This is a genomic window from Streptomyces sp. NPDC007872, from assembly GCF_042868165.1.
GTDB lineage: Bacteria > Actinomycetota > Actinomycetes > Streptomycetales > Streptomycetaceae > Streptomyces.
Genome location: NZ_JBIAEA010000005.1, coordinates 283,348 through 339,131 on the forward strand (window position 1 = coordinate 283,348; position 55,784 = coordinate 339,131).

General features: G+C 73.4%; 51 protein-coding genes and 1 tRNA gene (2 of these 52 only partly in view). 27 read left to right on the plus strand and 25 right to left on the minus strand.

All coding sequences use genetic code 11. From position 1 onward, the window contains the following. The 4 genes from ACFYNX_RS19890 to ACFYNX_RS19905 form a co-directional block, all read right to left on the minus strand. On the minus strand, positions 1 to 1,009 hold the 5' portion of the coding sequence (locus ACFYNX_RS19890) for an FtsW/RodA/SpoVE family cell cycle protein (RefSeq protein WP_125661630.1). 434 nt of this gene lie to the left of the window's left edge; 1,009 of the gene's 1,443 nt are visible here — the first part of the coding sequence; it begins with the start codon at positions 1,007 to 1,009; the stop codon falls past the left edge of the window. Positions 1,010 to 1,036: 27 nt separating this feature from the next. After that, positions 1,037 to 2,536: a Stp1/IreP family PP2C-type Ser/Thr phosphatase gene (locus ACFYNX_RS19895; protein ID WP_365539763.1), complete on the minus strand. Its 1,500-nt coding sequence runs from the start codon at positions 2,534 to 2,536 to the stop codon at positions 1,037 to 1,039. A gap of 178 nt (positions 2,537 to 2,714) precedes the next feature. After that, positions 2,715 to 3,239: an FHA domain-containing protein gene (locus ACFYNX_RS19900; RefSeq protein WP_365539762.1), complete on the minus strand. Its 525-nt coding sequence runs from the start codon at positions 3,237 to 3,239 to the stop codon at positions 2,715 to 2,717. 10 nt (positions 3,240 to 3,249) lie between these two features. Continuing rightward, positions 3,250 to 4,089: a DUF3662 and FHA domain-containing protein gene (locus tag ACFYNX_RS19905; protein ID WP_125661639.1), complete on the minus strand. Its 840-nt coding sequence runs from the start codon at positions 4,087 to 4,089 to the stop codon at positions 3,250 to 3,252. Between the two features lie 495 nt (positions 4,090 to 4,584). Between ACFYNX_RS19905 and ACFYNX_RS19910 the strand changes: the two genes are divergently transcribed. The 3 genes from ACFYNX_RS19910 (at position 4,585) to ACFYNX_RS19920 (ending at position 7,344) form a co-directional block, all read left to right on the plus strand. Continuing rightward, a tRNA-Leu gene (locus ACFYNX_RS19910) sits at positions 4,585 to 4,671 on the plus strand. Between the two features lie 204 nt (positions 4,672 to 4,875). Beyond that, positions 4,876 to 6,648 (plus strand): histidine kinase, encoded by a 1,773-nt coding sequence (locus tag ACFYNX_RS19915; RefSeq protein WP_365539819.1) that lies wholly within the window; start codon positions 4,876 to 4,878, stop codon positions 6,646 to 6,648. A 36-nt stretch (positions 6,649 to 6,684) separates the two neighbouring features. After that, positions 6,685 to 7,344, plus strand: a complete 660-nt coding sequence (locus ACFYNX_RS19920; RefSeq protein WP_365539761.1) for a response regulator transcription factor — start codon at positions 6,685 to 6,687, stop codon at positions 7,342 to 7,344. Between the two features lie 147 nt (positions 7,345 to 7,491). Here ACFYNX_RS19920 and ACFYNX_RS19925 read toward each other — a convergent pair whose 3' ends face one another. Next, on the minus strand, positions 7,492 to 7,953 hold the full coding sequence (locus tag ACFYNX_RS19925) for a MarR family winged helix-turn-helix transcriptional regulator (RefSeq protein WP_388663405.1): 462 nt from the start codon (positions 7,951 to 7,953) through the stop codon (positions 7,492 to 7,494). Positions 7,954 to 8,044: 91 nt separating this feature from the next. On the opposite strand from ACFYNX_RS19925, the gene ACFYNX_RS19930 reads away from it, so the two are divergent. The 4 genes from ACFYNX_RS19930 to ACFYNX_RS19945 all read left to right on the plus strand — a co-directional run bounded on the left by ACFYNX_RS19930 (position 8,045) and on the right by ACFYNX_RS19945 (position 12,064). Then, positions 8,045 to 9,169, plus strand: a complete 1,125-nt coding sequence (locus ACFYNX_RS19930) for a hypothetical protein (RefSeq protein WP_388662900.1) — start codon at positions 8,045 to 8,047, stop codon at positions 9,167 to 9,169. A gap of 150 nt (positions 9,170 to 9,319) precedes the next feature. Next, the gene (locus ACFYNX_RS19935) at positions 9,320 to 10,780 is read left to right on the plus strand and encodes a DUF2252 domain-containing protein (RefSeq protein ID WP_388662902.1); all 1,461 of its coding nucleotides are present in this window, start codon (positions 9,320 to 9,322) and stop codon (positions 10,778 to 10,780) included. A gap of 68 nt (positions 10,781 to 10,848) precedes the next feature. Next, complete coding sequence (locus ACFYNX_RS19940) at positions 10,849 to 11,664, plus strand: hypothetical protein (RefSeq protein ID WP_365539818.1); 816 nt, start codon at positions 10,849 to 10,851, stop codon at positions 11,662 to 11,664. Positions 11,665 to 11,719: 55 nt separating this feature from the next. Continuing rightward, positions 11,720 to 12,064: a rhodanese-like domain-containing protein gene (locus tag ACFYNX_RS19945; RefSeq protein WP_125661968.1), complete on the plus strand. Its 345-nt coding sequence runs from the start codon at positions 11,720 to 11,722 to the stop codon at positions 12,062 to 12,064. 88 nt (positions 12,065 to 12,152) lie between these two features. Here the strand turns inward: ACFYNX_RS19945 and ACFYNX_RS19950 are convergent, their stop codons facing one another. The 5 genes from ACFYNX_RS19950 to paaA are packed head-to-tail and all read right to left on the minus strand — an operon-like array spanning position 12,153 to position 15,788. Next, positions 12,153 to 13,241 (minus strand): 2Fe-2S iron-sulfur cluster-binding protein, encoded by a 1,089-nt coding sequence (locus tag ACFYNX_RS19950; RefSeq protein ID WP_388662904.1) that lies wholly within the window; start codon positions 13,239 to 13,241, stop codon positions 12,153 to 12,155. Then, a complete protein-coding gene (gene paaD / locus ACFYNX_RS19955) occupies positions 13,242 to 13,739 on the minus strand; it encodes a 1,2-phenylacetyl-CoA epoxidase subunit PaaD (protein ID WP_351971073.1) in 498 nt (165 codons plus the stop codon). Then, entirely contained in the window at positions 13,733 to 14,476 is a 744-nt protein-coding gene (gene paaC / locus ACFYNX_RS19960) for a 1,2-phenylacetyl-CoA epoxidase subunit PaaC (protein WP_388662906.1), read from the minus strand. The genes paaD and paaC overlap by 7 nt, the downstream gene beginning before the upstream one ends. Next, the gene (gene paaB, locus ACFYNX_RS19965) at positions 14,473 to 14,760 is read right to left on the minus strand and encodes a 1,2-phenylacetyl-CoA epoxidase subunit PaaB (protein ID WP_062753816.1); all 288 of its coding nucleotides are present in this window, start codon (positions 14,758 to 14,760) and stop codon (positions 14,473 to 14,475) included. Before paaB ends, paaC begins: the two co-directional genes overlap by 4 nt. Then, a complete protein-coding gene (paaA, locus tag ACFYNX_RS19970) occupies positions 14,757 to 15,788 on the minus strand; it encodes a 1,2-phenylacetyl-CoA epoxidase subunit PaaA (RefSeq protein WP_388662909.1) in 1,032 nt (343 codons plus the stop codon). Before paaA ends, paaB begins: the two co-directional genes overlap by 4 nt. Positions 15,789 to 15,900: 112 nt before the next feature. Here paaA and ACFYNX_RS19975 point away from each other — a divergent pair, with 112 nt between their 5' ends. The 3 genes from ACFYNX_RS19975 to ACFYNX_RS19985 are packed head-to-tail and all read left to right on the plus strand — an operon-like array spanning position 15,901 to position 18,643. Further along, on the plus strand, positions 15,901 to 16,683 hold the full coding sequence (locus ACFYNX_RS19975; RefSeq protein WP_388662911.1) for a DUF5819 family protein: 783 nt from the start codon (positions 15,901 to 15,903) through the stop codon (positions 16,681 to 16,683). Beyond that, positions 16,680 to 17,951 carry an HTTM domain-containing protein gene (locus ACFYNX_RS19980; protein WP_388662913.1) on the plus strand — a complete coding sequence of 424 codons (1,272 nt, stop codon included), beginning with the start codon at positions 16,680 to 16,682 and terminating at the stop codon, positions 17,949 to 17,951. The genes ACFYNX_RS19975 and ACFYNX_RS19980 overlap by 4 nt, the downstream gene beginning before the upstream one ends. Further along, entirely contained in the window at positions 17,948 to 18,643 is a 696-nt protein-coding gene (locus tag ACFYNX_RS19985) for a TrmH family RNA methyltransferase (protein WP_365539751.1), read from the plus strand. Before ACFYNX_RS19980 ends, ACFYNX_RS19985 begins: the two co-directional genes overlap by 4 nt. A gap of 64 nt (positions 18,644 to 18,707) precedes the next feature. Here the strand turns inward: ACFYNX_RS19985 and paaN are convergent, their stop codons facing one another. Then, positions 18,708 to 20,405, minus strand: coding sequence for a phenylacetic acid degradation protein PaaN (gene paaN / locus ACFYNX_RS19990; protein ID WP_388662915.1), 1,698 nt, complete (start codon positions 20,403 to 20,405; stop codon positions 18,708 to 18,710). 124 nt (positions 20,406 to 20,529) lie between these two features. Here paaN and ACFYNX_RS19995 point away from each other — a divergent pair, with 124 nt between their 5' ends. Together ACFYNX_RS19995 and ACFYNX_RS20000 are read left to right on the plus strand one after the other, a co-directional pair. Continuing rightward, complete coding sequence (locus tag ACFYNX_RS19995; RefSeq protein ID WP_388662917.1) at positions 20,530 to 22,149, plus strand: 3-hydroxyacyl-CoA dehydrogenase; 1,620 nt, start codon at positions 20,530 to 20,532, stop codon at positions 22,147 to 22,149. Continuing rightward, the gene (locus ACFYNX_RS20000; protein ID WP_125661999.1) at positions 22,146 to 22,739 is read left to right on the plus strand and encodes a TetR/AcrR family transcriptional regulator; all 594 of its coding nucleotides are present in this window, start codon (positions 22,146 to 22,148) and stop codon (positions 22,737 to 22,739) included. The genes ACFYNX_RS19995 and ACFYNX_RS20000 overlap by 4 nt, the downstream gene beginning before the upstream one ends. A gap of 67 nt (positions 22,740 to 22,806) precedes the next feature. On the opposite strand, the gene ACFYNX_RS20005 is transcribed toward ACFYNX_RS20000, so the two are convergent. Further along, positions 22,807 to 23,331, minus strand: coding sequence for an Lrp/AsnC family transcriptional regulator (locus tag ACFYNX_RS20005; protein WP_388662920.1), 525 nt, complete (start codon positions 23,329 to 23,331; stop codon positions 22,807 to 22,809). Between the two features lie 177 nt (positions 23,332 to 23,508). On the opposite strand from ACFYNX_RS20005, the gene pdhA (ACFYNX_RS20010) reads away from it, so the two are divergent. The 7 genes from pdhA (ACFYNX_RS20010) to ACFYNX_RS20040 all read left to right on the plus strand — a co-directional run bounded on the left by pdhA (ACFYNX_RS20010) (position 23,509) and on the right by ACFYNX_RS20040 (position 31,668). After that, positions 23,509 to 24,666, plus strand: a complete 1,158-nt coding sequence (gene pdhA / locus ACFYNX_RS20010) for a pyruvate dehydrogenase (acetyl-transferring) E1 component subunit alpha (RefSeq protein WP_365539816.1) — start codon at positions 23,509 to 23,511, stop codon at positions 24,664 to 24,666. Beyond that, positions 24,666 to 25,712, plus strand: coding sequence for an alpha-ketoacid dehydrogenase subunit beta (locus tag ACFYNX_RS20015; RefSeq protein ID WP_365539748.1), 1,047 nt, complete (start codon positions 24,666 to 24,668; stop codon positions 25,710 to 25,712). Before pdhA (ACFYNX_RS20010) ends, ACFYNX_RS20015 begins: the two co-directional genes overlap by 1 nt. Beyond that, on the plus strand, positions 25,712 to 27,094 hold the full coding sequence (locus tag ACFYNX_RS20020; RefSeq protein ID WP_388662922.1) for a dihydrolipoamide acetyltransferase family protein: 1,383 nt from the start codon (positions 25,712 to 25,714) through the stop codon (positions 27,092 to 27,094). Before ACFYNX_RS20015 ends, ACFYNX_RS20020 begins: the two co-directional genes overlap by 1 nt. 81 nt (positions 27,095 to 27,175) lie before the next feature. Continuing rightward, complete coding sequence (locus ACFYNX_RS20025; protein ID WP_388662924.1) at positions 27,176 to 28,027, plus strand: NTP transferase domain-containing protein; 852 nt, start codon at positions 27,176 to 27,178, stop codon at positions 28,025 to 28,027. Positions 28,028 to 28,032: 5 nt separating this feature from the next. After that, a complete protein-coding gene (locus ACFYNX_RS20030; protein WP_388663408.1) occupies positions 28,033 to 29,487 on the plus strand; it encodes a molybdopterin molybdotransferase MoeA in 1,455 nt (484 codons plus the stop codon). Then, complete coding sequence (locus ACFYNX_RS20035; RefSeq protein ID WP_388662926.1) at positions 29,484 to 30,569, plus strand: potassium channel family protein; 1,086 nt, start codon at positions 29,484 to 29,486, stop codon at positions 30,567 to 30,569. The genes ACFYNX_RS20030 and ACFYNX_RS20035 overlap by 4 nt, the downstream gene beginning before the upstream one ends. 112 nt (positions 30,570 to 30,681) lie before the next feature. Next, positions 30,682 to 31,668: an NAD(P)H-quinone oxidoreductase gene (locus tag ACFYNX_RS20040; protein WP_388662928.1), complete on the plus strand. Its 987-nt coding sequence runs from the start codon at positions 30,682 to 30,684 to the stop codon at positions 31,666 to 31,668. 153 nt (positions 31,669 to 31,821) lie between these two features. On the opposite strand, the gene ACFYNX_RS20045 is transcribed toward ACFYNX_RS20040, so the two are convergent. From ACFYNX_RS20045 to ACFYNX_RS20070, 6 genes are all read right to left on the minus strand, one after another. Continuing rightward, positions 31,822 to 32,367, minus strand: a complete 546-nt coding sequence (locus ACFYNX_RS20045) for a bacterial proteasome activator family protein (protein WP_125662023.1) — start codon at positions 32,365 to 32,367, stop codon at positions 31,822 to 31,824. A gap of 97 nt (positions 32,368 to 32,464) precedes the next feature. Continuing rightward, complete coding sequence (locus ACFYNX_RS20050; protein ID WP_388662930.1) at positions 32,465 to 35,329, minus strand: FtsX-like permease family protein; 2,865 nt, start codon at positions 35,327 to 35,329, stop codon at positions 32,465 to 32,467. Beyond that, a complete protein-coding gene (locus ACFYNX_RS20055; protein ID WP_365539742.1) occupies positions 35,326 to 36,060 on the minus strand; it encodes an ABC transporter ATP-binding protein in 735 nt (244 codons plus the stop codon). Before ACFYNX_RS20055 ends, ACFYNX_RS20050 begins: the two co-directional genes overlap by 4 nt. A gap of 176 nt (positions 36,061 to 36,236) precedes the next feature. Beyond that, positions 36,237 to 36,905, minus strand: coding sequence for a PadR family transcriptional regulator (locus tag ACFYNX_RS20060; RefSeq protein ID WP_388662932.1), 669 nt, complete (start codon positions 36,903 to 36,905; stop codon positions 36,237 to 36,239). A 96-nt stretch (positions 36,906 to 37,001) separates the two neighbouring features. After that, on the minus strand, positions 37,002 to 37,643 hold the full coding sequence (locus ACFYNX_RS20065; RefSeq protein WP_388662934.1) for a hypothetical protein: 642 nt from the start codon (positions 37,641 to 37,643) through the stop codon (positions 37,002 to 37,004). Positions 37,644 to 37,908: 265 nt separating this feature from the next. Next, entirely contained in the window at positions 37,909 to 39,546 is a 1,638-nt protein-coding gene (locus ACFYNX_RS20070; RefSeq protein WP_388662936.1) for a protein kinase, read from the minus strand. 263 nt (positions 39,547 to 39,809) lie between these two features. Between ACFYNX_RS20070 and ACFYNX_RS20075 the strand changes: the two genes are divergently transcribed. Continuing rightward, positions 39,810 to 41,435 (plus strand): protein kinase, encoded by a 1,626-nt coding sequence (locus ACFYNX_RS20075; protein WP_388662938.1) that lies wholly within the window; start codon positions 39,810 to 39,812, stop codon positions 41,433 to 41,435. Positions 41,436 to 41,522: 87 nt separating this feature from the next. Here ACFYNX_RS20075 and ACFYNX_RS20080 read toward each other — a convergent pair whose 3' ends face one another. From ACFYNX_RS20080 to ACFYNX_RS20090, 3 genes are all read right to left on the minus strand, one after another. After that, on the minus strand, positions 41,523 to 42,572 hold the full coding sequence (locus ACFYNX_RS20080; protein ID WP_388662940.1) for a phosphotransferase: 1,050 nt from the start codon (positions 42,570 to 42,572) through the stop codon (positions 41,523 to 41,525). Positions 42,573 to 42,587: 15 nt separating this feature from the next. Continuing rightward, positions 42,588 to 43,040, minus strand: a complete 453-nt coding sequence (locus tag ACFYNX_RS20085; protein WP_388662942.1) for a pyridoxamine 5'-phosphate oxidase family protein — start codon at positions 43,038 to 43,040, stop codon at positions 42,588 to 42,590. Positions 43,041 to 43,125: 85 nt separating this feature from the next. Further along, positions 43,126 to 43,785: a response regulator transcription factor gene (locus tag ACFYNX_RS20090; protein ID WP_365539735.1), complete on the minus strand. Its 660-nt coding sequence runs from the start codon at positions 43,783 to 43,785 to the stop codon at positions 43,126 to 43,128. Between the two features lie 342 nt (positions 43,786 to 44,127). Here ACFYNX_RS20090 and pdhA (ACFYNX_RS20095) point away from each other — a divergent pair, with 342 nt between their 5' ends. From pdhA (ACFYNX_RS20095) to ACFYNX_RS20115, 5 genes are all read left to right on the plus strand, one after another. Continuing rightward, positions 44,128 to 45,321 (plus strand): pyruvate dehydrogenase (acetyl-transferring) E1 component subunit alpha, encoded by a 1,194-nt coding sequence (pdhA, locus tag ACFYNX_RS20095; RefSeq protein WP_125666166.1) that lies wholly within the window; start codon positions 44,128 to 44,130, stop codon positions 45,319 to 45,321. 2 nt (positions 45,322 to 45,323) lie between these two features. Beyond that, positions 45,324 to 46,304: an alpha-ketoacid dehydrogenase subunit beta gene (locus tag ACFYNX_RS20100; RefSeq protein ID WP_388662944.1), complete on the plus strand. Its 981-nt coding sequence runs from the start codon at positions 45,324 to 45,326 to the stop codon at positions 46,302 to 46,304. Positions 46,305 to 46,335: 31 nt separating this feature from the next. Continuing rightward, positions 46,336 to 47,811 (plus strand): dihydrolipoamide acetyltransferase family protein, encoded by a 1,476-nt coding sequence (locus ACFYNX_RS20105; protein WP_388663409.1) that lies wholly within the window; start codon positions 46,336 to 46,338, stop codon positions 47,809 to 47,811. Between the two features lie 164 nt (positions 47,812 to 47,975). Then, positions 47,976 to 48,617, plus strand: a complete 642-nt coding sequence (locus tag ACFYNX_RS20110; RefSeq protein ID WP_365539733.1) for a GntR family transcriptional regulator — start codon at positions 47,976 to 47,978, stop codon at positions 48,615 to 48,617. Next, positions 48,614 to 49,930 (plus strand): nitrate/nitrite transporter, encoded by a 1,317-nt coding sequence (locus ACFYNX_RS20115; RefSeq protein ID WP_388662947.1) that lies wholly within the window; start codon positions 48,614 to 48,616, stop codon positions 49,928 to 49,930. Before ACFYNX_RS20110 ends, ACFYNX_RS20115 begins: the two co-directional genes overlap by 4 nt. 47 nt (positions 49,931 to 49,977) lie before the next feature. On the opposite strand, the gene ACFYNX_RS20120 is transcribed toward ACFYNX_RS20115, so the two are convergent. Continuing rightward, the gene (locus ACFYNX_RS20120; protein WP_125666178.1) at positions 49,978 to 50,805 is read right to left on the minus strand and encodes a maleylpyruvate isomerase family mycothiol-dependent enzyme; all 828 of its coding nucleotides are present in this window, start codon (positions 50,803 to 50,805) and stop codon (positions 49,978 to 49,980) included. A 155-nt stretch (positions 50,806 to 50,960) separates the two neighbouring features. Here ACFYNX_RS20120 and ACFYNX_RS20125 point away from each other — a divergent pair, with 155 nt between their 5' ends. Continuing rightward, positions 50,961 to 51,758, plus strand: coding sequence for a carbon-nitrogen family hydrolase (locus ACFYNX_RS20125; RefSeq protein ID WP_388662949.1), 798 nt, complete (start codon positions 50,961 to 50,963; stop codon positions 51,756 to 51,758). A 16-nt stretch (positions 51,759 to 51,774) separates the two neighbouring features. Here the strand turns inward: ACFYNX_RS20125 and ACFYNX_RS20130 are convergent, their stop codons facing one another. The 3 genes from ACFYNX_RS20130 to ACFYNX_RS20140 are packed head-to-tail and all read right to left on the minus strand — an operon-like array spanning position 51,775 to position 54,135. Next, positions 51,775 to 52,266, minus strand: a complete 492-nt coding sequence (locus ACFYNX_RS20130) for an LURP-one-related family protein (RefSeq protein WP_365539730.1) — start codon at positions 52,264 to 52,266, stop codon at positions 51,775 to 51,777. 31 nt (positions 52,267 to 52,297) lie between these two features. Then, a complete protein-coding gene (locus ACFYNX_RS20135) occupies positions 52,298 to 53,047 on the minus strand; it encodes a hypothetical protein (protein WP_365539729.1) in 750 nt (249 codons plus the stop codon). A gap of 2 nt (positions 53,048 to 53,049) precedes the next feature. After that, complete coding sequence (locus ACFYNX_RS20140; RefSeq protein ID WP_388662951.1) at positions 53,050 to 54,135, minus strand: hypothetical protein; 1,086 nt, start codon at positions 54,133 to 54,135, stop codon at positions 53,050 to 53,052. Positions 54,136 to 54,617: 482 nt separating this feature from the next. On the opposite strand from ACFYNX_RS20140, the gene ACFYNX_RS20145 reads away from it, so the two are divergent. Then, on the plus strand, positions 54,618 to 55,784 hold the 5' portion of the coding sequence (locus ACFYNX_RS20145) for an NHL domain-containing thioredoxin family protein (protein ID WP_388662953.1). 657 nt of this gene lie beyond the right edge of the window; only the first 1,167 of its 1,824 coding nucleotides appear in the window; the start codon lies at positions 54,618 to 54,620; its stop codon lies off the right edge, out of view.

Below are 55,784 nucleotides of genomic sequence, written 5' to 3' on the forward strand. Positions count from 1 at the left end.
CGCCGGAACCGAAGGACATCAGGACCTGGGTCATCTGGTCACAGGCGTACGCCATGTTGCTGCCGGCCGGCGCCGTCTTCAGGCACTCGAAGGGATCGAGCCAGGCCGCCACACGCGACTGGACGTGACTGGCGAAGGAGCTGACGGCGACCGCGCCGCCCGCTGCCATCAGCAGACCCATGACGATCCAGCTCGTCCGCTCCGTCGCCACGTACAGCATGATCACGAACATGCCGAAGAACAGCAGCGAGGTGCCGAGGTCGTTCTCGAAGACCAGGATGAGGAGGCTGACCGCCCAGATCGTCAGGATCGGGCCGAGGTCACGGCCACGGGGCAGGTAGAGCCCCATGAAACGGCGGCTGGCCAGGGCCAGGGCGTCCCGCTTCACCATCAGGTAGCCGGAGAAGAACACCGCCAGGACCAGCTTGGCGAACTCGCCGGGCTGGATCGAGAAGCCGCCGACCCGGATCCAGATCTTTGCGCCGAAGCTGTCCGTGCCGAGGCCCGGCACGAGCGGCAGCAGCAGCAGGACGAGGGCGACCACCATGGAGATGTACGTGTAGCGCTGGAGGACCCGGTGGTCCTTGAGCAGCACCAGCACGCCCACGAACATGGCGATGCCGATCGCCGAGTACATCATCTGGCTCGGGGCGTCCGGGCTGAAGCTCTTGTAGAGCCGCATCGAGGTGGCGATCAGCCGCGGCGACTGGTCAAGGCGCCAGATCAGCACCAGGCCCATGCCGTTCAGCAGGGTCGCCAGGGGCAGCAGCAGCGGGTCCGCGTACGGGGCCCACTTGCGGACCACCAGGTGCGCGACGCCCGCGAGGAGGGCGAGGCCGAGTCCGTACCCGAGCATGCCGGCCGGGACCTTGCCGTCGATGGCCAGGCCGACGTTGAGGTACGCGAACACCGGGATGACGACGGCGAACGCGAGCAGCGCCAGCTCGGTGTTGCGACGGCTCGGCGCCTCGATCGCGCCGATGGTGGTCGTGTTGGTGACAACGCTCATGGTGGTGAAAGGCCCCCCTACGGGTGCTTACTGCTTGCCGCAGTTCGAGGCCAGCTTCTGCTCCTCCCCGGTGAGGGTGGGACCCGGGGACGGAGCGGCTGTGGTGGGCTTGGAGTCGGGGGTGGCGGTGCCGTCCGGCTTCTGGGCCGGCGGCTTGCTCGCCTGGTCGGCGGCCTTCTCGGCGGCGGCGCGGCGCTGCTCGGTCTTCTTGCAGGCGGAGGCCTGCACGGCCAGCTCGGTGATCTTCGTCTCGGCCTTGCCGAGGCTGCCGCCCGCGATCGTCTCCTCGACCTGCTTCCGCTGGTAGGCGGGGAGGTACTTGAGTTCGATCTCGGGGTGGTCCTTCTCCACCTTCGACAGCGAGACCCACGCCAGGTCCTGGCTGATGCCCTGGTAGAGCGCCACGTGCTGGTCCTTGGACCCCACGAAGTACTGGGTCTGCGTCCAGCGCCAGCCGCCGTAGAGGCCGCCGCCGAGGAGCGCGAGGACCAGGACGAGGAAGAAGCCGCGCTTGAGCCACCTGCGGCCCTTGCGGGGCTTGACGAAGTCGTCTTCGGTGTACGACTCGAAGGAGCCCTCCGGGGGCATTCCGTCGTAGTCCTGGCCACCGCTGCCGCCGCCGCTGCCGGGCGGGCCGAAGCCGCCGGCCGGAGGCTGCCGGTGGGCGGCGTGGCGGCCGAGCCCGGAGGCGCGGCCGGCCGGGGTCTGCATGGCCCCGCCGTCGTTGAGCTGGGCCTGGTTCTCGGCGACCGCGCCCACGATGACCGGGGTGTCGCTGAGGTGACCGGCGAGGGTGTCGCCGCCGTCGACGTCGAGGACGTCGGCGACGATCACCGTGATGTTGTCGGGGCCGCCGCCGCGCAGGGCGAGCTGGATCAGCTCCTGCACGGTCTCCTGCGGGCCCTGGTAGCTGGCGAGGGTGTCCTCGAGGGTCTGGTGCGAGACCACGCCGGACAGGCCGTCGGAACAGATCAGGTAGCGGTCGCCGGCCCGGACCTCGCGGATGGAGAGGTCGGGCTCGACGTGGTCGCCGCTGCCGAGCGCGCGCATGAGGAGCGAGCGCTGCGGGTGGGTGGTGGCCTCTTCCTCGGTGATCCGGCCCTCGTCGACGAGCCGCTGGACCCAGGTGTGGTCCTGGGTGATCTGGGTGAGGACGCCGTCGCGGAGCAGGTAGGCGCGCGAGTCGCCGACGTGTACCAGACCGAGCCGCTGGCCGGTCCACAGGAGGGCGGTGAGCGTGGTGCCCATGCCCTCCAGTTGCGGGTCCTCCTCGACCATCATCCGCAGTTGGTCGTTGGCGCGCTGCACCGCCGTACCGAGCGAGGTGAGGATGTCGGAGCCGGGAACGTCGTCGTCGAGCGTGACGAGGGTGGAGATCACCTCGGAGGAGGCGACCTCGCCGGCGGCCTGGCCGCCCATGCCGTCGGCGATGGCGAGCAGCCGGGGCCCGGCGTAGCCGGAGTCCTCGTTGCCCTCGCGGATCATGCCCTTGTGCGAGCCCGCGGCGAATCGCAGCGACAGAGTCATGCGCACCTGCCCTGTCGACGCTGCATCGGGGTACAGCCGGTCTCGACCCACACTGCCCACCCTCCGGTCGCTCCGGTCACTTCGGTCGCTCCGGACGCTTCGGCCGGGAGCGCGGCACGTCCCGAGGCGGGGACCGTCCCGGCTCGCTCGCTCCGCTCGCGCCTCTTCATGATGTGCACTACTTCCGCAGCTCGATGACGGTCTTGCCGATGCGGATCGGCGCGCCCAGCGGAATCGGCGTGGCGGTGGTGAGGCGGGCCCGGTCGAGGTACGTGCCGTTGGTGGACCCGAGGTCCTCGACGATCCACTGGCCGTCCCGGTCGGGGTAGATCCGGGCGTGCCTGCTGGAGGCGTAGTCGTCGTCGAGGACGATCGTCGAATCGTGCGCCCGGCCCAGCGTGATCGTCTGGCCCTGGAGGGCGACGGTCGTGCCGGTGAGGGTGCCCTCGGAGACGACGAGCTTGGTCGGGGCGCCACGGCGCTGGCGGCCGCCGCCCGTGTTCTGCTGCTGGCCGCGCTGCTGCGGGGGCGCGGACGCCTGGCGCGCGGCCTGCTGGGGCCGCGCCTCCTGGCGCCGCGAACCGCGCTGGGTGACCCGCGTACCGAAGAGGTCACTGCGGATGACCTGGACGGCCACGATGACGAACAGCCACAGAACGGCCAGGAAACCCAACCGCATGACCGTCAGGGTCAGCTCTGACATTGCCCCCGCTTCACCCTTCGGCTTGCCGGTAAACGATGGTGGTGCTGCCCACGACGATCCGCGAGCCGTCGCGGAGCGTAGCGCGGGTGGTGTGCTGCCCGTCCACCACGATGCCGTTGGTGGATCCCAGATCCTGGATCGTCGAGGGCGTTCCGGTCCGGATCTCGCAGTGCCGGCGGGAGACGCCGGGATCGTCGATCCTCACGTCCGCGTCGGTGCTGCGGCCGAGGACCAGGGTCGGGCGCGAGATCTGGTGGCGGGTGCCGTTGATCTCGATCCAGCGGCGCACCTGGGTGCCCGCTCCGCCGTGGGTGGCGGGGCCGGGCATGGCGCCGGGACGGCCCGCGGCGGCCTGCGGCCGCTGGCCGGGCGCGCCGGGAGGCGGTGCAGCGGGCATGGGCGGGGCGCCGGCCGGGGGGTACCCGTAGCCGTCGCGGCCCTGCTGTCCGCCCGCGGGCGGCTGCGGCTGTGACGTACTCGACGCCAGCGTGCGGCTGCGGACGCGGTACAGGCCGGTGTCGAGGTCCTCGGCCTTCTCCAGGTGGACCTTGATCGGTCCCATGAAGGTGTACCGCTGCTGCTTGGCGTAGTCCCTGACCAGGCCGGCGAGCTCGTCGCCGAGCTGGCCGGAGTAGGGACTGAGGCGCTCGTAGTCCGGTGTGCTCAGCTCGACGATGAAGTCGTTGGGCACGACGGTCCGCTCGCGGTTCCAGATCTGCGCGTTGTTGTCGCACTCGCGCTGGAGCGCGCCGGCGATCTCGACGGGCTGGACCTCGGACTTGAAGACCTTGGCGAAGGTGCCGTTGACCAGACCTTCGAGACGCTGCTCGAAACGCTTCAGGACTCCCATGGGGCACCTCCTCCGTCGTTGTCGTCCTGGTACTGCTTACTGATCGTATCCACGCGTCGGGAAATCGGCTGGTTCCCCTTCTCTGCCCTGTGGACGAGTGTCACCTCTCACAGGTTGCCCCCACGGATCGTAGAGGCGGCCTGTGGACAGTGTCCCGCACCCGGCTGTGGAAGTGAGGGCTCGGTCCGGGGTCCGGGCGGTCCGTCCCCGTTCCTCCCTCTCCCCGGGTCCTCCTCCCCCCATCCCTTCCCGTCTTCTCCTTCCTCTTCTCCCCCTCTCCCTGCCCTCTCCCTGCCCTCTTCCTGTCCTCTCCCCGCTCTCTTCCGCTCCGCCCTACCCCCGTCCGCCCTTCTGTCACTCCCTCCCTCCGGACACCTTGGTCTCCGCGAGCGGAGCCGAAACAACGGATGTGAATCCACGGTCTGCGACGTGCTAATCTTCTGATGTCGCCAGGCGCTCCCACCGAAAAGTGAGAGGGCCCGGAGCACACCCAATGCGCGGGTGGCGGAATAGGCAGACGCGCTGGATTCAGGTTCCAGTGCCCGAAAGGGCGTGGGGGTTCAACTCCCCCCTCGCGCACCAGGAGCAACGCTCCAGCAGTATCGATGAGAAGGCCGACACCATGAAGATGGTGTCGGCCTTCTTGCTTTCCCGGCGCCCAGTGTCCCGGCGCCCGGCGTCCCGGTGTGAGGTACTCCACAGGTCGCGACCTTCGTCGTGGGCGGGTGGGACGAAAGAGGGAAGGCCGGCGGTGGGGTCCGTGCCTAGGGTGCGGGCGTGGACGCTATGTCGAAGTCGGGGGACCGGGGTTCGTACGGGATCGGGGCCGCACTCGCCGCCGGGTGGGCCTGGTTCGCGGTGCCCGGGCAGTGGTCGGGGCGCCGGACCACCGGTGAGGTGGCGCTCGCCGTGGTCGTGGCGCTGCTCGCCGCCGGGACCGAGGAACTGCTGGGCGGTGCGGGGTGGCGGCTGGCGGGGGTCGCCGCCGGTGCCGCCGTGCTGTCGCTGCTGCGGCGGCGGCTCCCCGCGGGCGTGCTCGTCCTGACGGCGGCGCTCTCCCCCTTCGTCGCCGGGTTCGGGCCGCTGCTGCTCGTGGTCGGCTGGTCGGCCGGCCGGTACATCGCGAGCGCCGGGCGGGCGCTGGCCGCGTTCATCGCCGCCTTCGTCCTCGACGTCGGGGGGACGCTCGTGGACACCTGGGACCGGCAGCGGCTCTTCACCGTCGTCTTCATGGCGACCCTCTACTACCTGGGGACCATCCTGGCCCCCGCCCTCGCCCACCGTTACTGGACCCAGCGGCGGACCCTGCTGCACGCGCTCCAGGAGCGCAACGCCCAACTGCTGCGCGAGCGGACCATGGTGGTCTGGCAGGCACGGCTGCGGGAGCGCCAGCGCATCGCCCAGGACATGCACGACAGCCTCGGGCACCAACTGGCCCTGATCGCCGTGCACACGGGAGCCCTGGAGGTGGACCGGGAGCTGAGCGAGCGGCAGCGCGAGGTGGTCGGCGTCCTGCGGAACGCCTCGGTGACCGCGATGCACGAGCTGAGGGAGGTCGTCGGGATACTCCGCGACGGCGTCGGTCCGGCCGGCGGGCAGGCGGCGGCGCCCGCGCCCGCGGGGGACGAGACGGGGCGGGCGGCCCGGGGGATCGCCGGCATCGAAGGGCTGGTGGCGGCGGCCCGGGCGGCCGGCACCGAGGTGGGGCTGCGGCGTTCGGGGGAGGAGCGTCCGCTCGCGCCGGCGGCCGACCACGCCGCGTACAGGATCGTGCAGGAGGCCCTGACCAACGCCTACAAGTACGCGCCGGGGGCGCCGATCGGCGTCGAACTCCGCTACGAGCCTGACGCCTTCGTGGTCGAGGTCGTCAACGAGGAGCCGGTGGGCGGGCCCGGTGAGGACGTGGTGAGCGGCGGGCAGGGGCTGACCGGCCTCGTCGAGCGGGCCCGGCTGGTGGGCGGCATGTGTCACGCGGGGCCGGCCGACGGCGGCGGGTTCCGGGTGGCCGGGATGCTGCCGTACGGGGCGGCGCCGGTCGCGGAGGCGGTGCCTTTGGTCGACGCGGCCGACGACTTCCGGCAGCAGACCACGAAGCCGCTGGTGGGTGATGGTCGTCCGGTCGTGGTCGGACCGGCCGACTGGACTTTCACCGAGCGGGAGTTGGCGATGGCGATGCGTGGGGGCAGGGGCACGGGCAGAGGGGTCGCGCTGGGGTGCGGGATCGCGTTCGCGGCGCTCGTCCTGCTCCTGGTGGCGGGGGGCTTCGGCCTCTACTTCCTGGTGGGTTCGCTGGAGAAGGGGATGATCGACCCCGCGGAGTACGAGGCGGTGAAGATCGGGGCGAGCGAGAAGGAGGTCCGCGACCGACTGCCCTCGGGCGACTCGATAGCCACGGTGGGCCTCCAGGGTTCGGGGCCCGCGCAGCCGGAAGGGGCCGAGTGCCTGGTGCTGTTGTCCTCGGAGACGGGCGAGGACTGGAACGAGGAGCCCGTTTTCCGGTTCTGCTTCAAGGACGGCAAGCTGATCGAGAAGAAGTCGTACACGGCCGAGCAGCGGTAGCGCGGCCGCTCGTACCGGAGCCGTGGGGGAGAAGCTGTGGCAGGGCAGCCCATCAGGGTCGTGATCGCGGACGACGAGCCGCTGATCAGGGCCGGGATCCGGATGATCCTCAACTCGGACCCGGAGATCCAGGTCGTCGGGGAGGCGGCCGACGGGCGGGCGGCGGTCGAGGCGGCGCGGGCGCACGCGGCCGACGTGGTATTGCTCGACATCCAGATGCCGGTCCTCGACGGACTCTCGGCGCTGCCGGAGCTGCGGCGGGCGGTGCCCGCGGCCCGGGTCGTCGTCCTGACGACCTTCGGCGAGCGGGAGAACGTCCTGCGGGCCCTTGAGTACGGAGGTGCGGGGTTCCTGCTCAAGGACACGGCGCCCGCGGAGCTGATCGGGGCCGTGCGGGCGGCCGCGGCGGGGGACGCGTACCTGTCGCCGGCGGCGACCCGGCACGTGGTGGAGCGGCTCGCCAGGGGCCGGGAGGCGGCCCGGGCCGAGGAGGCCCGGGGTCGGGTGGCGGCGCTGAGCGAGAAGGAGCGGGACGTCCTGGCGCTGCTCGGGGAGGGGCTCTCCAACGCGGACGCGGGGAAGCGGCTGCACATGAGCGAGGGCACGGTGAAGACGTACGTGAGCCGAATCCTGGCCAAGCTGGACTGCGAGAACCGCGTCCAGGCGGCGCTGCTCGCGCGGGACGCGGGGTTGTAGGGGGTTCTCCCGGTAGGGGACGCGCGGGGCCGAAGGAGCGGGGGCGGGGTCGGGGTGGGGACGGAGCGGGACCTGGGCCGGGGTGGAGCGTGACCTGGGCCGGGGTGGGGTCCGGGCCGCCGCGGTGCGGGGCGGGCCGGGTCAGGGCTAGGGGTGGTCCGGGAGGTCGTCCGTGCCGGCGTCGTTGTAGCGCAGGAGGTACGCGGCGAAGCGGGCGAGGTCCTCGGCCGACCAGTCCTTGAGGCGCTCCTGGTAGGCGGCCCTGCGGTTAGTCCGGGCCGAGGCGAGGACCTTCGTGCCCTCCTCCGTGGCGTGCAGGACCTGTACGCGGTGGTCGTCGGGGGCCGGCCGGCGTTCCACGAAGCCGAGCTTCTCCAGGACGGCGAGCTGGCGGCTGACCGTCGACTTGTCCAGCAGGTAGTGGGCCGCGAGGTCGGTCGCGCGGCAGCCGTGCCGCTCCTCGATGTGGGCGAGGAGCGTGTACGAGACGAGCGGGAGCTCGGGGTGGACCCGGGCCGCCGCGGCGCGGGCCCGGCGGGCGAAGGCCGTCAGCTCGCGCTGGATGACGTCCAGGGACGCCTCGCGGGGTGGTTCGGTGCCGCCGGTCATGGGGGCTCCCTCGTCGTCGTGCGGGCGCTGTTCGCTCATCACGGCCTTTCAGTTGTATACTACAACGGTTCTTTAGTTGTAAAAGCCAACCATGGAGGTCTCGGTGTCCGCAGGACCGAACACCAGGGGAGCGTTGAAGCACGTCCTCGGGCATCTGCTCACCCCCCTGCTGATGTGCGTCGGCATGGGACTCGCCTACCTCGGCGCCTTCCACGCCCCCGAACCGCACGACCTGCGCGTCGACGTCGTCGGCTCGGGGCCCACGACCCGGGTCCTCGCCCAGACGCTCCAGGACGAGGGGGCGGGCGCCCTCGACGTCCGGACCGTCGCCGACCGGGAGACGGCCGTCACCGCGCTGCGCGAGCAGCACAGCTTCGGCGCCTACGTGCCGGGCGCGAAGCCCGAACTCCTCGTCGCCTCGGGCTCCTCCGACACCAGCGCCATGGCGGTCGAGAAGGTGTTCACCAAGGTCGCCGCCGCGCAGGACGCCCCGCTGAAGGTCACCGACGTCGCCCCCACCGCCTCCGGCGACCCCACCGGCCAGGGCGTCTTCTTCCTCCTGGTCGCCCTCAGCATCGGCGCGTACGCCTCGGTCGCCGTCATCGGCGGCGCCGGAGCCGTCCTGCCCATGCGGATCAGGGTCCTCCTCGCCGCCGGCACGTCCTTCGTCGTCAGCCTGATCGGCACCCTCTTCGCCGGGCCGGTCTTCCACCTGGTCGACCAGGGCCTCGGCGGAGTGTGGGCGATGTCCTGGCTCTACGCGGCGGGCATCCTGCTCGTCGGCGTCGGCCTGCACACCTTCCTGCGCCGCTGGACCACGCTCGGCGTGATGGTCCTCTTCGTCATGCTCAACTTCACCAGCTCCGGGGGCATCTACCGGCCCGAGCTCCAGCCCGGCTTCTTCGGCGCCCTGCACGCCTTCTGGAACGGCGCGGGCTTCGTCGAGGGCGTGCGCGCGCACGTGTACTTCGACGGCCACGCCCTCGGCGGGAACGTCCTCGTCCTCGCCCTCTGGCTCCTCGCCGGAGTCGCCCTCGTCGCCGTCGCGGGCCTCACGGAGGCGCGGCGCGCGAAGCCGGCCGCCGGGCCCCTCGCGCAGTCCGCCCCCCGGCCCGCTGCCCAGCCCGCCACCCGGTCCGCTGCTCAGTCCGCCGAGAAGGCCGAGGCCGAGGAGGCCGAGGCCGAGGAGGAGATGGAGGAGGCCGTCGCGGTCTGAGGACCGCCCGGCCCCGACGGGGTGACGGGCCCGGAGGGCTTCCGGAGGGTTGTCCACAGGTGCTCGTCCACAGGGGGAGACGGCCGATCGGCGACGGCGGTACCGTCAGGGCCGAACGAGGACGAACATCGCATCGGGGGAGGACGTCCCATGGACGTGATCACGGCTGTCGTGCCGGAACAGCGCGGTACGGGCGAAGTGCGGGGCGCGGAGCGCGTCCCGCACGTGCCGGGGTTCGCGCGCCGGGCGGCCGCGGGGGCCGGAGCCTCACCCAAGGAGCGGGGCAGGGAGCTGCGCGAGCGGGTCCCCCGCTCCTCGCACGCCCGGCAGGACCCCGTCGCCGACCGCCCGGACGCCGTCCGCGCCGTCGAGGAGTCGAACTTCGGCCGGGTCCCCGAGCTCACGCCGATACGGGTCGGCAGGATGGCGGCGAGCCCGTTCGCCTTCCTGCGCGGATCCGCCGGACTGATGGCCCAGGACCTCGTCGGGACCCCCGTCACCGGGATCGCCGCGCAGATCTGCGGCGACGCGCACGCCGCCAACTTCGGCCTCTACGGGGACGCCCGCGGCCGGCTCGTCATGGACCTCAACGACTTCGACGAGACCGTCGTCGGCCCCTGGGAATGGGACCTCAAGCGGCTCGCCACCTCCCTGGTCCTCGCCGGGCGGGAGGTCGGCGCGAGCGAGGAGGTCTGCCGGGCCGCCGCCTTCGACACTGTCGGCGCCTACCGGCGCACCATGCGCCTGCTCGCCCGTCTCCCCGCCGCCGACGCCTGGAACGCGATCGCCGACGAGGAACTCGTCTCCCACGCCGACGCCCACGACCTCCTCGGCATCCTGGAGAAGGTCTCCGCCAAGGCCCGCAACAACACCAGCGCCCGGTTCGCCACCCGGTCGACCGAGGCCGTGGCGGACGCCGAGGGCGGCGGCCGCAGGTTCGTCGACGCTCCCCCGGTGCTGCGCCGGGTCCCGGACGCCGAGGCGGCCCGGGTCGCCGCCTCCCTCGGCGCCTACCTGGAGACCGTGTCCGAGGACCGGCTGCCGCTCCTCGCGCGGTACGCCGTCCACGACGTGGCCTTCCGGGTGGTCGGCACCGGCAGCGTCGGCACCCGCTCCTACGTCGTGCTGCTCCTCGACCACCGGGGCGAGCCGCTGGTGCTCCAGGTCAAGGAGGCCCGGCCCTCGGTCCTGCTCCCCCACCTGCCGGCCGCCGGCTTCGCGGTGGAGGACGCGGGCCACGAGGGGAGGCGCGTGGTGCTCGGACAGAAGCGGATGCAGGTCGTCAGCGACATCCTGCTCGGCTGGACCACGGTCGACGGACGCCCGTTCCAGGTGCGCCAGTTCCGCAACCGCAAGGGCAGCGTCGACCCCGCAGCGCTCGCCGCCGACCAGGTCGACGACTACGGGCGGATGACCGGCGCCCTCCTCGCCCGCGCCCACGCCCACAGCGCCGACCCGCGCCTGATATCCGGCTACTGCGGCAAGAACGAGGAGCTGGACGAGGCCGTCGCCTCCTTCGCCGTCACGTACGCGGACCGCACCACGGCCGACCACGCCGACCTGCTCTCCGCCGTCCGCTCCGGACGGGTGGCGGCCGAGCTCGGCGTCTGACCCCGCGCGGGGCCGGCGCCCCGGCCCCTTACGCTGGGAGGGTGACGAGCCGGAACGAGGACAGCGACGTGGACCAGGGCCTGGAGCAGGGCGCGGACACCGGGGGTGACGAGCGGCCCGAGGCGCGCCTCGAGCGCGCCGTGCGGGCGGCCGAACAGGCGCTGATCGAGTTCGAGATCGCCGTCGAGACCTTCCGGGTCGAGGTGGAGAACTTCTCCCGGCTGCACCACCAGAAGCTCGGCCCGATGTACGCGCGGCTCGACGAGCTGGAGGCGCTGATCGCCGAGGCCCGGGCGGCGCGCACCGGTGACCCGGAGGACCTGCGGCGGGCCCAGGAGGCCCGGGCGGCGGTCATGCCGATGCCGGGCGTGGAGGAGCTGTTCCACGACTGGATCGACACCGACGGCCTCTCCCCCGAGGCGGCGGCCATGCTCACCGAGCGGCCGGTCCAGCCGCCGAAGCGGGTCCGGCCCGGTGAGGAGGCCCGCAGGCTCTACCGCGAGCTGGCCCGCAAGGCCCACCCCGACCTGGCCCGCGAGGAGGGCGAGCGGAAGCGGCGCGAGGAGTTCATCACCCGGGTGAACGCCGCCTACGCCCGGGGCGACGAGGGGCTGCTGCGCGAGCTGTCCGCCGAGTGGGAGGCCGGACCGGCGCCGGCGGAGGAGCGGCTCAGCGAGAGCGAGGAGCTGTACGCGCGCCTGGAGTGGCTGGCGGAGCGCAAGGACATGCTCTCGGCGGTGGCGCGCGAGCTGGAGGAGAGCGCGATCGGCGCGATGTTGCGGATGGCGCCGGACGACCCGGACCGGCTCCTCGAGGAGATCGCGGAGCAGCTCCTCGCGCAGGTCTCCGAGCGGGAGAACGAGCTGTCCGGCCTGGTGCAGTAGGTTTTCCGTGCGCCCGACTCCCTTCGGGTGGTTCTGACGAGAGAAGGCCGGTCCCATGAATGTCTCCCCGCTGCCCTCGGTGGACGCGGCTTCCGTGCCGTCCGATGCCCTGGTGCTGGACGTCAGGGAGGAGGACGAGTGGGCCGCGGGCCACGTCGAGGGCGCGGTGCACGTGCCGATGAGCGACTTCGTGGCCCGCTTCGGCGAGGTCACGGAGTCCCTGGCCGAGCACGGTCGGGCCTATGTGATGTGCCGGGTGGGCGGCCGGTCGGCGCAGGTCACGCAGTACCTGGTCCAGCAGGGCTTCGACGCGGTGAACGTCGACGGCGGGATGCTCGCCTGGGACGGCGCCGGGCGCCCGATGGTGGCGGAGAACGGCGCCCAGGCGTTCGTGCTCTGATCCCCCCGGGACCCGGGGACGGCCTGTGCCGTCTTCCCCGGGCCCTCACGGTCTCCCGACCTTTCTCCAGGCCCTCCGGACCCGCCCGTCAGCGGTCGAAGTCCAGCTCCACGTCGGCGGTGGTGGGGCGGGACTGGCAGGCCAGGACGTAACCGGCCTCCGTCTCGTCCGGCTCCAGGGCGAAGTTGCGGTCCATCCGCACCTCTCCGCCGACGACGAAGGCCCGGCAGGTGCCGCACACCCCGCCCTTGCAGGCGTACGGGGCGTCCGCGCGGGCGCGGAGCACGGTGTCCAGGAGCGTCTCGCCCCGCTCCACCGGCCAGGTGCCGGACCGGCCGTGCAGGGTCGCGGTCAGGGTGGCGTGCGCGGGGGCGTCGGCCGCCGGTGCCGCCGCGGGCGCGGAGCCGTCGTCGACGTGGAAGATCTCCTGGTGGATCCGGCCCCGATCGACGCCCAGGTCGCGCAGCGCCCGCTCGGCGCCCTGCACCAGACCGAAGGGCCCGCACAGGAACCAGCCGTCGACCTCGCCGACCGGCAGCAGCGCGGGGAGCAGCCCGGCGAGCCGCTCGCGGTCGAGCCGTCCGGACGGAAGGCCCGCCTGCTGCTCCTCCCGGGAGAGCACGGTGACCAACTGGAAGCGGTCGGGGTAGCGGTCCTTCAGGTCGGCCACCTCGTCCAGGAACATGGTGGACGCGGCGGTGCGGTCGCTCCGGACCAGGCAGAACCGGGCCTCCGGCTCGCGGGCGAGCAGGGTGGCCGCCATCGAGAGCACCGGGGTGACGCCGCTGCCGCCGACGACCGCGGCGAAGCGGCCGGGGCGCGGGGCGAGCGTGAAGCGGCCCGTCGGCTCCATGACCTCGACGAGGTCGCCGACGGCCAGCTCCTTGAGGGCGTACGTCGAGAACGCGCCGCCGTCCACGAGCCGGATGCCGACGCGCAGGACGGGGGGCTCGCCGGCCGGGGCGGCGGGGGCGCAGATCGAGTACGTGCGCCGGACCTCCTCGCCCCGCTCGCCGGTGCGTCGCAGCGCCAGGTGCTGGCCGGGCAGGTGCCGGTAGGTCTCGCGCAGCTCGGGCGGGACCGCGAAGGTGACGGCCACGGAGTCGTCCGTGAGCCGCTCGACCCCGCTCACCGCGAGCGGATGGAACCCGGCCCGTCCCGCGCCTGAGGACACCATCTACAGCTCCTTGAAGTGGTCGAACGGTTCGCGGCAGGCGGTGCAGCGGCGCAGGGCCTTGCACGCGGTGGAGGAGAAGCGGCTCAGGAGCTCGGTGTCGGTGGAGCCGCAGTGCGGACAGCGGATCGCCAGCGTCAGTGGCACCGGGCCGCCGGCCGGGCCCTGCGGGCGCGGCGGGGCGATGCCGAACTCGGTGAGCTTGCGCCGTCCCTCCTCGCTGATGTCGTCGGTGGACCAGGCGGGGGTGAGGACCGTGACGACGGAGACCTCCGGGACCCCGTGGTCGTGGAGGGCGCGCTCGATGTCCGAGGACATGGCCTCGATCGCGGGGCAGCCCGTGTACGTCGGGGTGAGGGTGACCTCGACCCGGCCGGGGCCGGTGACGTGGACGCCCCGCATCACCCCCAGCTCCTCCAGGGTGAGGACGGGCAGCTCCGGATCGGGGACGGACCCGGCGACCCGGCTCAGCTCCTCCTCCAGGGCCGTCATGGTCACCACGACGCCCCCGGGTGGCTGCGGTGCAGGTGCTGCATCTCGGCCAGCATCCGTCCGAAGGACTCGGTGTGCAGGCCCTGGCGGCCCGCGCCCGCGCTCCAGGCGCCGGTGCGCGGCCCGGAGGGCACGGTGAGTGTGGCCCTGCCGAGGACGTCCGTCACCGACTCCAGCCAGGCGCTCTCCAGGGCCGCGTGGTCCACGTCGAGCCCTTCGACCGGCTGGAACAGCTCGCCGGTGTACCGCCACAGGGCCTCGCAGGCCCGGCTCATCCGCTCGTGGCTCTCGGAGGTGCCGTCGCCGAGGCGCAGCGTCCACTGCTCGGCGTGGTCCCGGTGGTAGGCGACCTCCTTGACGGCCTTCGCCGCGAGACCGGCGAAGGGCCCGTCGCCGGAGGCCAGCCGCCCGTACAGCAGGTGCTGGTAGGTGGAGAAGTAGAGCTGCCGGGCGATGGTGTGGGCGAAGTCGCCGTTCGGCTGCTCGGCGAGCTGGACGTTCCGGAAGGAGCGCTCCTCCCGGAGGTAGGCCAGTTCGTCCTCGTCGCCGACGAGGGACAGCAGGACGCGGGCCTGGCCGAGCAGGTCGAGCGCGATGTTGGCCAGGGCGACCTCCTCCTCCAGGACGGGGGCGGAGCCGGCCCACTCCCCCAGGCGGTGGGAGAGGACGAGGGCGTCGTCGCCGAGGGCGAGGGCCGCGCCGACGGGCACGGCGGTGGCGTTCTCGCGGGTGTCGGGGGTGCTCACAGGTGCTTCACCCCCTCCGGGATCTCGTAGAAGGTCGGGTGGCGGTAGGCCTTGTCCGCCGCCGGGTCGAAGAAGGGGTCCTTCTCGTCGGGTGAGGACGCGGTGATCGCCGCGGAGGGCACGACCCAGATCGAGACGCCCTCGCTCCTGCGGGTGTACAGGTCGCGGGCGTTGCGCAGGGCCATCTCCGCGTCGGGCGCGTGGAGACTGCCCGCGTGGGTGTGGGACAGTCCGCGGCGCGAGCGCACGAACACCTCCCACAGGGGCCAACCGTCGCTCGTCATGCCTGTGCCTCCCCGTGCTCTCCGGTGTGCTTCTTCGCGTGGGCCGCCGCCGCTTCCCTGACCCAGGCGCCGTCCTCGTGGGCCTGGCGCCGCCTGCTCAGCCGCTGGTCGTTGCAGGGGCCGTTCCCCTTGAGGACGTCCCAGAACTCGGTCCAGTCGATCGGCCCGAAGTCGTAGTGCCCGCGCTCCTCGTTCCACCGGAGGTCCGGGTCGGGGAGGGTGAGGCCGAGCGCGTCGGCCTGCGGCGCGGCGATGTCGACGAAGCGCTGCCGCAGCTCGTCGTTGGAATGGCGCTTGATCTTCCAGGCCATCGCCTGGGCCGTGTGGGTCGACTCGTCGTCCGGCGGGCCGAACATCATCAGCGAGGGCCACCACCAGCGGTCCACCGCGTCCTGCGCCATGGCGTGCTGGGCCTCGGTGCCGTTCGACAGGGCGAGCAGCGCCTCGTACCCCTGGCGCTGGTGGAAGGACTCCTCCTTGCAGACCCGGACCATCGCGCGGGCGTACGGGCCGTAGGAACAGCGGCACAGGGGGACCTGGTTGGTGATCGCGGCGCCGTCCACCAGCCAGCCGATCGCGCCGACGTCGGCCCAGGTCAGCGTGGGGTAGTTGAAGATCGAGGAGTACTTCTGGCGGCCGGAGTGGAGCTTGTCGAGCAGCTCGTCGCGGCTGGTGCCGAGGGTCTCCGCCGCGCTGTACAGGTAGAGCCCGTGGCCGGCCTCGTCCTGCACCTTGGCCATCAGGATCGCCTTGCGGCGCAGCGAGGGCGCGCGGGTGATCCAGTTCGCCTCGGGCTGCATGCCGATGATCTCGGAGTGGGCGTGCTGCGCGATCTGCCGGACGAGCGAGGCGCGGTAGGCCTCGGGCATCCAGTCGCGCGGCTCGATGCGCTCGTCGGCGGCGACGGCGGCGTCGAACACGGTCTCGTGGGCGGCCGTCTCCACCGCGGCCGCGTCCGCCGCACCGGCCGTGCCCGCGCCGCCCGCCGTGCCCGCGGTCCCTGCCGTTCCTGCCGTCACTGCGGTCATCAGATCCCCTACCGACCGATCGTTCGGTTCATTGGCTTCAATGGTGAGACGGCGGCCCGTATGGTGTCAACCCTGTGGATAACCGAGGTGGGCCGATCGGGATCGGGGCGGGATGGACGCGCACGTCGAAAAGGACGCGGCCGGGGTGAGGGACGACCGGCGGACAGCCCCGGAGGAGCCCCCGATCGCCCTGCCCGACCCCGTGCCCCCGCGGGCCGCCGGTCCGGGCACCGGGATCATGGCGCTCTCCCTGCCGTACCAGGTCGTCGTCGCCGTCGCGCTCGCCGTCACCGCCGTGTTCGCCTGCGTCCACCTGGCGATGGTCTTCCTGCACGTGGCGCCGTCCAACACGCTGACCAAGCAGAACGGTCAGGCCGTCGACGACTGGATCTACCCCGAGTTCGAGCAGAACTGGAAGCTCTTCGCGCCCAACCCGCTCCAGCAGAACGTCTCCGTCGAGGCCCGCGCCGAGGTCACCGCCGCCGACGGCACCCGCCGGACCACCGACTGGATCGACCTCACGGCCCAGGACGCCGAGGCGATCCGCCACAACCCGATGCCCAGCCACACCCAGCAGAACCAGCTCCGCAGGGCCGTGGACTTCTACTTCAACTCGCACACCGACGAGCACCGCCCCAACGGACTGCGCGGCCGCCTCTCGGAGCAGTACATGCGCCGGATCACGGTGCAGCGCCTCGACGCCCTCCCCGCCCTCGCGGGCTCCGACCTGCGCCGCATCCGGCTCCGCGCCGTCACCCGGCCCGTCCTCGCGCCGCACTGGAGCACCGAGAAGTCGAAGTCCTCCCCCTCCTACCGCGACTTCCCGTGGTGGCGGATCACCGACGCCGACCGGTCCCCCGACGCGGCCCCGAACCGTACGGAGGCGGCCCGATGAGCACCCCGAACCCGGCCCCGACGTCGACGCCCGTGTCCGCCTCCTCGCGCGCGCGTGCCCGCGAGCCCTTCGACCGCCGGCTCGCCCGCGCCGTCCAGGCCGTCACCGGCCGCTCCCTCGGCCCGTACCAGAGCGCGATCGTACGGATCGGCTTCTCGCTGACCTGGCTGCTCTTCCTGCTGCGCGAGCTGCCGCACCGGCACCAGCTCTACGGCCTCGAAAGCCCCTGGTCCTGGAGGATGGCCGAGCGGCTGATCGTCGACAACCGGGCCTTCACCGTGCTCATGTGGTCGGACGGCCGGCTCTGGTTCGAGGTCGTCTACGGACTCGCGGTGCTCTCCACCGCCCTGCTCCTGGTGGGCTGGCGCACCCGGGCCGTCTCCGTGGTCTTCATGGCCGGGGTGCTGTCGCTGCAGAACCGCGCCGTCTTCGTCGGCGACGGCGGCGACAACGTCCTCCACCTCGCCGCGATCTACCTCGTCCTGACCCGCTGCTCCCGGGTGTGGTCCCTCGACGCCCGGCGGGCGGCCCGCGAGGAGCGCGCCGTCCGCGCCGGGGAGCCCCCGCGCCGCGATCTCACCGGCCCGCTGCTGTGGACCGTGCTCGGCGGCTTCCTCGTGGCCGCCACCTGGTTCTCCGACGTCAGCGGCGAGTGGTGGATGCCGGTGCTGCTGTGGGTGCTCTGGCTGGGGAACGCGCTGTGGTGGCTGGTCCGCCGGTACGCCCCGGGGGAGCCCCGGACCCTGCTCGACGCCCTCGCCAACCTCGCGCACAACGCCGCCCTCCTGGTGCTCATGGCGGAGGTCTGCCTGATCTACGCCACGGCCGGCTGGTACAAGGTCCAGGGCGCGCGCTGGCAGGACGGCACCGCGCTGTTCTACCCGCTCCACCTGGACTACTTCACGCCCTGGCCCGCCCTCTCCGAGCTGCTCGCCTCCAGCGGGATCATGGTGATGGTGCTGTCCTACGGCACGGTGATCGTGCAGGTCGCCTTCCCCTTCACGCTCTTCAACCGCAAGGTCAAGAACGTCCTCCTGGTCGCGATGATGCTGGAGCACGCCGGGATCGCCCTGCTCCTCGGCCTGCCGGTCTTCTCGCTGGCGATGATCTCCGCCGACGCGGTCTTCCTGCCGACGGTGTTCCTGGTGGCCCTGGGGGCGCGGGCGACCCGGGTCCGGGACCGGCTGCTGCGGCGGACCCCGGACGGGACGCTGCCCGAGCAGCGCCGTGCGGACGGGGAGCACGCCCCCCGTACCCTCGTCGGGTGAGCACCACCGAAGAGACGCCCGGGACCGGGCCGCAGACCGCCGGGGCCGAGCAGGAGCCGGTCCAGTACGACGAGGGGTTCGGCCCCGAGGTCGGCGTCGGGCCGCACCCGGAGCCGTGGCCCGAGGACGAGCGGTACGACCCCGAGCTGCTCGCCGGCGGCGACCGGCGCAACGTCGTCGACCGCTACCGGTACTGGACGCGCGAGGCGGTCGTCGCCGACCTGGACACCCGGCGCCACGACTTCCACGTGGCGGTGGAGAACTGGGGCCACGACTTCAACATCGGTTCGGTGGTGCGGACCGCCAACGCCTTCCTGGCCAAGGAGGTCCACATCGTGGGCCGGCGGCGCTGGAACCGGCGCGGCGCCATGGTCACCGACCGCTACCAGCACGTCCGCCACCACCCGGACACCGCGTCGCTGACCTCGTGGGCGGCGGCCGAGGGCCTGCCCGTCATCGGCATCGACAACCTGCCCGGCGCCGTGCCGCTGGAGCGGACCGTGCTCCCCCGCCGCTGCGTGCTGCTCTTCGGGCAGGAGGGCCCCGGGCTCACCGAGGAGGCCCGCGCCCACGTGGAGACGGTCTGCTCGATCGCCCAGTTCGGCTCCACCCGGTCGATCAACGCGGGGGCGGCCGCCGCCATCGCCATGCACGCGTGGATCCAGCGGTACGCGGAGATCGAGACCCCTTAGGGGCCCGGGGCACCGGGCCCCCGGAGCGGCGGGACCCGGTGGGGCCCCGCCGCGCCACGGGAGGTCAGGCCTGGCGGCGGACCTCCACCACCCGGAAGCGGTTGGCGACGAAGGCGCCGTCGCACAGGGCGGCGTTCGCCGCCGGGTTCCCGCCGGAGCCGTGGAAGTCGGAGAACGCGGCCGTCTGGTTCACGTACACCCCGCCCGTCAGGTTCAGCGACAACTGGGCCGCCTCCTCCAGGCAGACCTCCTCCACCGCGCGCTCGACCTCCTCCGAGGTCGTGTACGCGCCGACCGTCATGGCGCCCTTCTCGCGGACCGTGCGCCGCAGCAGCTCCAGGGCGTCGGCGGTGGAGTCCACCGCGACGGCGAAGGAGACCGGGCCGAAGCACTCCGAGAAGTACGCGTCCTGCGCCTCCGGCTTGGAGCCGTCCAGCTTCACGATCACCGGGGTGCGGACCACGGCGTCCGGGAACTCCGCGTTGGCCACCTCGCGGGAGGCGAGCGCCACCTCGCCGAGGTCGGCGGCGGCCTCCAGGCGTGCCTTCACGTCCGGGTTGACCAGGGCGCCGAGCAGGCCGTTGGCCCGGGTGTCGTCGCCGAGCAGGCCGTCGACCGCCGCCGCGAGGTCGGCCACGACCTCGTCGTACGACTTGGGGCCCTGGTCGGTGGCGATGCCGTCGCGGGGGACCAGCAGGTTCTGCGGGGTGGTGCACATCTGGCCGCTGTAGAGGGACAGCGAGAAGGCCAGGTTGCCGAGCATGCCCCGGTAGTCGTCGGTGGAGTCCACCACGACCGTGTTGACCCCGGCCTTCTCGGTGTAGACCTGGGCCTGGCGGGCGTTGTCCTCCAGCCAGTCGCCGAAGGCGGTCGAGCCGGTGTAGTCGATGATCCGGACCTCGGGGCGCAGGGCCAGGGTCTTGGCGATGCCCTCGCCGGGGTGCTCGACGGCGAGCGCCACCAGGTTCGGGTCGAAGCCCGTCTCGGCGAGCACCTCGCGGGCGATCCGGACGGTGAGCGCCAGCGGCAGGACCGCGCGCGGGTGGGGCTTGACCAGGACCGCGTTGCCGGTGGCGAGGGAGGCGAACAGGCCCGGGTAGCCGTTCCACGTGGGGAAGGTGTTGCAGCCGATCACCAGGGCGACGCCCCGGCCGACCGGGGTGAACTCCTTGCTCAGCTCCAGGGGGTCGCGCTTGCCCTGGGGCTTGGACCAGTCGGCCCGTCCGGCGGGGGTGCGGGTCTGCTCCGCGTACGCGTACGCCACGGCCTCCAGGCCGCGGTCCTGGGCGTGCGGGCCGCCGGCCTGGAACGCCATCATGAACGCCTGGCCGCTGGTGTGCATGACGGCGTGGGCGAACTCGTGGGTGCGGGCGGAGATCCGGGCGAGGATCTCCAGGCAGACCAGGGCGCGCGTCTCGGCCCCGGCGTCCCGCCAGGCGCCCGTTCCCGCGCGCATGGCGGGGAGCAGCACGTCGACGTCCGCGTGCGGGTACTCGACGCCCAGCTCCGGGCCGTACGGCGAGACCTCGCCGCCGGTCCAGCCGTCCGTGCCGGGCTGGTCCAGCTCGAAGCGGCCGTTCAGCAGGGACCGGTACGCGGCGAGGCCGGCCGCCGCGTCCAGGGAGCCGTCCGCCCCGTAGGCCTTGGGGTGCTCGGGGTGCGGCGACCAGTAGGCGCGGGTGCGGATGGTGTCGAGCGCCTGGTCGAGCGTGGACCGGTGCTTCTCGGCCAGACGGTCGGTGGTCGGCTGGGCGGTGGCCATGGGTGGACCAACTCCTCGTCGAGCTGGGCAGGGAGACACGTACGGAGTTAGAGTAACCGAACGATCGGTCGGGACAAGGGGGTCCGTCGATCCTGTGGAAAACCCATCGGGGAGGATCACTCCCATGAGTGCCGACGTGACCGTCAGGGGGAGCGACGACGTGACCGCCAAGGAGCCCGCCGCCGTGGAGCAGGACCGCGTTGCAGCCGTGGGGACGGAGGGCGCCGGGTCCGTGGGGCCCGTCGGGCGGCACCGCGTCGTCGCCGTCGTCGGCACCGGGACCATGGGGCAGGGCATCGCCCAGGTCGCGCTGGTCGCCGGCCACCCCGTGCGCCTCTACGACAGCGTCCCCGGCCGGGCCGGGGAGGCCGTGGCCGCCCTCGCCTCCCGCCTCGACCGGCTCGTGGAGAAGGGCCGCCTGGACGCCGAGTCGCGCGAAGCGGCCGTCGGACGGCTGCACGCGGCCGGGGAGCTCGCCGAGCTCGCGGACGCGGCCCTCGTCGTCGAGGCGATCGTCGAGGACCCGGCGGTCAAGCGGCGGCTCTTCGCCGACCTGGAGGAGGTCGTCGGCGACGACACCGTCCTCGCCACCAACACCTCGTCGCTCTCCGTGACCGCCATCGCCGGGGGACTGCGACGGCCCGGCCGGTTCGTCGGACTGCACTTCTTCAACCCGGCGCCGCTGCTCCCGCTGGTCGAGGTCGTCAGCGGCTTCGCCACCGACCCGGACGTCGCCACGCGCGCGTACGAGACGGTGAAGGGCTGGGGCAAGACGCCGGTGCGCTGCACGGACACCCCCGGCTTCCTCGTGAACCGGATCGCGCGCCCCTTCTACGCCGAGGCGTTCCGGGTGTACGAGGAGGGCGGCGCCGACCCGGCCACCATCGACGCGGCCCTGCGCGAGAGCGGCGGCTTCCGCATGGGCCCGTTCGAGCTGACCGACCTCATCGGCCAGGACGTGAACGAGGCCGTCACCCGCTCCGTCTGGGACTCCTTCCACCAGGACCCCAAGTTCACCCCGTCGCTCGCGCAGCGCCGGCTGGTCGAGTCGGGGCGCCTCGGCCGCAAGACGGGCCACGGCTGGTTCCCGTACGCGGAGGGCGCCGAGCGTCCCGAGCCGCACACGGCCCCGCCGGCGAAGGCGCCGGAGGGGATCACCGTCCGGGGCGACCTGGGACCCGCCGAACCGCTGGCGGGGCTCTTCCAGGAGGCCGGGATCGAGGTCCGGCGCGAGGACGGCGACGGGCACGTCCGGCTGCCCGGCGGCGCCCGGCTCGGCCTGGCCGACGGCGGGACCGCCTTCGAGCACCCCGACGAGGAGATCATCCACTTCGACCTCGCGCTGGACTACGCGCGCGCGTCCCGGATCGTGCTGTCGACCGGCGGGCGCACCTCGCCCGAGTCCCTGGCCGAGGCCGTCGGCCTCTTCCAGGCCCTCGGCAAGCAGGTGTCCGTCATCGGTGACGTGCCCGGCATGATCGTCGCCCGTACGGTCGCGATGCTGGCCGACCTCGCGGCCGACGTGGTCGACCGGGGGGTCGCCACCGCCGAGGACGTCGACACGGCGATGCGGCTCGGCGTGAACTATCCGGCGGGACCGCTGGAATGGGCCGGGAAGGTGGGCCACGCGCGCGTGCGGGAGCTGCTCCTCTCGCTGCACGGGCACTACCCGACGGGCCGGTACGCGCCGAGCCAGGGCACCGCCCGCCGGGGCTACGCCGAGGAAGGACGTGACCCCCGATGACCACGGCGAAGCGCGACACGTACACCCCCGAGACGCTGCTCTCGGTCGCGGTGCGGGTCTTCAACGAGCGCGGTTACGACGGCACGTCCATGGAGCACCTGTCCAAGGCGGCGGGCATCTCCAAGTCGTCGATCTACCACCACGTGTCCGGCAAGGAGGAGCTGCTCCGGCGGGCCGTCAGCCGGGCGCTCGACGGCCTGTTCGCGGTCCTCGACGAGCCGGGGGCCGGGCGGGGCCGGGCCGTCGAGCGGGTCGAGTACGTCACGCGCCGCACCGTCGAGGTGCTGGTCGAGGAGCTGCCGTACGTGACGCTGCTGCTGCGGGTGCGCGGCAACACGGCCACCGAGCGGTGGGCGATGGAGCGGCGCCGCGAGTTCGACCACCGGGTGGCCGACCTCCTGAAGGCGGCCGTCGCCGAGGGCGACCTGCGGGCCGACGTGGACATCCGGCTCGCGACCCGGCTGCTCTTCGGCATGATCAACTCGCTGGTGGAGTGGTACCGGCCGCACCCGGACACGGCGGCGGAGCGGCGGCGGATCGCCGACACCGTCGTCCGCCTGGCCTTCGACGGGCTGCGGACGGCCGGCTGACGTCCCCGGCGGACCCGGGCCCTCCCGCCCCGGGCCCTCCCGCCCCGGGCCCTCCCGTCCCGGGCCCTCAGTGGTCCGGGTCGAGGTCCGTCTCCTCGAAGACCAGCAGGGTCCGGGTCGAGAGCACCTCCGGGATCGACTGGAGCTTGGTGAGCACCAGCTCGCGCAGGGTCCGGTTGTCCGGGGTGTGCACCAGGAGCAGGACGTCGAAATCGCCGCTGACCAGCGCGATGTGCGCGGCTCCCGGCAGGGCCTGGAGCTGTTCGCGCACGGTCCGCCAGGAGTTCTGGACGATCTTGAGCGTGATGTACGCGGAGGCGCCCTGGCCCGCCCGCTCGTGGTTCACACGGGCGCTGAAACCGCGGATCACCCCGTCGTCGATGAGCCGGTTGATCCGCGCGTAGGCGTTGGCCCGGGAGACGTGCACCCGTTCGGCCACGGACCGGATCGAGGCGCGGCCGTCCGTCTGGAGTATCCGCAGGATGTCGCGGTCGATGGCGTCCAGCGGGCGCGCGGGCGGGCCCGGCAGCGCCGCCGCGGGGCCCGGTGACACGACCTGCTCCCACTCGTCGGCCATTTGTTCATCCGCCATGTGCCCCCGCCTCTCTCCAGTGGACGACCTGCCCTTATCCCAAGCTGTGGAGAACCGTTTGTCCACAGGCTGGTGGCGCCTGTAGCCAAAATGCCTCCACGACCGAACAATCGGTAGGTGAGGCGCGCCACATTCGCGCCGCCCGCCTTCGGGCTTCCCGCCCGCTCCCACGAGGAGGTGGACTCGTTGCGACAGCGCAGTTCGACAGTCCAAGAGCCGCCCGGTGCCGCGCCCGCCCACCGGACCACCCCGCCGACGTGGCGGCCGCGCACCGACCCCGCGCCGCTGCTGCCCGACGCCGAGCCGCTGCGCGTGCTCGGCACGGACGCCGTGGCCGACGCCGACCCCGCGCTGTTGCTGCGCCTCTACGCGGAGCTGGTCCGCGGCCGCCGGTACAACACCCAGGCCACCGCCCTCACCAAGCAGGGCCGGCTCGCCGTGTACCCGTCCACCACCGGCCAGGAGGCGTCCGAGATCGCCGCCGCGGCGGTCCTGGAGGACCGGGACTGGCTCTTCCCCTCGTACCGCGACACCCTGGCGGCGGTCGCCCGCGGCCTCGACCCCGTCCAGGCCCTGACCCTGCTCCGCGGCGACTGGCACACCGGCTACGACCCGCACGAGCACCGGATCGCGCCGCTCTGCACCCCCCTGGCCACCCAGCTCCCGCACGCGGTGGGCCTCGCCCACGCCGCCCGGCTCAAGGGCGACGACGTGGTCGCCCTCGCCATGGTCGGCGACGGCGGCACCAGCGAGGGCGACTTCCACGAGGCGCTGAACTTCGCGGCCGTCTGGCAGGCCCCCGTGGTCTTCCTCGTCCAGAACAACGGCTTCGCGATCTCCGTGCCGCTCGCCAAGCAGACCGCGGCCCCCTCCCTCGCCCACAAGGCCGTCGGATACGGCATGCCGGGCCGGCTCGTCGACGGCAACGACGTGGTCGCCGTCCACCAGGTGCTCACCGAGGCCGTGGCACGCGCGCGGCGCGGCGGCGGACCGACCCTCGTCGAGGCCGTCACCTACCGGATCGACGCCCACACCAACGCCGACGACGCCACCCGCTACCGCGAGGCCGCCGAGGTCGAGACCTGGCGGGCCCACGACCCCGTCCTGATCCTCGAACGGGAACTGACCGAGCGCGGCCTGCTCGACGAGGACGGCAGGCGCGCCGCGGCCGAGGCCGCCGAGACGATGGCGGCGGACCTGCGCGAACGGATGAACGCCGACCCGGTGCTCGACCCGATGGACCTCTTCGCCCACGTGTACGCGGAGCAGACCACGCAACTGCGCGAACAGGCGGCGCAGCTCCGCGCCGAGCTCGAAGCCGAGGGTGAGGCGTGATGACGACCGCGACGACCGGCCCCAAGGCGTCCGGGGCCGGCGGGAAGGCCGGGAAGGCCAAGCCCGCCACGATGGCGCAGGCGCTCCAGCGCGCCATGCGCGACGCCATGGCCGAGGACCCGGCCGTCCACGTGATGGGCGAGGACGTCGGCACCCTCGGCGGGGTCTTCCGGGTCACCGACGGGCTCGCGAAGGAGTTCGGCGAGGACCGCTGCACGGACACCCCGCTGGCCGAGGCCGGCATCCTCGGCGCGGCCGTCGGCATGGCCATGTACGGCCTGCGGCCGGTCGTGGAGATGCAGTTCGACGCCTTCGCGTACCCGGCGTTCGAGCAGTTGATCTCCCACGTGGCGCGCATGCGCAACCGCACGCGCGGCGCGATGCCGATGCCGATCGTCATCCGGGTGCCGTACGGCGGCGGGATCGGCGGCGTCGAGCACCACAGCGACTCCTCCGAGGCCTACTACACGGCCACCCCGGGCCTCCACGTCGTCACCCCGGCCACCGTCGAGGACGCCTACGGCCTGCTGCGCGCGGCCATCGCCTCCGACGACCCGGTGGTCTTCCTGGAGCCCAAGCGGCTCTACTGGTCCAAGTCCGACTGGTCCCCCGAGGCGCCCGCGTCCGTCGAGCCGATCGGCAAGGCCGTCGTGCGGCGCCGGGGCACCGGCGCCACCCTGATCACCTACGGTCCCTCGGTGCCGGTCTGCCTGGAGGCCGCCGAGGCCGCGCAGGCGGAGGGCTGGGACCTCGAAGTCGTCGACCTGCGCTCGCTCGTGCCGTTCGACGACGAGACCGTCTGCGCCTCGGTGCGGCGCACCGGACGCGCGGTCGTGGTCCACGAGTCGACCGGCTTCGGCGGCCCCGGCGCGGAGATCGCCGCCCGGGTGACCGAGCGCTGCTTCCACCACCTGGAGGCGCCGGTGCTGCGGGTCGCGGGCTTCGACATCCCGTACCCGCCGCCGATGCTGGAGCGGCACCACCTGCCCGGCGTGGACCGGGTCCTGGACGCGGTGGCGCGGCTCCAGTGGGAGGCGGACAACTGATGGCCCAGGTCCTCGAATTCAAGCTCCCCGACCTCGGCGAGGGTCTCACCGAGGCCGAGATCGTGCGCTGGCTGGTCGCCGTCGGCGACGTCGTCGCCGTCGACCAGCCGGTCGTCGAGGTCGAGACGGCCAAGGCCATGGTCGAGGTGCCCTGCCCGTACGGCGGCGTCGTCACCGCCCGGTACGGCGAGGAGGGCACCGAACTGCCCGTCGGCGCACCGCTCCTGACGGTCGCCGTGGGCGGTCCGGCGGAGGCGGGGCCCGCGGCCGTTCCCGCCGCCCCGGAGAAGGGCGCCGGGAACGCCGAGTCGGCCGTCTCCTCCGAGTACTCCGGCAACGTCCTCGTCGGCTACGGCACCGCGGGGCCCGCCGCCCGGCGCCGCCGGGTCCGGCGGACGAGCCCGGCGGCCGTTCCCGCACCGGCTCCGGTTCCCGCTTCGGCACCGGCTCCGGTCGCGGTCCCCGCATCCGTGCCCACGCCCGCTTCCGCCCCCGCTCACCAGGGGCCCGTGCCCGTCATCTCGCCGCTCGTGCGGAAGCTGGCCAGGGACGGGGGGCTCGATCTGCGGCAGGTGTCCGGGTCCGGGCCCGAGGGGCTGATCCTGCGGGCCGACGTGGAGCTGGCCCTCGCGACGGCCCGGGACCACCGGGCGTCCGCGCCCGCGCCGGTGCCCGTGCCCTCCGTCGCACCGGCGGGCGAGCGGGTTCCGCTGCGCGGGGTCCGCGGCGCGGTCGCGGACAAGCTGTCCCGCAGCCGTACGGAGATCCCGGACGCGACCTGCTGGGTCGACGCCGACGCGACCGAACTGATGGCCGCCCGGGCGGCGATGAACGCGGCGGGCGGACCGAAGATCTCGCTCCTCGCGCTCCTCGCCCGGATCTGCGTCCACGCCCTGGCCCGGTTCCCCGAGCTCAACTCCACGGTCGACACCGCGGCGCGGGAGATCGTCCGGCTGCCGGACGTGCACCTCGGGTTCGCCGCCCAGACCCCGCGCGGCCTGGTCGTCCCCGTGGTCAAGGACGCGGGGAGGCGGACGGCCGAGTCGCTGACGGAGGAGTTCGGGCGCCTGACCGAGGCCGCCCGGCAGTCCGCGCTCACCCCGGCCGACCTGACGGGCGGCACGTTCACCCTCAACAACTACGGGGTGTTCGGGGTCGACGGCTCCACGCCGATCATCAACCACCCCGAGACCGCCATGCTCGGCGTCGGCCGGATCATCCCCAAACCCTGGGTGCACCAGGGCGAACTGGCCGTCCGTCAGGTGGTGCAGCTCTCGCTCACCTTCGACCACCGGGTCTGCGACGGCGGCACGGCGGGCGGCTTCCTGCGGTACGTGGCGGACTGCGTCGAACAGCCGGCGGTGCTGCTCCGCACGGTCTGACGGCACCTGTCGCCGTGCGGCCCGTCCCGCCCCGTGGGACGGGCCGGGCGCCCGTGGCCCCCGGCGGCCCATACTGCTGGGGTGACCACCGCATACGACGCCGTCGTGCTCGCCGGGGGCGCCGCCCGGCGCCTCGGCGGCACGGACAAGCCCGGGGTACGGATCGGGGGCCGGACCCTCCTCGACCGGGTGCTCGCGGCCTGCTCCGACGCCGGCCGGACCGTGGTCGTCGGGTCCCCCCGGCCGACCGGCCGGCCCGTCCGCTGGACCAGGGAGGACCCGCCCGGCGGCGGTCCGGTGGCCGCTCTCGACGCGGGTGCGTGGGAGGCGGAGGCCGCCGTCCTGCTCGTCCTCTCCGCCGACCTGCCCTTCCTGGACGGCGCCACCGTACGGAGCCTCCTCGGCGCCCTGGACGGGGAGCCCGGGGCCGAGGCCGCGCTCCTCACCGACGCCGGGGGGCGCGACCAGCCGCTCGTCGCCGCGTACCGGTCCGTCCCGCTGCGCCGCGAGCTGGCCCGGCTCGCGGACGAGCACGGCGGCCTCGCCCACCTGCCCCTGCGTCACCTCACCCACGGGCTCCGGCTCGTCCGGCTTCCCGCGGCCCCCCTCGCCTCCTTCGACTGCGACACCTGGGAGGACATCGCCACCGCCCGCGCCCGCATCAGGGAGCATGGGAGCGTGTTGGACGAATGGATCACCGCAGTCAAGGACGAACTGGGCATCGAGCTGGACGTCGACACCGGCGTCCTGCTCGACCTGGCCCGCGACGCCGCCCACAACGTGGCCCGTCCCGCCGCGCCCCTGACCACCTTCCTGGTGGGGTACGCGGCGGCACGCGCGGGTGAGGCAGGCCCCGAGGCGGTCGCGGAGGCGGCCCGCAAGGCCGCGGCGCTCGCCCTGCGCTGGGAGGCCGAGCAGGACGGGGCCGGATGAGCCTGATGGAGCCCGCTCCCGTGGCCGGCCCTTCCTGGCCCGCCGGTGATGCCCCCGGACCCGCCGGGGACGCTCCCGGACCCGCCGGTGGCGCCCCTGAGCCCACCGGCGGTGCCGGGGCCGGGCATCCGCACCGGGCCACCGCCTGGCCCGAGGCGCGGGCCGTCGCACACCGTGCGGGGATCGCGGCCCGGGCCGGCCGGGAGCCGGCGGGCCTTCCGCCGGGGCAGGCGCTCGGCCGGGTCCTGACGGAGCCGCTCACGGCCCTCGCCGACCTGCCGTCCTTCGACACCTCCGCCATGGACGGCTGGGCGGTCGCGGGTCCCGGCCCCTGGCACGTCCGCGAGGAGCCCACCGTCCTCGCCGGTCACACTCCGGCCGCCGCCCTGGCCGACGGGGAGGCGGTACGGATCGCCACCGGCGCCCCCGTCCCGCCCGGGACCACGGCCGTCCTCCGTACCGAACACTCCCGCACCGAACGGCCCCGCGACGGGCTGGCGCTGCTGCACGCCCTGCGCGAGGTCGTCGCCGGACAGGACATCCGTCCCCGGGGCCAGGAGTGCCGTTCCGGCGACGAGTTGCTGCCCGCCGGCACCACCGTGACCCCCGCCGTCCTCGGTCTCGCCGCGGCCGCCGGGTACGACGAACTCCTCGTGCTGCCCCGCCCCCGCGTGGAGGTCCTGGTCCTCGGCGACGAGCTCCTCACCGCCGGTCTCCCCCACGAGGGGCTCATCCGGGACGCCCTCGGCCCGATGCTCGGCCCCTGGCTGGCGGCGCTCGGCGCGGACGTCCTCGCCACCCGCCGGATCGGCGACGACGCCGAGGCGCTCCACGCGGCCGTCACCGGCTCCGCCGCCGATCTGGTCCTCACCACCGGGGGCACCGCCGCCGGGCCCGTGGACCACGTCCACCGCGTGCTCGACGAGGCCGGTGCCACGCTCCTGGTCGACGGCGTGAAGGTACGGCCGGGGCATCCCATGCTCCTCGCCCGCCTCGGCGCCGACCCCGCCCGCCCGCACCACGTGCGCCACCTCGTCGGCCTCCCCGGCAACCCGCTCGCGGCCGTCTCCGGGCTCCTCACCCTCGCCGCACCACTGCTCGCCGCCCTGAAGGAAGACGGGCCCCGCGCGGAGGCGGGATCCCGTACGGAGGACAGGGCCCGCGCGGAGGGCGGGGCCGGATCCGGTGCCCGCGCCCCCGTGCCGTACCGTGTGCCCGTTCGGGACGAGGTGCACGGGCACCCCCATGACACACGACTCGTCCCGGTCGTCCGCCGCAGCGGGTCGGCCGTTCCGCTGCGCTACCACGGTCCGGCCATGCTCCGCGGCATCGCCGCCGCGGACGGCCTGGCCGTCGTCCCGCCCGGCGGGGCACGGCCCGGACAGGAACTGGACGTCCTCGATCTTCCCTGGCCGCCGACGGCGGGGGCCGCGCCGGCCCAAGGAGCGTGTTTCACGTGAAACTTCCCAGTCGTGACGTGATGGCCCGCCACGCGGACGAGAAGATCTCCGGTCCGCGGGTCACCCTGCCCCGCCGGGAGGTGGAGCGACCGCTGCGCCAGGTCGGCAAGCGGCTGCTCATGGCGCTCGGCGTCCTCGTCGTGACGATCTTCCTCGTCTACTTCGACCGCGACGGCTATCACGACAACGCCGACGAGACGCTCGACTTCCTGGACTGCGCCTACTACGCGACCGTGACGCTCTCCACCACCGGATACGGCGACATCGTCCCGTACAGCGACTCGGCGCGGCTCGTCAACATCCTGCTGGTCACGCCCCTGCGCGTGCTGTTTCTGATCATTCTGGTCGGCACCACCCTGGAGGTCCTCACCGAGCGGACCCGGGAGGAGTTCCGGCTGAACCGCTGGAGGTCCACCTTGCGCGACCACACCGTCATCGTCGGGTTCGGCACGAAGGGACGGTCGGCGATCCAGACCCTCTGCGCGACCGGTCTCAGCAAGGAGCAGATCGTCATCGTCGATCCCTCCAGCAAGGTGATCGAGACGGCGAACGCGGACGGCTTCGTCGGCGTCATCGGTGACGCCACCCGCAGCGCCGTACTGCTCCGCGCCGAGGTGCAGCGGGCCCGGCAGATCGTCATCGCCACCCAGCGCGACGACACGGCCGTCCTGGTCACCCTGACCGCGCGCCAGCTCAACCGGGGCGCGAAGATCGTCGCCGCCGTCCGCGAGGAGGAGAACGCGCCGCTGCTGCGCCAGTCCGGCGCGGACGCGGTCATCACCAGCGCCAGCGCCGCCGGGCGCCTGCTCGGCCTCTCGGTGCTGAGCCCCAGCGCCGGCACGGTGATGGAGGACCTCATCCAGCAGGGCTCCGGGCTCGACCTGGTCGAGCGCCCCGTGACCAAGAGCGAGGCGGGCAAGAGCGTGCGGGAGACCGGGGACCTGGTGGTGAGCGTGCTCCGGGGCCACCGCCTGCTCAGTTACGACGACCCCGCGGCCAGTCCGCTCCAGCTCACCGACCGGGTGATCACCATCGTGCGCGCGGCGCCGGTGACCCGGCTCTCCACCCCTCCGGAGGAGTGAGCCCGCCGGGCCCGCCCCACTGCCGGGCCCGCCCCGCTGCGGGCCCGCCTCCTGCCGGGCCCGCCCCCGCCGGGCCCGCCCCGTGAGGGGTCGCGGGAGTAGCCTCGCCGCCATGTATGCGATCACGATTCCGGAACCCGGCGGACCCGAGGCCCTGGTCTGGTCCGAGGTGCCCGATCCCGTACCCGGCGAGGGCGAGGTGCTCGTCGAGGTGGCGGCGAGCGCGGTCAACCGCGCCGACCTGCTCCAGCGCCAGGGCTTCTACGACCCGCCGCCGGGCAGCTCCCCGTACCCCGGCCTGGAGTGCGCCGGCCGGATCGCCGCGCTCGGCCCGGGAGTGGCCGACCGGGCCGTCGGCGACGAGGTGTGCGCCCTGCTCGCCGGCGGGGGCTACGCCGAGAAGGTCGTGGTCCCAACCGGGCAGCTCCTTCCGGTGCCGAAGGGCCTCGACCTGGCCACGGCCGCCGCGCTCCCCGAGGTCGCGTGCACCGTCTGGTCCAACATCTTCATGATCGCCCGGTTGCGGCCGGGCGAGACGCTCCTCGTGCACGGCGGCGCGAGCGGGATCGGCACGATGGCGATCCAGTTGGCGAAGGCGATCGGCGCCCGGGTCGTGGTCACCGCCGGAAGCCCCGCGAAGCTGGCGCGCTGCGCCGAGCTGGGCGCGGACGTCCTCATCGACTACCGCGAGCAGGACTTCGTCGAGGAGCTGGCCGCGGCGACGGACGGGGCCGGGGCGGACGTCATCCTGGACATCGTCGGCGCCAAGTACCTGGAACGGAACGTGAAGGCGCTCGCCGTGAACGGGCGCCTGGTGATCATCGGCCTCCAGGGCGGGGTGAAGGGCGAGCTGAACCTCGGGGCGCTGCTCGCGAAGCGCGGCGCCGTCATGGCGACCACGCTGCGGTCCCGCCCGGCGCGGGAGAAGGCGGCGATCGTCGCCGCCGTCCGGGAGCACGTCTGGCCGCTGGTCGAGGCGGGCACGGTCCGGCCGGTCGTCGACCGCACGGTGCCGCTGCCGGAGGCCGCCGACGCGCACCGGGCGCTGGAGGCCGGCGACCACGTCGGCAAGATCCTGCTCCTCGCGCCCGGCACCTGACCCGCGCGTGGCGCCGAGGGGACGGGCGGACACCGTGTGAAGGGCCCGGTGGACGACGTTCAAGGAGGCTCGGCACTCCCCGGGCCGCCGCCCCCTCCGTACCGCACGAAAGGGCCCGGCACGCGTTCTGTGCCGGGCCCTTTCGCAGGTGTCCTACAGGTACGGCCCCGAGCGGACCGCGTGGCCCGGGCCGTGGTCGTCGTCATCGTCGTGACCGGCGCCCGGCGGCAGCGCCCGGCGCATCTGCTCCAGTTGGGCGCGGGCCGCCATCTGCTGGGCGAACAGCGCCGTCTGGATGCCGTGGAAGAGGCCCTCCAGCCAGCCCACGAGCTGCGCCTGCGCGATGCGCAGCTCCGCCTCGGAGGGGATCGCCTCGTCCGTGAACGGCAGGGAGAGACGCTCGAGTTCCTCGACCAGTTCGGGCGCGAGCCCGTCCTCCAGCTCCTTCACGGAGCTGGCGTGGATGTCCTTGAGCCTGACCCGGCTGGCCTCGTCCAGAGGTGCCGCGCGTACTTCTTCCAGGAGCTGCTTGATCATGCTGCCGATCCGCATGACCTTCGCAGGCTGCTCGACCATTTCCGTCACCGGGACCTCGCGGGGTTCGTCGTCGCCCTGAGTGCCGCCGAGCGCCATCCCGTCCTGTCCCACGATGAGGACCTGGGGGCTCTCCTGCGACCTGTCATTCCTCGGCATCTCCATGCCGCCATTCTCTCGTACACGTGCTTCACCACGGGGTGTGCCCCTGTACGAGGGTGATCCACCCTCGTACAGGGGCACGGACGGGCGACGGAGAACGTCAGGTCGCCGCGCGCCGGGCCACGGCGCCGCGCGAGCGGGTCACGAGGGCGGCGAGCAGGGCGGCGCCCAGCGGGACGGCGACGAGCAGGAGTCCCAGCGTCTCCCAGGGGACGACGATCGGCAGGTCCGGCGGCGCCGTGTCGGCGCTCCAGCCCTCGGCGACGCTCATCTCGTGGTACCGGAGCTGGTCGCGCTCCTCGGTGAGCCGGAGCCCCACGGCGGGCAGCAGGCCGGCCGCCGAGCCGAGGACCACGCCCATCGCGGCCACGACACCGCACTGGAAACCGCTGAGCGTGCGGCGGACCCGGGGCGGGGCGCCCACGGCGGCGAGCGTCTTCAGATCGGCCTCGGCGTCCGCCTGGGCGAGCCCGGTGGCGATGCCGGCGGCGCCGATGGTGACCAGTCCGGCGAAGATGGCCAGCGAGAGCAGGACGATCCCGTACTCGTTGACGAAACCCTGCTCCAGGTGCAGTTCGACGTTGCTGCCGAGCTTGGCGATCTCGCCGTCGAGCTTCTGCCGCTGTTCGCTGTCCGGGAGCCGGTCGGTGTCGGCGTACACGCCCAGCGGGACGGTGGAGAGGCCGGCGGCCTTGGCCGCCGCCGGGGTCATCAGGGCCTGGACCCCGTAGGACCGCTTGTCGCCGGGCACCAGGTAGGCGGGCACGGAGCTGACCTTGCCGGGTACGGGCCGGCCCTCCTCCATGGCCTTGTCGGCGGCGGCGGTGTCGGTGATCTGCTTGAGCCCGACGGTGCCCTTCGCGTCGATCTGGGCGCGGTCGAAGGTGACGACCTTGCCGTCGGCGAGGGCCTTCACGGCACCCGGGTCGTCGACGCCGAGGACCTGGAGGAGCTTGGCGTCACCGATGAGCAGACCGCCGTCGACGTAGACCCCGCCGCCGCCGCCGTCCTCCTTGCAGCGCCAGTCCTCGGTGAGCATCTTCCGCCGCTGCTCGGGGGTGAACCTCTCCGCGGGATCGCCGCCGCCCGGCACCGACGCGTACATCGGGCACTCGTTGGCCGGGGGCACGACGACCTCGAAGCGGCCGCAGCCGGGGCCCTCGCCCCACGGGGAGCAGCCGGGCTTGCCGACCGAGACGCGGTCGACGTCGGCGCGCAGGTCGACGGGCAGGTACCGCTGGACGGCCTCGCGGACCGCCGGGACGTCCCGGCCGCCCTCTTCGCGGACGAAGGCGGCGGCGACGCCGTACGGCAGCGTGGGCTGGTACGCGGCCCTGTTCTCGGCCTCCCTGCTGGCCATGTACGTGGAGACGGCGACCGTTCCCGCGACGGCGGCGAGCACGGCGGCGACGGCCGGAGCCGTACGGCCCCGGTTGCGGACGGCGTCCCGCAGCGCGAGGCGCGGGGAGAGCGGCAGCCAGCGTCCGCTGCGTCCGAACAGGCCCACCAGGGCCGGGGTCATCGCGACGACGCCCAGCTCGGCGAGGGCGGAACCGGCCGCCACCAGGGCGACCTGCTCGGTGACCAGGGAGCCCAGGAGGGCCACGGCCCCGCCGAGGAGGACGGCCACGAGGCCGACGACGGGCAGCACGCGGCTGCTGCGGCGGACGCCGCGCCGGCCGGTGAGCGAGGAGAGGACGCTCTGCCGGGAGGCGGTGACGGCCGGGACGATCGCGGCGAGCAGACCGGTCAGGACCGCGAGCAGCGCGATGGCGAGGATTTCGAGCGGCCGGACGTCGAAGGCGCCGAACCGCTGGCCCATCGCCTGTTCGAGGAGCGGCTGGAGCGCCAGGGTCAGGGCCACGGCGAGCACGGTGCCGATGACGGCGGCCGCGATGCCGATGACCAGACCGCCGCTCAGCACGATCGCCCGGATGTGGCTGCGGGCACCGCCGTTGGCACCGACCAGGCCGAGCTGGCGGCGCGAGCGGCGGGCGCCGACCGCGAAGGCGGGACCGGCCAGGAGGCAGATCTCCAGCATCGCCAGGCCCACGACGGTCGCGACCGCGGCGAGCTCGGCGGCCCGGTCCGCGGGCCCGGCCCCGTAGTCGCCCCAGTTCCCCCGCTGGTAGAGCGGGACGTCGGCGTCGGCGGGCGGGGCGAGCAGCACGGCGCGCGAGGCGACGAGGACGCCCTTGGTGTTGATCTCCTGGACCGCGTTCCACGTGAAACCACCGGGCTTCCGCACCAGGTACGAGACGGAGGAGTCCGGGGCCGGCAGACCGGCCTTCTCGACGGCCTTCGCGTACGGGGCGAGGAAGGCGTCGGGGAGGGCGTTGACCTGATCGGTCCTGAGCGTGTCGGGAAGTTCGTAGGAGCCGACGATGCGATACGGGTGCTCGAAGTTGCGAGCGGAAAGGGTCGAGCCGATCGACAGGCCGCTGGTCTCCAGGAAGTGCGAGGTCGCCATGACCTCGTCGTTCTTCTCCGGATAACGCCCCTCCAGGAGCGGCATGATGCCGCGGGCGACCGGGTCGGACGCCTTCAGCTCGCGCACCTCGGTCAGGAGCAGGCCGTGGGCCGTGGTCAGCTTGGCCGACCCGACGCGGTCCGTGAGGACGGTGGAGCCCGCGGGGATGGCCCTGGTGACGTCGGTGGCGCCCGACGGCCACTGCTCGTCGTCCCGGATCCTGGCCGGGACGCCCATCTCGCCCTCCGGGTCCTGGAGGATCGGCACGCCGCTCATCTGCGGGTCCCCGAAGCGTGCGTCGGCCGCGCCGATCGTCCGGTCCACCTTCTCGGCGGGCGACAGCTCCGAGCTGCGGAAGGTCAGGTCGAAGGCGCTGACGCCCAGGATGGGCAGGGCGATCATCGCGAGGACGAGGGCGCTGCGGCCCTTGGCGCGCCAGGCGTCACGACGGGCTATGCGGATCGCGGCCCGCCAGGAGTGGAACCAGGTCTTCACGCCTCCGCCACCTGGCCCGAGAGGAGGGAGTCGGCCTCGCTGCGCACGGTCTGGTCGACGATGGCGCCGTCCCGCAGGAACACGACGCGGTCGGCCCAGGCGGCGAACCGCGGCTCGTGGGTGACGAGGACGCCGGCGGCGCCCGCGTCGCAGCGGGAGCGGAGCAGGGCGAGGACGGACTCGCCGGTCTCGGAGTCGAGGGCGCCGGTCGGCTCGTCGGCGAGGACCAGACGGCGGTCGCCGACCAGGGCGCGAGCGATGGCCACGCGCTGCTGCTGGCCGCCGGACATCTCGTCGGGGAAGCGGTCGGCGAGGTGGCCGAGCGACATCTCCTCCAGGGCGGCGAGGGCCTCGACGCGCGCCTTGCGGGCGGAGATCCCGTCCAGTTCGCGGGGCAGGGCCACGTTCTCGGCGGCCGTGAGGGCCGGGATGAGGTTGTAGTCCTGGAAGACGTAACCGATGCTGCGGCGGCGCAGGGCCGCCAGTTCCTTGATGCCGACGGTGGTGATGTCGGTGTCCTCGACGATCACCGCGCCCGAGGTGGGGGAGTCCAGGCCGCCCGCGATGGTGAGCAGGGTGGACTTGCCGGAGCCGGACGGGCCCATGACGGCGACGAGCTCACCGGGGTACACGGCGAGGTCGATGCCGCGCAGGGCGTGCACCTCGGTGGCGCCCGAGCCGTGGACCCGGGTCAGGTTCTTCAGTTGCAGCACGGGCTGCTGTGCGGACATGGAGGGTTCCCCCCTTGGGCGTACCGGGCGGTCGGCCGGGCACGGAGCGTGCGGTGGAAGGTGGTGCGGTCGGAAGAGGTACGGAAGGACGTGCGGAAGGGCTTACGGAAGGAGGTACGGAAGGACGGAGAGGGCCGCGAGCGGGCGGCTTCCGCCTCCGCCTCCGTGTCCCGGTGTCAGGAGCGGGCGCGGGTGCGGGTGCCGTCCGCGCCCGACCGCGCGACCGGCGCGGAGACGGGACCCGAGGCCCCGGCGTCCGGTGCGTTCGGCGTCTCCGGGGCGTCCGGGGCCGAGCGCGCGGTCGCCGAGAGGCGGATCAGCCGGGACTCGCAGTGGTCCAGCCATCGCGCCTCGGCCTCCGTCTGGAAGATCAACTGCTCCAGGACGAGCAGCCAGGCCACGTCGTCCCGCTCCCGCGCCCCGCCGCTCTCGACGGCCAGGAGCGCCTGGGCCTTGAGCCGGGTGTAGTCCTGCATCGCCTGCACGGTGTGCCGGCGCTGGGACTGGATGACGTCGCGGATGTCGACGTTCGGCGCGCCCACCGCCATGGCGAGCTTGATGGCCAGCTCGTCCCGGGCGGGGCTGGTGCGGTCCACCGGCTTCTCGAACCAGGTCCTCAGCTCGGCCCGGCCGCCGTCGGTGATCGCGTAGAGCGTGTGCCCGGCCTCGTCCTCGCCGCCCTGCGCGACCATGCCGTCGCGCTCCAGACGGTTGAGGGTCGTGTAGACCTGGCCGACGTTGAGCGGCCAGGTGGAGCCGGTGCGGGACTCGAACTCCGTACGGAGCTGAGAGCCGTAACGCGGACCGCGTTCGAGGAGGGCGAGGAGCCCGTGGCGGATCGACATACTCAGTATGTATACCGGGTATGCCGTACGGGACAACCGACCTGAGAGGGAAGCGGGAGGTCCCCCTCAAGGGGGACCCCGGCCCTCCGCGTCGGTTCAGCGGCGGCGCATCCGGAGCCCCAGGAAGCCGATTCCGAGCCCCATCAGGGCCAGCCCCAACCCCAGGGTGAGTACGGGAATCCGCTGGTCACCGAGGTCGGAGGCGGTCTCGGTGACCGCACGGGGCGCGACGGCGGGCGGGCTGGCGGGCGCGGCCTCGGGCGGCGCGGGCTCCTCCTCGCGTACCGCTCCGCCCCCCTCCTCCCGGTCCTCCCGGGGCTCCGATTCCGTAGCGGTTTCGGGACGGAAGGAGCTTTCCCGGGGCGCGGGGGCCGTCTCGGTGCGTCCGGGCCGGAGCCTGCCCTCGGCGGCGGGCCGGCCCGCGAGGGAGGCGGAGGGCTCCGGGGCGGCGGCCTCCGGGGCGGGAGCGCCGGGGACCGTGACGGCGGCGGGCGCGGGGGCCGACGGGGCGGCGCTTCCGGCGCGCCCCGGCGGGACGGGAGCGGAGGCGGAAGTGGAGCCGGAGCCGGGGCGGGGGCTGGGGCCGGAACCGGGGCCGTGGCCGGAACCGGAGCCCGGAGCCGAGGAGGGAGGGGAGGCGGAGACGGGGGCGGACGTCGAGGCGGTCGCGGGGGGCGCCTCCGGAGGGGGCGCGGAGGAGGCAGCGGGCGCCGGGGTGGCGCCCGGGGGCGCAGGCACGGGGACCATGGCCGCCGCCGCAGCGCTCGCCGCGACGCCGGGAGGCTCCGCCGGGCGCGCGGGGGGCGCGGCGTACAGGGCGCAGGCGCAGACGAAAGCGCAGGTGAGCGCGGGACGCAGGGCTCTCGCCCGTGCCCCGTCGAGTGCTGGAGTCACCGCGTGACCCCCTCCCGTACCGAGCCGCCGAGGTGTTCGACTCAGCGTCACATGTCGGGACGATTCCGGCACCCGATGTGCGCCCGGGAGGGGGCGGAGGCCGCCGGGACTACTGCGGCGGGTTGCCCGTCGAGACCTGGAGCGTGAACTCCGCGTCCTTGGCGGTGATGTCCGTGCCCGTCGGCGGGTACTGCTCCAGGACCGTGCCCTCGCCGTACGTCGCCTCGTCCACCGGGGTCTCGACCTTGATCTTCCACCCGGCGGCCTGGACGCAGTCCTTCACCGACTGGATGTTCCGGTACTTGAAGTTGGGCACCTCGAACTTCTCGGGGTCGTTGCGCGACTCGTTCGGCTGGGTGCACTTCTTCGCGTCGATGGTCTTGGTCAGGTCGGGTCCCTTGTGGCCCGGCGCCGCCGACTCGCTCTGCCGGGTGTCCGTGCCGCCGGTGGGCCCGGCCTGCGGGTCCTTCCCGTCGCCCTTGTCCAGGTTGAGCCCCACGATCAGGCCGCCGATCGCGAGCACGGCGACCGCGATCACGCCCACCAGCACCGGCGTGTTCCGCCGGGAGCCGCCACCCGCCGGGGCGGGCGCGTGCACCTGGGCGTACGGCGCGGGCGTGGGGGCCTGGGCGTACGGGGCGGGCGTCGGGGCCTGCTGCGGGTAGCCGTAGGAGGGGGCGGGTGCGTGGGTCGCGGGGCCGTAGGGGCCCGGCTGCGGCGTCGGCGCCATGTACGGCGGCTGCATGCCGTGCGGACCGGAGTGCGGGCCCGGCGGCGGGGCCTGGCCGACCGGCGGGAAGACCGCCGAGCCGACGCCCGCGCCGCTGCTGACCGGACCGCCCGCGACGATCACGGGGGCGCCGGTCTGCCCGGCCGACAGGACCCGCAGGCACTCGTCGCGCATGGCCGCCGCGCTCGGGAACCGCTCGTTCGGGTTCTTCCGCAGCGCGCGGGCGACGAGCGCGTCCATCGCCGGCGTCACCGAGCGGTTGACGGAGGACGGGGCGACCGGCTCCTCCTGCACGTGCGCGTACGCGATGGCGAGCGGGGAGTCGGCGTCGAAGGGGAGACGGCCCGTGAGGAGCTGGAAGAGCATGATGCCGACCGAGTAGAGGTCGGAGCGGGCGTCCACCGCGCGGCCGAGGGCCTGCTCGGGGGAGAGGTACTGCGGGGTGCCGACGACCATGCCGGTCTGCGTCATCGAGGTGACCCCCGACTGCATGGCCCGCGCGATGCCGAAGTCCATGACCTTGACCACGCCGCGCTTGGTCGTCATCACGTTGCCCGGCTTGATGTCGCGGTGGACCAGGCCCATCTCGTGGCTGACCTCGAGCGCGGAGAGGACGTCGGCCGTGACCTTCAGCGCCTTGTCGGCCGGCATCGCGCCGTACTGCCGCACGTCCGCCGCGAGGACCGAGCCGAGCGGCTGCCCCTCCACGTACTCCATGACGATGTACGGCATGACGGCGCCGTCGAGGGTGTCCTCGCCGGTGTCGAAGACCGAGACGATGTTGGTGTGGGACAGCTTCGCGACGGCCTGCGCCTCGCGCCGGAACCGCTCGCGGAAGGACTGCTCCCGGCCGAGCTCCGTGTGCAGCGTCTTGATGGCGACCTGCCGGTCGAGGGCGGTGTCGTACGCCAGGTACACCGACGCCATGCCGCCCTCGCCGAGAAGGTCGCGCAGCTTGTACCGGCCGCCCGCGACCGAACCGCCCGCGTAGCGGCCCTGTCCGCCGTCCTGGCTCATCTGTGCTCCCCCTACACGCGCGCGTGGCGGCGTCGACATGGATTTCCCGGCCAAGTCTGCCCCAGGGCGGTGACACGTCAAGCCGGGTGCCCGTTACGTGACCCTCCGCACAGGAAGCGTTTCCGAACCGGTGCGGGAATGCGTCGAATTTGCACAGGTGTACGTGAACGGGATTGGATGGCCGGTCCATCTCGGACCGTGATGTCGCACGGAGCCTGTAGCGTGACGACTGGACACGGCACGACAGACGACGGCGAGGACTGATGGCACCCGAATCCGGAGCAGGTGGCGGTGTGCCGGACGCGTCCGCCGAATCCTGGGGCGTCGGCGGAGTCGTCGGCGACGGACGTTACCGTCTGACGCACCGTCTGGGACGCGGCGGCATGGCCGAGGTGTTCGCGGCGGAGGACGTGCGGCTCGGCCGCACCGTGGCCGTCAAGCTGCTGCGCGCCGATCTCGCCGAGGACCCGGTCTCCAAGGCCCGCTTCACGCGCGAGGCGCAGTCCGTCGCCGGCCTCAACCACCACGCGATCGTTGCCGTGTACGACTCCGGCGAGGACCTGGTGGGCGGCCGCCCCGTGCCGTACATCGTGATGGAGCTGGTCGAGGGCCGCACCATCCGCGACCTGCTGCTGAGCGCCGAGGCGCCCGGTCCCGAGCAGGCCCTGATCATCGTCTCCGGGGTCCTGGAGGCGCTGGCCTACTCGCACCAGCACGGCATCGTGCACCGCGACATCAAGCCGGCGAACGTGATCATCACCCACGGCGGCGCGGTCAAGGTCATGGACTTCGGCATTGCCCGCGCCCTGCACGGCGCGCAGTCGACGATGACCCAGACCGGCATGGTCATGGGCACGCCGCAGTACCTCTCCCCCGAGCAGGCGCTCGGCAAGGCCGTCGACCACCGCTCCGACCTGTACGCGACGGGCTGCCTCCTCTACGAGCTCCTCTCGCTGCGGCCCCCCTTCACCGGCGAGACCCCGCTGTCCGTCGTCTACCAGCACGTCCAGGACGCGCCGGTCCCGCCGTCCGACGTGACGGGATCCGTGCCGCCGGAGCTGGACGGCCTGGTGATGCGCTCGCTCGCGAAGGACCCGGACGACCGGTTCCAGAGCGCGGAGGAGATGCGCGGGCTCATCCAGTACGCCCTCCAGATGCTCCAGCAGCAGGGCGGCTACACCGGCACGTGGAACACCGGCCCGATCGAGGCGCACGAGGGCGGCCGGACCCCGGCCGGCGGCGTCGCCGCGACGGCCGCGATGGGCCACCCGACGCACGGCGAGACCGCGCAGGGCCCGATCCTCCCGCCGATGAACCCCGACGACGGCGGCTACGACGGCGGTACGGGCGGCGGGGGCTACGGCCAGGGCGGTGCGTACGGGCCGCAGGGCGGCGGCAGCGGCGGCCGGGGCAAGATGTGGCTGTTCGCCGCGCTCGCGGTGGTCGCCGTGATCGCCGGAGTCGCGTTCGCCCTCAGCAAGACGGGCGGGAACGGCGGCGGCGGCACGGAGAACAACAAGAAGCCGACCATCACCACCTCGCCGTCGGTGACGCCCTCGGAGGAGCCCACGCCCTCGAAGGAGCCGACCCAGGACCAGACGCAGGACCCGGGCACGTCCACCGGCGGCTCGACGCGGGAGCCGTGGACCGAGCAGCCGACGCGGCAGCCGGAGTGGCCCACGGGCACGCCGTCCACCGAGACGCCGACCGAGCCGACCACCACGCCGCCGGTCGAGCCCACGGACACGCCCACGAAGACGGTCGACCCGACGACCGGTCCCACGACCCCGCCGGTCACCGAGCCGACCGGCGACCCCACCGGGGGCGGCGACGGCGGCGACACCGGCGACCCGGGCACCGAGCCGACGGCCACGGGCGAGGCGGGCTGACGGGACGGGCTTCCACGGGGCCGGCCTTCGGTCGGGGGCGGCCCCACCAGGACCGGCCCCCACCAGGGCCCCCGCAGAGCCCGGTGCTCACCCCGCGAAGGCCTCCCGTACCGTCTCGTACTCGCGGGTCCACCAGACCGCCAGGGCCGACACTGCGGGGAACTGCGCGTCGGCCCTCCGGTCGTGGAGCTGGTAGCGCCAGCGCAGGGTCCAGAAGTCGTTGAGCCGCTCCCACCACACCCGGTGCGCCGCCGCCGCCAGCTCGGCGCCGTCGGCGCCCGTCGCCCGCCGGTACGCGCGCGCGTAGGCCCGCACCTTCCCCAGGGCCAGCTCGCCCCCCGGCCGTACGAAGAAGATCGCGGCCGCCCTGACCGCCTCCTCGGCCCTCGGGCGGAGCCCCAGCCGGTCCCAGTCGACGATCGCGGCGGGCTCCGCGCCCCGGTAGAGCAGGTTCAGCGGGTGGAAGTCGCCGTGCACCCAGCCGGCGGCCGAGGCGGCCGGCGGCCGGTGATGGGCGTGCCGGGCGAGCAGCGCCCTGCGCTCCCTGAGCCGGTGCTCGGCGAGCGCGTCGAAGCTGTCGCGGGGGCGGTGCGCGCGGACGAGGCGGATCAGCTCGTCGATGGCCCGGAAGGTGTCCTGGGGGTCCGCGCTCGCGCACGCGTCCGTCCCGCCGGGCGCCCCGTCGGGCCCGGGAGCGCCCATGACCCGGTCGAGCGCGGTGTGGACCTGCCCGAGGAGGGTGCCGAGACGGCGGCAGCCGCCGGTGGAGAGCTGGCCGCCGTCCCGGTGGCGGCCCTCGACCCAGGGGTGCAGGGCGTAGCAGTGGCCGCCGACGACGGCGACCGTACGGCCCCGGGCGTCGGCGAGCGGCGGGGCGACGGGCAGGCCGAGGGCGTGCAGGCGCTGGGTGGCACGGTGCTGGCGGACGACGGTGGCCCGGTCGGCGGTGGCGGCGTCCAGGTGCTGCTTGAGGAAGTAGGTGCCGCGGGTGGTGGTGAGCCGGAAGCCGCGGTTGAGCAGCCCCTCGGTGACCGGCACGCAGGCCAGCGGCTCACCGGCGTGGCGGTGCCGGCGCAGCAGCACGTCGACGGGCGGGGCGACGATCGGAGAAGGGAGGGTTTCAGATGAGCGCGGCACTCGCCAGATGTTAGATCACGCTACGTGGTGGAGGTGTCGCCCCACGGAACGGGCCGCGGGCCGGACCCCGGCGGTCCCGCTCGCGTAGTCGAGCGCGTGCACCGTCACGAACTGCGGTTCGATCCGCATGTAGACCGGCGCGAAGGGCTCGCCGTCCACCAGCTCCGGTTCCGGACCGAAGGCCGCCCGCTCCCGCGGGGTCGGCTCCACGACCCGCACGGTGCCGCTGAACTGCACGGTCCAGATGTGCTCGGAGCCCGAACCGAAGTTGTCCGCCCCGTACGCCACGACGCTGCCGTCACAGGCCTCGTGGTAGCCGAGGCCCTCGTGCATCCGGAGCAGCACCCGGCCGTCCACCACGACGTGGCGGGCCGGGGCGACGAAGGGCATCGCCCGCAGGCTCGTCGCCACCCGGCCGTACGACACGCGGTTCAGCAACTCGAGGGCGCGGATCTCGTCGGTGGACATGACTTCCACTCTCCGTCACCGCCGCGTGTCCGAAAAGGGGCCCCCGCCCCCTCGGAAGGGGGCCGTAGGTCCCGAAGCGGACCGGTCAGCGCTTCTCGGCCTGCATTCGCGCCACGTACGCCGCGGCCTGCGAGCGCCGCTCCATGCCCAGCTTCGACAGCAGGCTGGAGACGTAGTTCTTGATGGTCTTCTCCGCGAGGTGGAGCCGCTCGCCGATGGCCCGGTTGGTCAGGCCCTCGCCGATCAGGTCCAGGATCCTGCGCTCCTGCTCCGTCAGGTTAGCGAGCTTGTCGTCACCCTTGGGAGCGTTCCCGTCGCGCAGCCGTTCCAGGACCCGGGCGGTCGCCACCGGGTCGAGCAGCGACTTGCCGGCCGCCACGTCCCGCACCGCGTTCAGGAGTTCGTTCCCCCGGATGGCCTTGAGGACGTACCCCGAGGCCCCGGCCATGATCGCGTCGAAGAGTGCTTCGTCGTCCGCGTACGAGGTCAGCATCAGGCATTTGATGCCCTCGTCCCGGGAGCGGACCTCCCGGCACACCTCCACCCCGCTGCCGTCCGGGAGCCGGACGTCGAGCACCGCGACGTCCGGACGGGTCGCGGGGATCCTGACCAGCGCGTCCGCCGCCGTGCCGGCCTCGCCGACCACCTCGATGTCGTCCTCCACGGAGAGCAGCTCGTGGACGCCGCGCCGGACCACCTCGTGGTCGTCCAGCAGAAATACCCGGATTTTTCCTTCTTCGCGCACGCAGTCAGTCTCACATATTGGCTCTTCCCGCGCCCGGGGTGCGCGGGATAACGTGCCGCTTGTTCCGGCGGCCCTCCAAGCCGTTGCCGACGCGCTGACCAGCCGCTGTTCCCGCTTTTCTCGATTTACTTGGAAATCCAAGCAAAATCGCAGGTCAAGAGGGGTTTCGCGGTAATGCCGCGCTGTGGGTAACGTGCCTATGACAGGGCGCTCGCCGGGACACTTGTCACGCCCGACCCCGGCCGCGTCGCACCCACCCCGTGCGAAGGGTACGGATAAGGCGGAGAGCCGCACTGGCCCCACCGGCGAACCCGGAGGCCGGACCGACGGAGGAGCACGCACGTGACCGTGGAGAGCACTGCCGCGCGCAAGACGACGCGACGCAGCAGCGGCACCAAGCGCACCGCAAGCGCGAGCCCGAGCACCACCAAGAAGACGAGCACGCGCGCCGCGGCGGGAGCGACGGAGCCCGAGCTCGTCCAACTCCTGACGCCCGAAGGGGAGCGCGTCCAGCACCCCGACTACGACATCGACCTGAGCGCCGAGGAACTGCGCGGGCTCTACCGCGACATGGTCCTCACCCGTCGTTTCGACTCCGAGGCCACCTCCCTCCAGCGCCAGGGCGAGCTGGGCCTGTGGGCCTCGCTCCTCGGGCAGGAGGCCGCCCAGATCGGTTCGGGCCGTGCGCTGCGGGACGACGACTACGTCTTCCCGACCTACCGCGAGCACGGCGTCGCCTGGTGCCGGGGCGTCGACCCGACGAACCTCCTGGGCATGTTCCGCGGCGTGAACAACGGCGGCTGGGACCCCAACAGCAACAATTTCCACCTGTACACGATCGTCCTCGGCTCGCAGACCCTGCACGCCACCGGTTATGCCATGGGCATCGCCAAGGACGGCGCGGATTCCGCCGTGCTCGCGTACTTCGGCGACGGCGCCTCCAGCCAGGGCGACGTCAACGAGTCGTTCGTCTTCTCCGCGGTCTACAACGCCCCGGTCGTGTTCTTCTGCCAGAACAACCAGTGGGCGATCTCCGAGCCCATCGAGAAGCAGACCCGCGTCCCGCTCTACCAGCGCGCCCGCGGCTTCGGCTTCCCCGGCGTCCGGGTCGACGGCAACGACGTCCTGGCCTGCCTCGCGGTCACCCGCTCGGCCCTGGAGCGCGCCCGCCGCGGCGAGGGCCCGACGCTGATCGAGGCGTTCACGTACCGGATGGCCGCCCACACCACCTCCGACGACCCGACCCGCTACCGCCGCGACGCGGAGCGCGAGGCGTGGGAGGCCAAGGACCCGATCCTGCGCCTCAGGGCGTACCTGGAGAACGAGGGCCACGCCGACGCGGCCTTCTTCGAGGAGCTGGAGACGGAGAGCGAGGCCCTCGGCAAGCAGGTCCGCGAGGTCGTCCGCGCCATGCCCGTACCGGAGCACATGGCGATGTTCGACAACGTGTACGCGGACGGGCACGCGCTCGTCGACGAGGAGCGCGCGCAGTTCGCCGCCTACCAGGCGTCCTTCGCGGACGGAGAGGCCGAGTAACCATGGCTGTTCAGAAGCTTTCCCTCGCGAAGGCGCTCAACGAGTCGCTGCGCACGGCCCTGGAGACCGACCCCAAGGTCGTCGTCATGGGCCTGGACGTCGGCAAGCTCGGCGGCGTCTTCCGGATCACCGACGGCCTCCAGAAGGACTTCGGCGAGGACCGGGTCGTCGACACCCCGCTCGCCGAGTCCGGCATCGTCGGCACCGCCATCGGCCTCGCGCTGCGCGGCTACCGGCCGGTCGTGGAGATCCAGTTCGACGGCTTCGTCTTCCCCGCGTACGACCAGATCGTCACGCAGCTCGCGAAGATGCGGGCCCGCTCGCTCGGCGCGGTGAAGGTGCCGGTCGTCATCCGCATCCCGTACGGCGGCGGCATCGGCGCCGTCGAGCACCACTCGGAGTCCCCCGAGTCGCTCTTCGCGCACGTCGCGGGCCTCAAGGTCGTCACCCCCGCCACCCCCTCCGACGCCTACTGGATGCTCCAGCAGGCGATCCAGAGCGACGACCCGGTCATCTTCTTCGAGCCCAAGCGCCGCTACTGGGACAAGGGCGAGCTCGACACCGAGGCCATCCCCGGCGAGCTGCACAAGGCCCGGGTCGCCCGCGAGGGCACGGACCTCACCCTGGTGGCCTACGGCCCGATGGTGAAGACCTGTCTGGAGGCGGCCTCGGCCGCCGCCGAGGAGGGCAGGTCCGTCGAGGTCGTGGACCTGCGCTCGATCTCCCCGATCGACTTCGACACCCTCCAGGCCTCGGTCGAGAAGACCCGTCGCCTGGTCGTCGTCCACGAGGCCCCGGTCTTCTTCGGCTCCGGCGCGGAGATCGCCGCCCGGATCACCGAGCGCTGCTTCTACCACCTGGAGGCCCCCGTCCTGCGGGTCGGCGGCTACCACGCGCCGTACCCGCCGGCGCGCCTGGAGGAGGAGTACCTGCCGGGTCTCGACCGCGTGCTCGACGCCGTCGACCGCTCGCTGGCGTACTGAGGAGAGCACCGTGACGATCCGCGAATTCAAGATGCCCGACGTGGGCGAGGGCCTCACCGAGGCCGAGATCCTCAAGTGGTACGTCCAGCCGGGTGACACCGTCACCGACGGACAGGTCGTGTGCGAGGTCGAGACGGCCAAGGCGGCCGTCGAGCTGCCGATCCCGTTCGACGGCACGGTCCACGAGCTGTGCTTCCCCGAGGGCACGACGGTCGACGTCGGCCAGGTCATCATCTCGGTGAACGTCGGCGGCGACGCGCCCCCCGCCCCGGCGGCCCCGGTGACCGAGTCCGTGGCGGCCCAGGCCGTACCGGCGGAGGCACCGGTGGAGGCCGGGGAGGAGGACGAGCCGCAGGGCCGCCAGCCGGTCCTCGTCGGCTACGGCGTGGCCGCCGGCTCCACCAAGCGCCGCCCCCGCAAGGCGGCGGGGGAGGCGGTCCCGGCCGCCGCCCCCGCGCAGCAGGCTCCCGTCGCCACACAGCAGGCACCCGCCCCCGCGCAGCAGGCCCCCGTCTCCGTACAGCAGGCACCCGTCTCCGTACCCGGGCAGCTCAACGGGCACGCGGCGGGGGCCGGCCGGCCGCTGGCCAAGCCGCCGGTCCGCAAGCTCGCCAAGGACCTCGGCGTCGACCTGACGACGGTCGTCCCGACCGGCCCGGACGGCATCATCACCCGTGAGGACGTCCACGCGGCCGCCGCCCCGGCGCCCGCCCCGGCCGTCGAGGCCCCGGCCCCGGTCCAGGCTCCGGCGCCCGTCGCGGCCCCGGCTGCCGCGCCCGCGGCGGAGGCCTCCGTGGCGTCCGGCGCCCGGGAGACCCGCGTCCCCATCAAGGGCGTGCGGAAGGCCACGGCGGCGGCGATGGTCGGTTCGGCCTTCACCGCCCCGCACGTCACCGAGTTCGTGACCTTCGACATCACGCGCACGATGAAGCTGGTCGAGGAACTCAAGTCCGGCAAGGACATGGCGGGCCTGCGGGTCAACCCGCTGCTCCTCGTCGCCAAGGCGGTCCTGGTCGCGGTCAAGCGCAACCCGGAGATCAACGCGTCCTGGGACGAGGCGGCCCAGGAGATCGTCCTCAAGCACTACGTGAACCTGGGCATCGCCGCGGCCACCCCGCGCGGTCTGATCGTGCCGAACATCAAGGACGCGCACGACCGGACCCTGCCCGAGCTCTCGAAGGCGCTGAGCGAGCTGGTCGCCACGGCCCGCGAGGGGAAGACCACTCCGGCGGCCATGCAGGGCGGCACCTTCACCATCACCAACGTCGGCGTCTTCGGCGTCGACACCGGCACGCCCATCCTCAACCCCGGCGAGTCCGCGATCCTCGCGGTCGGCGCGATCAAGCTCCAGCCGTGGGTCCACAAGGGCAAGGTGAAGCCGCGCCAGGTCACCACCCTGGCCCTCTCCTTCGACCACCGCCTGGTCGACGGCGAGCTGGGCTCCAAGTTCCTGGCGGACGTCGCCGCGATCCTGGAGCAGCCGAAGCGGCTGATCACCTGGGCGTGATGCCCGGCGTGATCACCCGGGCGTGATGCCTGACGTGATCACCTGGGCGTCATGTCCGGCGCGCACGGTTTCACGTGAAACCGGCGAAAAGGCGGCCGACGGGGCCCCGTCCACATCATGGACGGGGCCCTGCGCGGCATCCATGTTGTATCTATGCTGTGTCCATGCCTTCAGCACCCCCCGCCGCCGACCGCGTCTACATGCACGTCAAGCAGGCCGTACTCGACCGGCGCTACGAAGGGGGCACCCTCCTGACCGAGGGTGAACTCGCCACGGCCGTGGGGGTGTCACGGACCCCCGTCCGCGAGGCGCTGCTCAAGCTGGAGATGGAAGGGCTGCTCAAGCTCTACCCGAAGAAGGGCGCCCTCGTCCTCGCCGTCTCCGCCCAGGAGATCGCCGACGTCGTCGAGACCCGGCTCCTCGTCGAGGAGTTCGCCGTCCGCCGGGCCGTGCCCGCCCCCGCCGCCCTGATCGCCCGCCTCGAAGAGCTCCTGGAGGAGCAGAAGCGCCGGGCCGGGTCCGGGGACCTCGCCGAGGTCGCCGCCACCGACCGCTGCTTCCACGCCGAGATCGTCCGGCACGCCGGCAACCAGATCCTCGCCCGCCTCTACGACCAGCTCCGCGACCGCCAACTGCGCATGGGCGTCGCCGTGATGCAGTCCCAGCCCGACCGCGTCGCCAAGAACATCACCGAGCACGCCGAGATCCTCGACCGCATCAAGGCCGGCGACGCCGAGGGCGCCGCGCACTGCGTCCGCCAGCACCTGAGCTGGGTCAAGGTCCTGGTCCGGGGTGAGGACCGGTGAGCAACCGCAACGGATACGGCTCCGCCGTCACCCTCCCCGGCGACCCGCCCGGAGGCCGCCGCGCCGCCCTCGTCTGGGGCGTCGGCGTCGCCGTCTACTTCGTCGCCGTCATCTTCCGCACCTCGCTCGGCGTCGCCGGGCTCGACGCCGCCGACCGCTTCGACGTCAACGCCTCCGCGCTCTCCACCTTCTCCATCCTCCAACTGCTCGTCTACGCCGGCATGCAGATACCCGTCGGCCTCATGGTCGACCGGCTCGGCACCAAGAAGGTCCTGGTCCTCGGCGTCGTCCTCTTCACCGCCGGCCAGCTCGGCTTCGCGCTCTCCCCGTCGTACGGCACGGCGCTCGCCTCCCGCGCGCTCCTCGGCTGCGGCGACGCCATGACCTTCATCAGCGTCCTGCGGCTCGGCAGCCGCTGGTTCCCCGCCCGGCGCGGCCCGCTCATCGGCCAGGTCGCCGCCCTCTTCGGCATGGCGGGCAACCTGGTCTCCACCGTCTTCATCGCCCGCGCCCTGCACGGCCTCGGCTGGACCACCACCTTCGTCGGCAGCTCCTTCGCCGGCGTCCTCGTCCTCGTCCTGCTGCTGCTCTTCCTCAAGGACCACCCCGAGGGGTACGAGCCCCGGCCCTCCGCCCACGCGGGCGCGGCCTACGTCCGCCGCCAGATCGCCGAGTCCTGGCACGAGCCCGGCACCCGGCTCGGCATGTGGGTGCACTTCACCACCCAGTTCCCGGCCATGGTGTTCCTGCTCCTGTGGGGACTGCCGTTCCTCGTCGAGGCACAGGGCCTGTCACGCTCCACCGCCGGGACGCTGCTCACCCTGGTCGTGCTCTCGAACATGGTCGTCGGTCTCGCGTACGGGCAGATCATCGCCCGCCACCACGCGGCCCGCGCCCCGCTCGCCCTCGGCACGGTCGCGGCCACCGCCCTGCTGTGGGGCGCCACCCTCGCGTACCCCGGCGACCACGCCCCGACGGGGCTGCTCGTCGCCCTCTGCCTGGTCCTCGGCGCCTGCGGACCGGCCTCGATGATCGGCTTCGACTTCGCCCGCCCGGCGAACCCGCCGGAGCGTCAGGGCACCGCCTCGGGAATCGTCAACATGGGTGGTTTCGTCGCCTCGATGACGACGCTGCTCGCCGTCGGCGTGCTGCTCGACGCGACCGGGGACGACTACCGGATCGCGTTCTCCTCGGTCTTCGTCCTCGAAGCCCTCGGCACCGTGCAGATCCTGCGCCTCAAGGCCCGCACCCACCGCAGGGAACGGGAACGGCTCGTCGCCAGCCGCGTGGAGGCCGTGCACGTACCCGTGTAGCGGGTGATCCACCCGTACAGCGCGTGGTGCACCCGTACAGCGCGTGGTTATCGGGGCGTCACCGCGAAGTTGTCGAGGATCGCCCGTGCCAGCCGCTCGTCGCCCTCCACCTTGATCCGGTCGGCCGCGTCGGCCGCCCGGACCCGGCCGCAGGCGAGCCGCACGTACGTCTCCCAGTCCGTCGCCAGCGTCACCGCCGGGCCGAGCGAGGGCGCGCCGTCGATCGAGCCGCGCCCCTCCGCGTCCACCCGCACCGTCCGCAGGAACTCCACCGGACCGGTCACGTCGAGCACCACCGCCGAGGAGGCCGGCGCGCCCGCGTCCTTGGCGACCACCTCCGGCAGCGCCTCCAGGAGCACGTCCCGGGCCACCTGCGCCCCCGGCGAGTCCAGGTTCCCCGGCACCCCGAGCGCCGCCCGCAGGTCCTGCTCGTGCACCCACACGTCGAAGGCCCGCGTCCGGTAGGCCACTTCGAGGGTCTGCTCGGCGCCCAGCGGGGCGCGGATCAGGCGGTCGGGGGAGCGGTTCTCGTTGCGGAGCTGACGGGCCCGCCGGATCAGGACGTACTCCAGCTCCGACGTCATCTCCGGCGCCGTGTGGTGGCGCCGCACGTCGACCTGGACCTCCATGTAGCGCGCGAAGTCACTGCGCACGTGGTACAGATCGCGCGGCAGCGAGTGGATCGGCCGGGGGTCGCCCAGCATCTCCGTCTCCATGCCGATGACGTGGGACACGACGTCCCGCACCGACCAGCCCGGGCAGGGGGTCCGCCGGTTCCACTCGCCCTCCACGAGCGGCTGCACCAGCTCGGCTATCGCCTCGATCGAGTGCGTCCAGGCGTCGGCGTAGTTCTGGAGGCTGGGATGGACGGTCACGGGACCCCTCGGCGGTTCTTCGGTGCGCGGGCTGAAAACACGACTGGGTGGGAGGCTCGGACGCTAAGTTACGCTGCCCGAAGGCACCCCGGCAGTGCTTTCGTGTGACGATCGTAGGCCGGTGTTGACGGCTCGAATGCCAGGACGGTGGTAGTGTGCGCGCCTCGCTGATCCAGATCGCGGTAGACCCGGACGAACCGGTCGACGCCCGTCGCGCCCGCGCGGCGCGCCTCGTACGGGAGGAATCCGGCCGCGCGGACCTCGTCGTCCTCCCCGAGCTGTGGACCGTCGGCGCCTTCGCGTCCGACCTCTTCGCCGCCGGGTCCGAGCCGCTGAACGGCCCCACGCACCGGGCGATGGCCGAGGCCGCCCGGGACGCCGGGGTCTGGCTGCACGCCGGCTCGTTCGTCGAGGCGGAGGCCGGCGCCCTCTACAACACCTCGCTCGTCCTCTCCCCCGACGGCGAACTCGCCGCCTCCTACCGGAAGATCCACCGCTTCGGCTTCGACAGGGGCGAGGCGGTCCTCATGGCCGCCGGGGAGGACCTGGTCACCGTCGACCTGCCGCACCTCACCATCGGCGTCGGCACCTGCTACGACCTGCGCTTCCCCGAGCTCTTCCGCGGCCTGGTCGACGCGGGCGCGCAGGCCTTCGTCGTCCCGGCCGGCTGGCCCGCCCGCCGCCGCGCCCACTGGACCCTCCTGGCGCGGGCCCGCGCGGTCGAGAACCAGGCGTACGTGCTGGCCTGCGGCACCGCCGGCACCCACGCGGGCATCGAGCAGGCCGGCCACTCCGTCGTCGTCGACCCCTGGGGCGAGGTCCTCGCGGAGGCGGGCCCCGGCGAGGAGGTCCTGCGCGTCGCACTCGACCCCGGCCGGGTCGCCACGACCCGCGAGGAGTTCCCGGCCCTGAAGGACCGGGTCCTGGGCGTGGCGGTGCCCAAGCGGGGCTAGGTGCCCTCGAAGGACCTCAGTCCTCCCGTTCCCGCTCCGCCATCCGGATCACGCACACCGCCACCGCCACCATGAGGGCGGCGTCGGCGTCCTCGCGGACCACGTTCACCGCGTACGTGTCGCGGACGTGGAACCACTGCCGGGAGACGTGGACCAGGAGTTCGCCCTCGTACTCGACGGCGAACTCCCGGTCCAGGATCCGGCCGCTGACGTCCAGTTCGGTGCCCTCGACCAGCGTCACCCGGTAGTGGTTGCGCAGCAGCGAGAGCCGCTTGCGGCGGACGGTCGCGAGCGGTCGGTCGTCCCGCTCGATCGTCATCGCGTCCCGCAGGCTGAACATCTTCTGCCGCAGCGTGATCAGGACCTGTCCGTCGGGGTCCTTCAGCTCCAGGGTGTCGCGCAGCCGCATGGCCTTGCCGTCGACGAGGAAGGCGTGGCGCCCGTGCTCGTCCTCGATCCAGTAGTCGTCGCCGATCGCGAAGATCTTGTCCCGTACGAGATATTTCACCCGGTCACTCCTTCCCGGCCGGAGCCGCTTCTCACCCGAAGTAGCGGGTGAACGCGTCCGGACCCGTCCCGAGCATCTCCCCGAACGGCGAGTCGAGCTGATGGATCAGCAGCACCGTGAAGGCGATGAACCCGGACAGGCCCATCACCATCACCACGTGGGTCGCGCTCCGCTTGATCCCGAAGAGGAACATGAACGCGAGCGTCAGCACGCCGCCGATCAGCAGCCCCGTCCACAGCACGGGCGAGAGCCGCTCCTGCGCCGCCGCCTCCCGGCCGCGCCGCGCGTCGTCCACGTAACCGAGCTGGGCCAGCACCTCCTGGGCCGCGATCTGCTCGGACACCCGGTCGGACCGGGTGACCTCGCCCGCCCGCCGCAACTGGTCGAGCAGCGTCCAGCCCGAGCCGTCGAGGGGCGCGCGGCCGGCCATCGCGGGCCACTCGACGTCCACGACGTGGCTCGCGTACGTCCGGGCCGCGTCGCGCACCGGCTGCCGCTGGGCGAGCGGGAGCGCGTCCGCGAGCAGGTACGTCTGGTGCAGGGCGCTCGCCTCGGCCTGGACGTGGTCGGCGGCGGCCGAACGCGTCTCCCAGACGGAGACCAGGCAGAGGCCGAGGACGACGGCGTAGAGGACCGACACCATCATGGCGATGTACTCGGCCACGTCCTCGCGCGGCTCCTCGTCCTCCCCGACCGGGAAGAGCCTGGTCTTGGCGAAGACGGAGAGGGCGGCGACGAGCGCGACGCCGAGGACGACGACGAGGGTTTCGAGCAGGGCCACGGTCACGTCCTCCGGCTGCCGAGGAGCGCGGCGGCGACGGCCGCCGGGATGAGGAGCATCAGCAGGACCGTCGCCACGCCCAGCTCCCGCGCCTCCCGCGCCCGCCGCCGCACCCGCCCGAGGAACCCCTCGTCGTCGACCCCGGCGGCACGCCGGAGACCGGGAGGGGGGACGGAGGGCGGGGCGGGCGGTACGGCTCCGGGGGGTACGGCTCCGGGGGCGGCGCCCGCGCCGGGAAACGCGGGAGGCGCGGGAAGCCCGGTCGTCCCCGCACCGACGGGGCTCCCGGGGACCCCACTGCTCCCGGCCACGACCTCCCCCGACCCCGCCCCGGCCGCGCCGGGCGCCTGGGCCGCGCCGGGCCCTCCGGCCGCTCCCGGCGCCCCGGCTGTGCCAGGCCCTCCGGTTGTGCCTGGCGTCCCGGCTGTGCCTGGCGTCCCGGCTGCCGCGTCTGACGTCCCGTCCCTCGCGCCCGGCGCCCCGGCCCCCGCCGCTCCGGCACCGGCCGCCGCTCCGGCGCCGGCACCGGCTCCCGCCCCCGGCGCACCCGAGGAACTTCCCGCGCTCGCCCCTCCGGTCCCGGCCCCCACCCCTCCCCCCACCACGAAGACGGCCGAGGCCCCCGCCGTGAGCACGGGTGCCGAGACCCGTTCGCCGCCGGCCCCGAGCGTGGTCGCCCGGTCGCTGCCGGAGGCGCGGCCGGTGCTCCGGTAGGTCCCCGGGGGGAGCCGTACGGTCGTCGTGCAGGAGGCGGAGGCGCCCACGGCGAGGACGGGCACGGTCCCGCCCTGTCCTCCGCAGTCGGGAGCGCCGGGTGCGAGGGCGAGGCCGGGGTCCTCGACCCGGACGGCGTGGAGGGGGAGGTTCCCCTGGTTGGTGACGGTGTACGTCACGGTGGCGGACCCCCCGCCCGCCCCCGCCCCCGCCCCCGATGCCGCCCCCGGCCCCGATCCCGGTCCCGGGACGGCGACCACGACCTCCTCGGTGAGCTGGAGGGCCCCGGCGACCCCTGCGTACCCGGAGGGGGCGGTCGCGGTGAGCCGCGTGTGCAGGGAGGGGACGTCGCCCTCGGCCCGTACGGGATGCACGTGCCGTCCCGCCGCCGCCCGGAACCTGGCCGTGCACTCTACCTCCTCGGCCGCGGGCAGCGGCGCTCCCGGGCACCGCACGGACCCGGCGGGGGCGCCGGGGTCGAGCACCCGCACCCGGTACAGGTCCGCCTCGCTCAGGTTCAGCAGCCGGTACCGCTTCACGACCCACCCTCCGACCCGTACCTCCGGCGGCCGGAGGTGGCTGTCGGCCCGGCCGTTGACGGTCACGGTCAGCCGCAGGTTCCCGTCCCCGACCCCGCCGGCCCACCCCGCGCCCTCGGAGAGGACCGCGCAGGGCAGGGCGAGCAGGACCACCACGAGTAATCCGCCGATCACCCGACGGCAGGAATAGTCCGATGATCTGACCACGTGCTCCATGCCCGCCATGCTGACCGGCCCCCGCCCCGGAACCCGCCCCCGGACACGCCCTCGGCCCCCGCCCGACCCCCACTTTCCACCCGTACGGCACCCTTGGACCCATGAACGCTCCCGCGCCCACCCCCGCGCCCCGACGTGCCCGTGTCCGCGCCCCCGAGCTGATCGGCAAGGGCGGCTGGCTGAACACCGGCGGAGAAGAGCTGACCCTCGCCGACCTGCGGGGAAAGATCGTCCTCCTCGACTTCTGGACCTTCTGCTGCGTGAACTGCCTGCACGTCCTCGACGAGCTGCGCGACCTGGAGGAGAAGCACCGCGACACCCTGGTGATCGTCGGGGTGCACTCGCCGAAGTTCGTGCACGAGGCCGAGCACCGGGCGGTGGTGGACGCCGTCGAGCGGTACGAGGTGCACCACCCCGTCCTGGACGACCCGGAGCTCGCGACCTGGAAGCAGTACGCCGTGCGCGCCTGGCCGACGCTCGTCGTGGTCGACCCCGAGGGGTACGTCGTCGCCCAGCACGCCGGCGAGGGCCACGCCAACGCGATCCGGACCCTCGTGGAGGAGCTGGAGGCCGAGCACGGGGCCAAGGGGACGCTGCGGCGCGGCGACGGTCCGTACGTGGCGCCGGAGCCCGTCGCCACCGACCTGCGCTTCCCCGGCAAGGCGATCGCGCTCCCGTCCGGGAACTTCCTGGTCTCCGACACCACCCGGCACCAGCTCGTCGAGCTGGCCGCGGACGGCGAGACCGTCGTGCGCCGCATCGGCGAGGGCGTCTTCCGCGAGCCGCAGGGACTCGCCCGGCTTCCCGACGGCAGGGTCGTCGTCGCCGACACGGTGCACCACGCCCTGCGCGCCTACGACCCGGAGAGCGGAGCGATCGAGCTGCTCGCGGGCACCGGGAAGCAGTGGTGGCAGGGGTCCCCGACCTCCGGCCCCGCCCTGGAGGTCGACCTCTCCTCGCCGTGGGACGTCGCCTGGTGGCAGGGCAAGGTGTGGATCGCCATGGCCGGCGTCCACCAGTTGTGGACGTACGACCCGGAGACGAAGACCGTCGGGGTCGCGGCCGGGACCACCAACGAGGGGCTCGTCGACGGGCCCGCCGCCGAGGCCTGGTTCGCGCAGCCCTCCGGACTCGCGGCGGCCGGGGACCGGCTGTGGATCGCGGACTCCGAGACCAGCGCCCTGCGCTGGATCGACGCGGACGGGGTCGTGCGCACCGCCGTCGGCACCGGGCTCTTCGACTTCGGGCACCGTGACGGCGACGCCGGC

What these genes read in the sequence shown, in the direction of transcription:
- ACFYNX_RS19895 (WP_365539763.1), bottom strand. Translation starts at nt 2,536, where the DNA reads ATGACTCTGTCGCTGCGATTCGCCGCGGGCTCGCACAAGGGCATGATC.
- ACFYNX_RS19900 (WP_365539762.1), bottom strand. Translation starts at nt 3,239, where the DNA reads ATGTCAGAGCTGACCCTGACGGTCATGCGGTTGGGTTTCCTGGCCGTT.
- ACFYNX_RS19905 (WP_125661639.1), bottom strand. Translation starts at nt 4,089, where the DNA reads ATGGGAGTCCTGAAGCGTTTCGAGCAGCGTCTCGAAGGTCTGGTCAAC.
- ACFYNX_RS19915 (WP_365539819.1), top strand. Translation starts at nt 4,876, where the DNA reads ATGTCGAAGTCGGGGGACCGGGGTTCGTACGGGATCGGGGCCGCACTC.
- ACFYNX_RS19925 (WP_388663405.1), bottom strand. Translation starts at nt 7,953, where the DNA reads ATGACCGGCGGCACCGAACCACCCCGCGAGGCGTCCCTGGACGTCATC.
- ACFYNX_RS19930 (WP_388662900.1), top strand. Translation starts at nt 8,045, where the DNA reads ATGGAGGTCTCGGTGTCCGCAGGACCGAACACCAGGGGAGCGTTGAAG.
- ACFYNX_RS19935 (WP_388662902.1), top strand. Translation starts at nt 9,320, where the DNA reads ATGGACGTGATCACGGCTGTCGTGCCGGAACAGCGCGGTACGGGCGAA.
- ACFYNX_RS19945 (WP_125661968.1), top strand. Translation starts at nt 11,720, where the DNA reads ATGAATGTCTCCCCGCTGCCCTCGGTGGACGCGGCTTCCGTGCCGTCC.
- ACFYNX_RS19950 (WP_388662904.1), bottom strand. Translation starts at nt 13,241, where the DNA reads ATGGTGTCCTCAGGCGCGGGACGGGCCGGGTTCCATCCGCTCGCGGTG.
- paaB (WP_062753816.1), bottom strand. Translation starts at nt 14,760, where the DNA reads ATGACGAGCGACGGTTGGCCCCTGTGGGAGGTGTTCGTGCGCTCGCGC.
- paaA (WP_388662909.1), bottom strand. Translation starts at nt 15,788, where the DNA reads ATGACCGCAGTGACGGCAGGAACGGCAGGGACCGCGGGCACGGCGGGC.
- ACFYNX_RS19975 (WP_388662911.1), top strand. Translation starts at nt 15,901, where the DNA reads ATGGACGCGCACGTCGAAAAGGACGCGGCCGGGGTGAGGGACGACCGG.
- ACFYNX_RS19980 (WP_388662913.1), top strand. Translation starts at nt 16,680, where the DNA reads ATGAGCACCCCGAACCCGGCCCCGACGTCGACGCCCGTGTCCGCCTCC.
- paaN (WP_388662915.1), bottom strand. Translation starts at nt 20,405, where the DNA reads ATGGCCACCGCCCAGCCGACCACCGACCGTCTGGCCGAGAAGCACCGG.
- ACFYNX_RS19995 (WP_388662917.1), top strand. Translation starts at nt 20,530, where the DNA reads ATGAGTGCCGACGTGACCGTCAGGGGGAGCGACGACGTGACCGCCAAG.
- ACFYNX_RS20000 (WP_125661999.1), top strand. Translation starts at nt 22,146, where the DNA reads ATGACCACGGCGAAGCGCGACACGTACACCCCCGAGACGCTGCTCTCG.
- ACFYNX_RS20005 (WP_388662920.1), bottom strand. Translation starts at nt 23,331, where the DNA reads ATGGCGGATGAACAAATGGCCGACGAGTGGGAGCAGGTCGTGTCACCG.
- ACFYNX_RS20015 (WP_365539748.1), top strand. Translation starts at nt 24,666, where the DNA reads ATGACGACCGCGACGACCGGCCCCAAGGCGTCCGGGGCCGGCGGGAAG.
- ACFYNX_RS20020 (WP_388662922.1), top strand. Translation starts at nt 25,712, where the DNA reads ATGGCCCAGGTCCTCGAATTCAAGCTCCCCGACCTCGGCGAGGGTCTC.
- ACFYNX_RS20030 (WP_388663408.1), top strand. Translation starts at nt 28,033, where the DNA reads ATGGAGCCCGCTCCCGTGGCCGGCCCTTCCTGGCCCGCCGGTGATGCC.
- ACFYNX_RS20040 (WP_388662928.1), top strand. Translation starts at nt 30,682, where the DNA reads ATGTATGCGATCACGATTCCGGAACCCGGCGGACCCGAGGCCCTGGTC.
- ACFYNX_RS20045 (WP_125662023.1), bottom strand. Translation starts at nt 32,367, where the DNA reads ATGGAGATGCCGAGGAATGACAGGTCGCAGGAGAGCCCCCAGGTCCTC.
- ACFYNX_RS20055 (WP_365539742.1), bottom strand. Translation starts at nt 36,060, where the DNA reads ATGTCCGCACAGCAGCCCGTGCTGCAACTGAAGAACCTGACCCGGGTC.
- ACFYNX_RS20060 (WP_388662932.1), bottom strand. Translation starts at nt 36,905, where the DNA reads ATGTCGATCCGCCACGGGCTCCTCGCCCTCCTCGAACGCGGTCCGCGT.
- ACFYNX_RS20070 (WP_388662936.1), bottom strand. Translation starts at nt 39,546, where the DNA reads ATGAGCCAGGACGGCGGACAGGGCCGCTACGCGGGCGGTTCGGTCGCG.
- ACFYNX_RS20075 (WP_388662938.1), top strand. Translation starts at nt 39,810, where the DNA reads ATGGCACCCGAATCCGGAGCAGGTGGCGGTGTGCCGGACGCGTCCGCC.
- ACFYNX_RS20085 (WP_388662942.1), bottom strand. Translation starts at nt 43,040, where the DNA reads ATGTCCACCGACGAGATCCGCGCCCTCGAGTTGCTGAACCGCGTGTCG.
- ACFYNX_RS20100 (WP_388662944.1), top strand. Translation starts at nt 45,324, where the DNA reads ATGGCTGTTCAGAAGCTTTCCCTCGCGAAGGCGCTCAACGAGTCGCTG.
- ACFYNX_RS20105 (WP_388663409.1), top strand. Translation starts at nt 46,336, where the DNA reads ATGCCCGACGTGGGCGAGGGCCTCACCGAGGCCGAGATCCTCAAGTGG.
- ACFYNX_RS20110 (WP_365539733.1), top strand. Translation starts at nt 47,976, where the DNA reads ATGCCTTCAGCACCCCCCGCCGCCGACCGCGTCTACATGCACGTCAAG.